Source organism: Pseudonocardia abyssalis (genome assembly GCF_019263705.2).
Lineage (GTDB): Bacteria > Actinomycetota > Actinomycetes > Mycobacteriales > Pseudonocardiaceae > Pseudonocardia > Pseudonocardia abyssalis.
This window is the reverse complement of the sequence record NZ_JADQDK010000001.1, coordinates 2,610,620-2,666,336: the sequence shown is the minus strand read 5'-3', so window position 1 is coordinate 2,666,336 and position 55,717 is coordinate 2,610,620. Positions and strand designations below refer to the sequence as shown.

Annotated in this window: 53 protein-coding genes and 4 pseudogenes (2 of these 57 cut by a window edge); 23 read left to right on the top strand and 34 right to left on the bottom strand. The window is 70.7% G+C overall.

Translation table 11 applies throughout. The features are described from left to right. The 12 genes from I4I81_RS12800 to I4I81_RS12745 all read right to left on the bottom strand — a co-directional run. Window positions 1–2,415, bottom strand: the 5' portion of a protein-coding gene (locus tag I4I81_RS12800) for a LysM peptidoglycan-binding domain-containing protein (protein WP_443690195.1). The gene continues 726 nt to the left of window position 1, outside the view; 2,415 of the gene's 3,141 nt are visible here — the first part of the coding sequence; the start codon lies at window positions 2,413–2,415; its stop codon lies beyond the left edge, outside the window. After that, window positions 2,412–2,846, bottom strand: coding sequence for a TadG family pilus assembly protein (locus tag I4I81_RS12795; protein WP_185716954.1), 435 nt, complete (start codon window positions 2,844–2,846; stop codon window positions 2,412–2,414). The genes I4I81_RS12800 and I4I81_RS12795 overlap by 4 nt, the downstream gene beginning before the upstream one ends. Further along, the gene (locus I4I81_RS12790) at window positions 2,843–3,286 is read right to left on the bottom strand and encodes a TadE/TadG family type IV pilus assembly protein (RefSeq protein WP_218603223.1); all 444 of its coding nucleotides are present in this window, start codon (window positions 3,284–3,286) and stop codon (window positions 2,843–2,845) included. Before I4I81_RS12790 ends, I4I81_RS12795 begins: the two co-directional genes overlap by 4 nt. Then, window positions 3,283–3,678, bottom strand: a complete 396-nt coding sequence (locus tag I4I81_RS12785) for a TadE/TadG family type IV pilus assembly protein (RefSeq protein WP_218603222.1) — start codon at window positions 3,676–3,678, stop codon at window positions 3,283–3,285. The genes I4I81_RS12790 and I4I81_RS12785 overlap by 4 nt, the downstream gene beginning before the upstream one ends. A gap of 12 nt (window positions 3,679–3,690) precedes the next feature. Then, a complete protein-coding gene (locus I4I81_RS12780) occupies window positions 3,691–3,897 on the bottom strand; it encodes a hypothetical protein (protein WP_218603221.1) in 207 nt (68 codons plus the stop codon). Window positions 3,898–3,922: 25 nt separating this feature from the next. Beyond that, window positions 3,923–4,822: a hypothetical protein gene (locus tag I4I81_RS12775; RefSeq protein ID WP_218603220.1), complete on the bottom strand. Its 900-nt coding sequence runs from the start codon at window positions 4,820–4,822 to the stop codon at window positions 3,923–3,925. Further along, window positions 4,819–5,718, bottom strand: coding sequence for a type II secretion system F family protein (locus tag I4I81_RS12770; RefSeq protein ID WP_218603219.1), 900 nt, complete (start codon window positions 5,716–5,718; stop codon window positions 4,819–4,821). The genes I4I81_RS12775 and I4I81_RS12770 overlap by 4 nt, the downstream gene beginning before the upstream one ends. Continuing rightward, complete coding sequence (locus I4I81_RS12765; RefSeq protein ID WP_225925474.1) at window positions 5,709–6,926, bottom strand: TadA family conjugal transfer-associated ATPase; 1,218 nt, start codon at window positions 6,924–6,926, stop codon at window positions 5,709–5,711. The genes I4I81_RS12770 and I4I81_RS12765 overlap by 10 nt, the downstream gene beginning before the upstream one ends. A gap of 170 nt (window positions 6,927–7,096) precedes the next feature. Next, window positions 7,097–7,897, bottom strand: coding sequence for a CpaE/TadZ family protein (locus tag I4I81_RS12760; protein ID WP_218603217.1), 801 nt, complete (start codon window positions 7,895–7,897; stop codon window positions 7,097–7,099). Between the two features lie 3 nt (window positions 7,898–7,900). After that, window positions 7,901–8,428: a hypothetical protein gene (locus I4I81_RS12755; RefSeq protein ID WP_218603216.1), complete on the bottom strand. Its 528-nt coding sequence runs from the start codon at window positions 8,426–8,428 to the stop codon at window positions 7,901–7,903. Window positions 8,429–8,544: 116 nt separating this feature from the next. Next, on the bottom strand, window positions 8,545–9,162 hold the full coding sequence (locus tag I4I81_RS12750) for a hypothetical protein (protein WP_218603215.1): 618 nt from the start codon (window positions 9,160–9,162) through the stop codon (window positions 8,545–8,547). A gap of 287 nt (window positions 9,163–9,449) precedes the next feature. Further along, the gene (locus I4I81_RS12745; RefSeq protein ID WP_218603214.1) at window positions 9,450–10,046 is read right to left on the bottom strand and encodes a hypothetical protein; all 597 of its coding nucleotides are present in this window, start codon (window positions 10,044–10,046) and stop codon (window positions 9,450–9,452) included. Window positions 10,047–10,322: 276 nt separating this feature from the next. Between I4I81_RS12745 and I4I81_RS12740 the strand changes: the two genes are divergently transcribed. Beyond that, the gene (locus tag I4I81_RS12740; RefSeq protein WP_218603213.1) at window positions 10,323–10,877 is read left to right on the top strand and encodes a hypothetical protein; all 555 of its coding nucleotides are present in this window, start codon (window positions 10,323–10,325) and stop codon (window positions 10,875–10,877) included. Window positions 10,878–10,884: 7 nt separating this feature from the next. Here I4I81_RS12740 and I4I81_RS12735 read toward each other — a convergent pair whose 3' ends face one another. Genes I4I81_RS12735 through I4I81_RS12700 form a run of 8 tightly spaced genes read right to left on the bottom strand, consistent with a single transcriptional unit; the run spans window position 10,885 to window position 19,500 of the window. Next, entirely contained in the window at window positions 10,885–12,024 is a 1,140-nt protein-coding gene (locus I4I81_RS12735; protein ID WP_218616051.1) for a VldE C-terminal domain-containing protein, read from the bottom strand. Window positions 12,025–12,028: 4 nt separating this feature from the next. Next, window positions 12,029–12,547: a DUF4913 domain-containing protein gene (locus I4I81_RS12730; RefSeq protein WP_218604114.1), complete on the bottom strand. Its 519-nt coding sequence runs from the start codon at window positions 12,545–12,547 to the stop codon at window positions 12,029–12,031. Next, on the bottom strand, window positions 12,544–14,397 hold the full coding sequence (locus tag I4I81_RS12725; RefSeq protein WP_218604115.1) for a type IV secretory system conjugative DNA transfer family protein: 1,854 nt from the start codon (window positions 14,395–14,397) through the stop codon (window positions 12,544–12,546). Before I4I81_RS12725 ends, I4I81_RS12730 begins: the two co-directional genes overlap by 4 nt. Then, on the bottom strand, window positions 14,394–15,869 hold the full coding sequence (locus I4I81_RS12720; RefSeq protein WP_218604116.1) for a putative type IV secretion/conjugal transfer ATPase: 1,476 nt from the start codon (window positions 15,867–15,869) through the stop codon (window positions 14,394–14,396). Before I4I81_RS12720 ends, I4I81_RS12725 begins: the two co-directional genes overlap by 4 nt. 29 nt (window positions 15,870–15,898) lie before the next feature. Then, window positions 15,899–17,389 (bottom strand): SCO6880 family protein, encoded by a 1,491-nt coding sequence (locus I4I81_RS12715; RefSeq protein WP_218604117.1) that lies wholly within the window; start codon window positions 17,387–17,389, stop codon window positions 15,899–15,901. Further along, window positions 17,386–18,540 (bottom strand): TrbL/VirB6 family protein, encoded by a 1,155-nt coding sequence (locus I4I81_RS12710; protein WP_218604118.1) that lies wholly within the window; start codon window positions 18,538–18,540, stop codon window positions 17,386–17,388. Before I4I81_RS12710 ends, I4I81_RS12715 begins: the two co-directional genes overlap by 4 nt. After that, window positions 18,537–19,190, bottom strand: a complete 654-nt coding sequence (locus tag I4I81_RS12705; protein ID WP_218604119.1) for a DUF8175 domain-containg protein — start codon at window positions 19,188–19,190, stop codon at window positions 18,537–18,539. Before I4I81_RS12705 ends, I4I81_RS12710 begins: the two co-directional genes overlap by 4 nt. Before the next feature lie 13 nt (window positions 19,191–19,203). Beyond that, window positions 19,204–19,500 (bottom strand): hypothetical protein, encoded by a 297-nt coding sequence (locus tag I4I81_RS12700; protein ID WP_218604120.1) that lies wholly within the window; start codon window positions 19,498–19,500, stop codon window positions 19,204–19,206. A gap of 708 nt (window positions 19,501–20,208) precedes the next feature. On the opposite strand from I4I81_RS12700, the gene I4I81_RS12695 reads away from it, so the two are divergent. The 5 genes from I4I81_RS12695 (at window position 20,209) to I4I81_RS12675 (ending at window position 23,802) form a co-directional block, all read left to right on the top strand. Further along, the gene (locus tag I4I81_RS12695; protein ID WP_218604121.1) at window positions 20,209–20,562 is read left to right on the top strand and encodes a hypothetical protein; all 354 of its coding nucleotides are present in this window, start codon (window positions 20,209–20,211) and stop codon (window positions 20,560–20,562) included. 125 nt (window positions 20,563–20,687) lie between these two features. Next, on the top strand, window positions 20,688–20,906 hold the full coding sequence (locus I4I81_RS12690) for a hypothetical protein (RefSeq protein WP_218604122.1): 219 nt from the start codon (window positions 20,688–20,690) through the stop codon (window positions 20,904–20,906). Between the two features lie 47 nt (window positions 20,907–20,953). Further along, window positions 20,954–21,646 carry a response regulator gene (locus I4I81_RS12685; RefSeq protein ID WP_218616050.1) on the top strand — a complete coding sequence of 231 codons (693 nt, stop codon included), beginning with the start codon at window positions 20,954–20,956 and terminating at the stop codon, window positions 21,644–21,646. A 35-nt stretch (window positions 21,647–21,681) separates the two neighbouring features. Beyond that, window positions 21,682–23,007 (top strand): sensor histidine kinase, encoded by a 1,326-nt coding sequence (locus I4I81_RS12680; RefSeq protein WP_226363908.1) that lies wholly within the window; start codon window positions 21,682–21,684, stop codon window positions 23,005–23,007. Between the two features lie 345 nt (window positions 23,008–23,352). Then, window positions 23,353–23,802, top strand: coding sequence for a hypothetical protein (locus I4I81_RS12675; protein WP_218602762.1), 450 nt, complete (start codon window positions 23,353–23,355; stop codon window positions 23,800–23,802). A gap of 153 nt (window positions 23,803–23,955) precedes the next feature. Here the strand turns inward: I4I81_RS12675 and I4I81_RS12670 are convergent, their stop codons facing one another. The 3 genes from I4I81_RS12670 to I4I81_RS12660 are packed head-to-tail and all read right to left on the bottom strand — an operon-like array spanning window position 23,956 to window position 26,266. Next, window positions 23,956–24,687: an Rv2686c family ABC transporter permease subunit gene (locus tag I4I81_RS12670; protein ID WP_218602763.1), complete on the bottom strand. Its 732-nt coding sequence runs from the start codon at window positions 24,685–24,687 to the stop codon at window positions 23,956–23,958. Next, entirely contained in the window at window positions 24,687–25,394 is a 708-nt protein-coding gene (locus I4I81_RS12665; protein WP_218602764.1) for a fluoroquinolone export ABC transporter permease subunit, read from the bottom strand. The genes I4I81_RS12670 and I4I81_RS12665 overlap by 1 nt, the downstream gene beginning before the upstream one ends. Continuing rightward, the gene (locus I4I81_RS12660; RefSeq protein WP_218602765.1) at window positions 25,391–26,266 is read right to left on the bottom strand and encodes an ABC transporter ATP-binding protein; all 876 of its coding nucleotides are present in this window, start codon (window positions 26,264–26,266) and stop codon (window positions 25,391–25,393) included. The genes I4I81_RS12665 and I4I81_RS12660 overlap by 4 nt, the downstream gene beginning before the upstream one ends. A 132-nt stretch (window positions 26,267–26,398) precedes the next feature. On the opposite strand from I4I81_RS12660, the gene I4I81_RS12655 reads away from it, so the two are divergent. The 6 genes and pseudogenes from I4I81_RS12655 to I4I81_RS12630 all read left to right on the top strand — a co-directional run. Next, window positions 26,399–26,857, top strand: coding sequence for a GbsR/MarR family transcriptional regulator (locus tag I4I81_RS12655; protein ID WP_218602766.1), 459 nt, complete (start codon window positions 26,399–26,401; stop codon window positions 26,855–26,857). A gap of 113 nt (window positions 26,858–26,970) precedes the next feature. Next, window positions 26,971–28,287, top strand: coding sequence for a Na+/H+ antiporter NhaA (nhaA, locus tag I4I81_RS12650; protein WP_218602767.1), 1,317 nt, complete (start codon window positions 26,971–26,973; stop codon window positions 28,285–28,287). Between the two features lie 100 nt (window positions 28,288–28,387). Beyond that, a complete protein-coding gene (locus tag I4I81_RS12645) occupies window positions 28,388–28,726 on the top strand; it encodes a DUF3040 domain-containing protein (protein ID WP_218602768.1) in 339 nt (112 codons plus the stop codon). A gap of 401 nt (window positions 28,727–29,127) precedes the next feature. Continuing rightward, window positions 29,128–30,624 carry a SulP family inorganic anion transporter gene (locus I4I81_RS12640; protein WP_218602769.1) on the top strand — a complete coding sequence of 499 codons (1,497 nt, stop codon included), beginning with the start codon at window positions 29,128–29,130 and terminating at the stop codon, window positions 30,622–30,624. Between the two features lie 128 nt (window positions 30,625–30,752). Then, on the top strand, window positions 30,753–31,208 hold the full coding sequence (locus I4I81_RS12635; RefSeq protein ID WP_218602770.1) for a DUF6918 family protein: 456 nt from the start codon (window positions 30,753–30,755) through the stop codon (window positions 31,206–31,208). A gap of 248 nt (window positions 31,209–31,456) precedes the next feature. Next, a pseudogene (locus I4I81_RS12630) lies at window positions 31,457–31,726 on the top strand (MerR family transcriptional regulator); the annotation flags it as partial. 302 nt (window positions 31,727–32,028) lie between these two features. Here the strand turns inward: I4I81_RS12630 and I4I81_RS12625 are convergent. Beyond that, window positions 32,029–33,117, bottom strand: coding sequence for an ADP-ribosylglycohydrolase family protein (locus tag I4I81_RS12625; RefSeq protein ID WP_226363907.1), 1,089 nt, complete (start codon window positions 33,115–33,117; stop codon window positions 32,029–32,031). Between the two features lie 454 nt (window positions 33,118–33,571). Here I4I81_RS12625 and I4I81_RS12620 point away from each other — a divergent pair, with 454 nt between their 5' ends. Further along, window positions 33,572–34,366, top strand: coding sequence for a hypothetical protein (locus tag I4I81_RS12620; protein ID WP_218602773.1), 795 nt, complete (start codon window positions 33,572–33,574; stop codon window positions 34,364–34,366). A gap of 59 nt (window positions 34,367–34,425) precedes the next feature. Then, window positions 34,426–35,124: a polyamine aminopropyltransferase gene (locus I4I81_RS12615; RefSeq protein WP_218602774.1), complete on the top strand. Its 699-nt coding sequence runs from the start codon at window positions 34,426–34,428 to the stop codon at window positions 35,122–35,124. Between the two features lie 20 nt (window positions 35,125–35,144). Here the strand turns inward: I4I81_RS12615 and I4I81_RS12610 are convergent, their stop codons facing one another. Continuing rightward, window positions 35,145–35,381 (bottom strand): DUF2795 domain-containing protein, encoded by a 237-nt coding sequence (locus I4I81_RS12610; RefSeq protein WP_218602775.1) that lies wholly within the window; start codon window positions 35,379–35,381, stop codon window positions 35,145–35,147. A gap of 139 nt (window positions 35,382–35,520) precedes the next feature. Between I4I81_RS12610 and I4I81_RS12605 the strand changes: the two genes are divergently transcribed. Continuing rightward, window positions 35,521–36,435, top strand: a complete 915-nt coding sequence (locus I4I81_RS12605; RefSeq protein ID WP_218602776.1) for an ADP-ribosylglycohydrolase family protein — start codon at window positions 35,521–35,523, stop codon at window positions 36,433–36,435. Between the two features lie 57 nt (window positions 36,436–36,492). On the opposite strand, the gene I4I81_RS12600 is transcribed toward I4I81_RS12605, so the two are convergent. Together I4I81_RS12600 and I4I81_RS12595 are read right to left on the bottom strand one after the other, a co-directional pair. Then, window positions 36,493–37,452, bottom strand: coding sequence for an ADP-ribosylglycohydrolase family protein (locus I4I81_RS12600; protein ID WP_218602777.1), 960 nt, complete (start codon window positions 37,450–37,452; stop codon window positions 36,493–36,495). 20 nt (window positions 37,453–37,472) lie between these two features. After that, a complete protein-coding gene (locus tag I4I81_RS12595) occupies window positions 37,473–38,627 on the bottom strand; it encodes an MFS transporter (RefSeq protein WP_218616048.1) in 1,155 nt (384 codons plus the stop codon). A 237-nt stretch (window positions 38,628–38,864) separates the two neighbouring features. Here I4I81_RS12595 and I4I81_RS12590 point away from each other — a divergent pair, with 237 nt between their 5' ends. Beyond that, window positions 38,865–39,962 carry a cellulase family glycosylhydrolase gene (locus I4I81_RS12590; RefSeq protein WP_218601518.1) on the top strand — a complete coding sequence of 366 codons (1,098 nt, stop codon included), beginning with the start codon at window positions 38,865–38,867 and terminating at the stop codon, window positions 39,960–39,962. Here the strand turns inward: I4I81_RS12590 and I4I81_RS12585 are convergent. Both I4I81_RS12585 and I4I81_RS12580 read right to left on the bottom strand, forming a co-directional pair. Then, window positions 39,952–41,445, bottom strand: a complete 1,494-nt coding sequence (locus tag I4I81_RS12585; protein ID WP_218601519.1) for an MATE family efflux transporter — start codon at window positions 41,443–41,445, stop codon at window positions 39,952–39,954. The genes I4I81_RS12590 and I4I81_RS12585 overlap by 11 nt on opposite strands. 220 nt (window positions 41,446–41,665) lie before the next feature. Next, window positions 41,666–42,769: an acyltransferase family protein gene (locus tag I4I81_RS12580; RefSeq protein ID WP_218601520.1), complete on the bottom strand. Its 1,104-nt coding sequence runs from the start codon at window positions 42,767–42,769 to the stop codon at window positions 41,666–41,668. A 268-nt stretch (window positions 42,770–43,037) separates the two neighbouring features. On the opposite strand from I4I81_RS12580, the gene I4I81_RS12575 reads away from it, so the two are divergent. The 4 genes from I4I81_RS12575 to I4I81_RS12560 all read left to right on the top strand — a co-directional run bounded on the left by I4I81_RS12575 (window position 43,038) and on the right by I4I81_RS12560 (window position 47,299). After that, on the top strand, window positions 43,038–43,439 hold the full coding sequence (locus tag I4I81_RS12575; RefSeq protein ID WP_226363906.1) for a MerR family transcriptional regulator: 402 nt from the start codon (window positions 43,038–43,040) through the stop codon (window positions 43,437–43,439). 254 nt (window positions 43,440–43,693) lie between these two features. After that, window positions 43,694–45,160 (top strand): SulP family inorganic anion transporter, encoded by a 1,467-nt coding sequence (locus I4I81_RS12570; RefSeq protein WP_218601522.1) that lies wholly within the window; start codon window positions 43,694–43,696, stop codon window positions 45,158–45,160. Between the two features lie 119 nt (window positions 45,161–45,279). Further along, entirely contained in the window at window positions 45,280–45,669 is a 390-nt protein-coding gene (locus I4I81_RS12565) for a MerR family transcriptional regulator (protein ID WP_218601523.1), read from the top strand. A gap of 91 nt (window positions 45,670–45,760) precedes the next feature. Further along, a complete protein-coding gene (locus tag I4I81_RS12560) occupies window positions 45,761–47,299 on the top strand; it encodes a peptide chain release factor 3 (RefSeq protein ID WP_218601524.1) in 1,539 nt (512 codons plus the stop codon). Between the two features lie 107 nt (window positions 47,300–47,406). On the opposite strand, the pseudogene I4I81_RS12555 reads toward I4I81_RS12560, so the two are convergent. Then, window positions 47,407–48,330: pseudogene (locus tag I4I81_RS12555) on the bottom strand (ADP-ribosylglycohydrolase family protein); the annotation flags it as partial. Between the two features lie 201 nt (window positions 48,331–48,531). Here I4I81_RS12555 and I4I81_RS31800 point away from each other — a divergent pair. Both I4I81_RS31800 and I4I81_RS31570 read left to right on the top strand, forming a co-directional pair. Further along, window positions 48,532–49,173, top strand: a pseudogene (locus tag I4I81_RS31800) (ADP-ribosylglycohydrolase family protein); the annotation flags it as partial. A gap of 47 nt (window positions 49,174–49,220) precedes the next feature. Beyond that, window positions 49,221–49,511: pseudogene (locus I4I81_RS31570) on the top strand (ADP-ribosylglycohydrolase family protein); the annotation flags it as partial. A gap of 63 nt (window positions 49,512–49,574) precedes the next feature. Here I4I81_RS31570 and I4I81_RS12540 read toward each other — a convergent pair. Further along, window positions 49,575–51,200 carry an ABC-F family ATP-binding cassette domain-containing protein gene (locus I4I81_RS12540; RefSeq protein WP_218601526.1) on the bottom strand — a complete coding sequence of 542 codons (1,626 nt, stop codon included), beginning with the start codon at window positions 51,198–51,200 and terminating at the stop codon, window positions 49,575–49,577. A gap of 252 nt (window positions 51,201–51,452) precedes the next feature. Between I4I81_RS12540 and I4I81_RS12535 the strand changes: the two genes are divergently transcribed. Further along, window positions 51,453–52,274, top strand: coding sequence for an undecaprenyl-diphosphate phosphatase (locus I4I81_RS12535; RefSeq protein WP_218601527.1), 822 nt, complete (start codon window positions 51,453–51,455; stop codon window positions 52,272–52,274). A 31-nt stretch (window positions 52,275–52,305) separates the two neighbouring features. On the opposite strand, the gene I4I81_RS12530 is transcribed toward I4I81_RS12535, so the two are convergent. From I4I81_RS12530 to I4I81_RS12520, 3 genes are all read right to left on the bottom strand, one after another. Further along, on the bottom strand, window positions 52,306–54,426 hold the full coding sequence (locus I4I81_RS12530; RefSeq protein ID WP_218601528.1) for a HelD family protein: 2,121 nt from the start codon (window positions 54,424–54,426) through the stop codon (window positions 52,306–52,308). A gap of 85 nt (window positions 54,427–54,511) precedes the next feature. Further along, window positions 54,512–54,928 carry a VOC family protein gene (locus tag I4I81_RS12525; protein WP_218601529.1) on the bottom strand — a complete coding sequence of 139 codons (417 nt, stop codon included), beginning with the start codon at window positions 54,926–54,928 and terminating at the stop codon, window positions 54,512–54,514. 32 nt (window positions 54,929–54,960) lie between these two features. Continuing rightward, window positions 54,961–55,717 carry the end of a ribonuclease J gene (locus tag I4I81_RS12520; protein WP_218601530.1) on the bottom strand. Its footprint extends 926 nt past the window's final position, so 757 of the gene's 1,683 nt are visible here — the last part of the coding sequence; its start codon lies off the right edge, out of view — the gene reads right to left on this strand; the stop codon is at window positions 54,961–54,963.

Sequence of the window (55,717 nt, the reverse complement as noted above, 5' to 3'; positions counted from 1 at the left end):
GCTGTGCCGTTTCTCGGGCAGGGGACCGGCAGCGGCGAAGGCCGGTTCGCCGAGGATCGAGACGAGCGGGCGCGCTGACGGTCCCTGGGCGCGCCACAGCGCGACGTCGTCGTCCAGCTCCGGGTCCTGCTTCTCCACCAGGAGTAGTCGGCGGTGGGCAGCTGGGTCAGGCTGTTGATCAGCAACATCCGTAAGGAGCGGTTGGCGAGCCGGGGATTCATCCGAATCGTCGATCTCGATCACGAGCGAACCGGCCTCTGGGGAATCCGTGTCAGGCTGCAGGGACCCGTCGCTGCGCATGTCGTCCGCCCAGGGCTGAGGCTGGGGCGCGGACGGTACTGGCACGTCGTGCTCCAGCGCGGTGCCGATGACCGAGAGCAGCCCGAGGGCGATGTCGGCGGGCATCCGCTCGGCGCGCAACGTTCCCGTGTCCAGCCGCGGTATCTGCACCGTGCCGTCGGAGTCGATGTGCACCTGTTCCCCGGGAAGCGTTGTCGATGCTCCGGCGGTGATGACGGCGGCCGAGGTTCGTTCACCGGTTGCGAGCTCCCGGCACAGCTCGGCGAGCGTCTGCAGTTGCGTCTCGTCGGGCTCGGCCACAACCAGGACACTGACGACCCAGGAGTCGCTGAGCTGGTCCTGGACCCGCATGTCCACCACGGAGCCGCCGTCAACCCTCGCCAGGTGCTCCTGCGTCGCCGACATCGCCGCTCGCAGACGACCGGCCGCGGTCCGGACGTCCTGCACCTGCTCGACCCGGTTCGGGGGGAGGTCTGTCAGGCCGGCCTCCAGTCCGACGACCATGACCGAGGTGTCATCGGCCCAACGGCACGTGCCGAGCTCGACCGCCATGTTCCTGACCAGGTCGATCGTCCTGGTCCGATCGCCGACGAGGTGGAGCGCACCTGCTCGCTCGGCGTCGACCAGCAGGGTCGCGCCGTCCTCACCGGTGCCGAGGGAGACGAGAGCGGGGAACGGGTTCGCGACACCGACGGCCTCCTGCTCCGTGATCGGCAAGGCCGCCTCCGCATCGACGTGCCACACCGATCCGCCGTCCTCCGCGACGAACGGCGGGACCGCGTCCCGTGGCTCGGTGAGCACGAGATCGATACCCGTCGGTGCGAGCCAGACGGCCTCCAACGACGGCAACCCGTGCCGCAGGCCGGGCGTGACGGTGAGGGATCTCAGCACGGTGTCCAGGAACCGCGTCCCGGCGGTCTGCGCAGCGGTGACGGTGGCGAACTCGAGCCGGGAGTGGTCCAGATCCGGCAGGGCGATCTGGCGGCCGGCGCGGCGCCAGCGCGTCTGACGGCGCCGGTACGCGACGATTCCGGTGACGATCCCGCTGGCCGCCAGCCCGGAGACGACGAGCGCTGCTGGAACTGCGAACGACGTCTGTGCGGTGTCGGTGCCGCCAGTCGGGTCACTCGGCGGGGTCGGTGCCGATGTCTCGGGCAGCGGGATCGACGTCAGCGGATCCCCGGTCGGGACCGGGCGCTCGGGTGTCGGTGTCGAGGTGGTGAGCGGTGGCGGATCGGGACCGGTGCCGTCGACAGGCGGCGGGATGTCGTCCATCCGTTGCTCGACGGGTCCGTCGATGGTGGGGACGGAGAGGAGCCAGCCGGGTCGGATCACGTCGGGGTCGTCCAGATAACCGCCGTCCGGCTGCCGGACACCGACGTTGACCTCGTAGAGGTCCGGGTATCGCGCCGGGTCGCCGAGGTGCTGGTCCGCGAGACCGGTGAGGCTGTCCCCGACCTCGACGCGCACCCGTAAGTCGGAAGGGTCCGGCTCGGCCGGCAGCCGCAGCTCCCACCCGACATGCAGGACCGATCCGTCGATCAGCCGGCCGCCGTCAGCCTGGAGACGTCCGTCGTTGAGATCGAAGATCTCCCGCCACCGCAGCGGATCGCCCAGGACGCGGGCCGCGATGTCCCACAACGTGTCACGAGCCTGCACGACGTGAACGGGTCCCGCCGGTGACTCCGCTGACGCAGCGGCAGTAGGAAGGAAGGATGCGCTCACCGTGACGGGAGGCGTGGTGGATGCGGTTGCCGGCGTGGCGGCCATGGTGAGGACCCAGCCGATGAGTAGCGCGGCGAGCGTGCGGGTCGTCCGGAACCCGAACCGATCGGGACGCTGCATCGGCAGCGAGCGAACCTGGGCCGCGGTCTCGACCAGTATCGAGTAGGCGAGCTGCAGCCAGACGATCCAGCCGACGAGCACGAGCAGCCCGAGCAGCAGGCTGCCGTCATCGGGTCGGGTGAGTGCCACGACGACGTCGTCCACGGTCGGCAGTCGGTCGGGGAGGAACGGCGACCCGAGCGACCACAGAGCGGCCGGGACTCCCGCGACCAGCCCGGCCAGGGTGACGAGCGCGATCAGCCCGCGCACCAGCCGCAACACGATCATCACCCACCAGCCGGCCCGGGCTGCGACGGCACGACATCGGCCTCGGCCGAGCCCGTGGCCGAGATCTCGTCCACACCCACCAGCCCGAGAAGCACAGTGGGTTGCCGGAGGACGACCTCCACCCGGATCCGGTCCGGGGCCACCAGGAACACCTCGCCGGTCACGCCAGCGGCCTCCAGGTACTCCTGGGCCGCTGCGCGTGCGTTGTTCGGGTCCAGCGCCGCCTCGCCGCGCTGGACCGCGGCCAGGTCGACGACCTGACCGCCCGCGCGTGCGGCTTCCTCGGCCGTGGCGTCAGCAGTGGCGATCTGCTGGGCCTTGCGGGCTCCGTCGATCGCCAGTCCGCTGACCGCGATCAGCGCCAGCATCGCGATGGCCATCGGTGCGCTGACCGATCCGCCGCCGCGGTCCCGTTCGTCCTCGGTCCGGGTCATCGCTGTCGTTCCCGGAATTGGTCTATCGGGCTGGTGAACGATGCTTCAAGATCGTGAAATCCAGGCGCGCCCGGCACGGCGAGGTCTGACCACCGCACCTGGCACGCGACGTCGGCTCGTACGACGCCCGGCTCGCCGAGTGGTCGGCCGAACTGGCTGGTGTCGATCGTGACGGCGAGCTGCGCCAACGTCAGGCCCTGGGATGCCACAGCGGATTCGGCCGCCATCTGGCCCTGCACCTGCGCCTGGGCCGCGTCGCGCTCGATGGAGGCGATCCGCGCGGCCGCGCGGGCAGCCTGGTCACAGGCCGACTCGGCAGCCACCAGACGTCCGACGGCGACGACGAAACCAATGAGCAGACCCATCAAGGTGGCCAGCAACGCGGCCTCGACCGATGGCCCGCCTCCGCGTTCCCCTCGCGCGTCAACGGGCGCGATCATGGCGTGACCTGCTCGATCGCGCCCGTCGCCTGCTTGGCGACGTGCAGCTCCAGGCCGGGAACGACCGCGAGCACGGTCCCGCTGACGGTCACCTGCAGCGTTGCGCCGTCGTCGCTGAGCACGGCCTCCACCGTCGGTGCGCCAAGGGTGGTTCCCGCGGTGCGGGCGATGAAGTCCTGGGCGCTGCGGCGGGCCTGCTCCGCGGATCCCACGCCGTAGTAGCGGCCCGACCGCAGCCCGTCCTCGGCCGCGGTCAGTGCGAGCTGGCCGGCGAGGTACAGCAGCGCGGTCTGGACGACGGCCAGGATGAACGTGATCATGGCGATCCACAGGATCGCCATCTGCACGCTGGTCGCTCCGCCCCGTTCGCCGGTGTCTGTCGGCGTCGTCATGGCGACTCCGCATCATTCGCCGAGGGCGCCGAGCTTCTGAGCGATGAACGCCCCGACGCCGGCGGCGATCGCGCCCGCCACGATGGCGCCGCCGGAGATGTGGAAGCCCTCGTCGGTGTTGCGTCCTCCGCCGCGCTCGTCGACCGGGCCCAGTCGGGCGCCCAGGCGTCCGATCACATCCATCACCAGCAGGGTCAGGGTCAAACGGATCTTCTCCATCGGTTCCTCCTCCAATTCGATGTCGTCACGAGCTCAGCAACGTGGCCGCAGCCGGGAACAGCACCCACGCCGCGATCAGGAAGACCTGGATCGCGCCGGGTGTGCTCATCTGGCCGGTCGCCCGGTTCGCGGCCGTGTGGGCGTCGGCGATGAGCTCGTCGTTGAGGCTCTCGGCCCGGGCGAGCAAGGTGTCGATCACGGCGCCGCCGTCGTGTCCCGCCGTCTCCGCGATCGTGGAAAGGTCTTCGAGCTCGCTGACGTCGATCTGGGTACCGAATCGACGCAGGCCCTCCCACGGCATCAGGCCGGCGCGTTCGGCCAGCTCGAGTTCGCGACCGATACGACGCATCGGCTCGCTGTCGTCGAGCAGTTGGGGTGGGAGGCCGAGCGCGGTGGCGATGCCCGCCCCGCCGCGGCGCAGCAGGCTCACCTGCTGGAGGTAGGCGACGAGGACGTAGCGCAGCTCCTCCCGGATGTCGTCGGCCCGATCTCGGGTGCGGCGCCCGTAGCTCGTCCAACCGACGGCGCCGCCGACCACGCAGAACCCGGTCGGCACGACGACGGGAAGGCTCGCATCCAGCACCAGCAGAACAACGGCGAGCGCCGGTCCGATCCCTGCGTACGCCAGCGCGGTCCCGAGCCGTCCGATCAGGTGGCGGTCCCGGTCGAGCTGGAGGACCTCCAGATCACGTTCGCCGACCGACCCGGGCAGGCGCCGTGCAACGTCGACGAGAACGCGGAACACCGCCGCGCGCGTCCCGGGTGCTCCGCTTGCTTCGGTGGCCTGCCCGGGATGGCGTTCATCGAGCATCGCCAACGCGTCCGAGAGGACCGGATGCCATCTCGTCAGCCCGGCCAGGATGACCGCCAAACCTGCGCCGACGAGGGCGCCAGCACCGATAGTGGCCAGGAGCAGCGCGTTCATCGGCTCGCCCCGAACCACCTGGGAGCCGAAGATCCCACTGCTAGCCTGCGCATCCAGATCAGCAGCGCGAAGGTGCCGGCCAGCAGGGTGGCCATGATGAGCTGCCCGAGCGGGCTCCCGTACGGAGCAGCGAAACCGGGAACCAGGGCCAGCATCGCGAGCACCCCGCCCTGGATGAGGAGCAGCATCCGGATGGACTGGCGCGCTTCGGCGCGCTCCGCCTCGATGTCGCGACGGGCGCGCACGTCCCGGGACACGCCGTCGGCGAGTTGGCGCAGGACGCGGGCCACACCGCTGCTCTGCTGGTGCAGCGCCAGTCCGAGCGCGGCCGCAACCGAATCACCGACCGGGTCGTCGATGCCGTCGGCGAACTCCCGGACCGCGTCCAGCGGAGTGCCGTGCCCGGATCGGAGCCGTTCGGCCAGCTGCTGCACCGGGCCCGCTATCTGCATCGGGGCGTGATCGGAGGTGAGGGTGATCGCTTGCGCGAGGCCGATCGCTCCGCCGCCTGTCAGCGTGTCGGCCATTCGGCGACACCACGTGGACAGCGCATCGATCTTGCTGATCTGGTCCTGCGCCGCGCGCGCCGAACCGAGCAACCACGGCGACCAGGCCCCGATGCCGGCCAATGCGGCCCCGGCGGCCGGCCAGCCAGTGATCATCCACACCAGCAGGCCCGCGACGATCCACCCGGCGATCCGCCAGCGGTGTCGCCTCCGCTCCGTTCCCGGGATGTGTGTTGCCCGCAGCAGTGTCCACAGCGGGTTCGGCCGTCGGCGCACTCGCGACCCGGCTGCGGGACGGTCGGGGCCCGGGCCGGCGACCATGACTATCAAGCCGGCCACGACAAGCGCTCCGGATGCCGCCACCAGCCAGGTCACCGGATTCAGTTCCATGGCGTCCTCCTCACGTGAACAGGCGACGTCCCGCGGTGTTCGCCGGTGAGAAACCCGATGTCGATGCCGGCTTCGTGGAAGGGCCACCGAATCTGCGGGGCCATCCGGAAGACCGCGCGCGGGTCGCCGGACTCCGGGTCTTCGGCGAAGATGCGGTTCATGGCGACCTTGCCGTTCTCGTTCACGTCGGTGACCTCGGCGATCTCGGCGACGAACCGGCGGCGTCCCTCGGATCCGGGATGCGCGGTGTGGCGCATGTGCACGACGTAGTCGATGCCCTGCGCCGCGAGGCGGGTCACGAAGGTGTCCGACCAGCCCTGGCCGGCCGCCTTGAGCGCGGCGGTGACAAGACGTTCGATGGCGTCGGCCGCGGACCCGGCATGCAGCGTGCACATCGACCCGGGCATCCCGGCGTTCATCGCCTCCAGCATCGGCAGCGCCTCGGCGCCACGGACCTCTCCAACGATGACCCGGGTGACGGACATGCGAAGGGTCTGGTGCAGGAGTTCGGACAGCGTGATCTCCCCGGCCCGTTGCCCGGTCGCGGCGTCGATCTCGGTGGATCCGGGACGGGTCTCCAACGCCACCAGCAACGGTGATGCGCCGGGCAGCCGGTGCAGGGCCAGTTCGTACTCGGTCTCCAGCGTGGCGATGCGTTCCCCGGCCGGGATCTCCTTGGCGAGCGCGCGCACCAGGGTGGTCTTGCCGCAGGCGGGTGCTCCGGTCACGAGCAGGCTGCACCGGGCTCCAACGAGCGCGGCCAGGAACCGTGCGGCGTGCTCGGTGAGCGTGCCGAGCCGGACCATGTCGGCAAGACCGACGTCGAGCAGGCGGTGACGGCGGATCGTCACGACCGGGTGCGGCACGACGTCGCGCATCGCTGCGAGTCGCGACCCGTCGGGCAGCTGCAGGTTCAGGCACGGCTGCGCCGGGGAGAACGCTCGTTCCGACGCGCCGTGGTGTGCCGCGATGAACTGCAACTGCTGGATGAGATCGTCGTTGGAATCCGCAATCGGTTCTGCGGCACGTCGCAGCGATCCGTCCGCCATGCGCAGCATCGGCCGGTCGGCGCCGACGATGTGGATGTCCTCGACGTCGTGGAGGTCGAGGAGCTGTTGCAGCCGCCCGAGGCCCCAGACGGTGTTCTCCACCGCGCGCAGGACGGCGACCTCGGTGAATCGGTCGAGCTGCGGCTCCCCGTCGGTCATCCGTCGCCGCGACTCGACCGCCAGCTCGTCCTCGACCCAGGACCGCAGAAGCTCGCGCTGATCAGTGGCCTTGAAGCCGTCCCGGCGTGCATCGGAACCCAGACGGTGCAGTACCGCCGTCCGGATCGTGTTCACGAGTCGCCGGTCGGCGACGGCCGTCGCACCCTCCCTCATCGCAGCACTCTGCCGTTGAGCCCGGCGCCCGGCCGCGACGCTGCCGCGCCGCGGCACACCGTCGCGCGCTCAGCCAGCGCCCGGGCGAGTACACCGGCCGCGCGCTGCAGTCGGGACCGCTGAAAGCCACGGCCGGTGGGTGCTCCGTCGCTCCACACGCTCGCGGCCACCGGGTCATGCGGCAGCGTCCCGGCAACCTCGGTCTGGCAACCGCCGGCGATCTCCTCGGCGGTGTAGGGCATGTCGGGGTCGATGATCACCAACGTGACCGGACCGTGCCCGTGGTTCGCCTCGCCGGCTGTCCCCAGCTCACGACGGATGAGCGGCAGCGTCCGCGCGGCGGCGCGCACGACCCGCAGCGACGAACCGGCAACCAGGACGACGAGGTCACTGCGGCGCAGCACCGCCGACACCGAATGGTCGACAGCGAATCGGCCGCAGTCGGCCAGGATGTCCGCCCCGGGCACATCGACCAAATGGCTCCCGACCAGGTCCCACGGGACGTTCGCCGCCTGGCCCGGGGCCCCGAAGCCGGCGAGCACCGGCGGGCTGTGCTGAGCGGGCCGAACGACGTGCCGGCCCATCGCCGTGTGCAGGCTCTCGCTGCGAGCCTCGACGAGCAGTTCGACGATCCCGTGCCGCGCGGGATGCCTGCCTCCTCCCAGCCCGGCCAAGATGTCGCCACCCTGCGGATCGAGGTCCACGGCGATCGCGGCACGTGGCCATCGCGCGGCGAGCGCGAGCACCGAGGTGGTGACGCCCGGACTGCCCTTGGCGGAGAGGAAGGAGATCAGCATCGGTCACCGCCGCTCGACCAGGACGAGCACGGCTCGTCCCGCCTCGGCCAGTCGGGCAACGCGAGGTGCGTCGACATCGGACACCAGGAGATCGACGGTCCGCCGGCTACCCACGTCGACCGGGCCGGTGCGCAGGACGCTCGCGTCGACCCCCGACCCGCTGCTCTCGCCGGCGTCGACGACCAGTACCTGATCCCGCGGTGCCAGCGGCGTGACCGGAACCTGGCCCGGCTCCACGGCCACCCCCACGATCGCCTGCCCCGGGCCCGGCAGACGATCCGCGGTCACGGCGTCGCGGGTCATGATCTGGCCGGGCAGCAGATCGGTCACCGCATACCGGCCGACGATCTCGTCGGAGCGCTCCCATTCGACGAGGGCCAGCTCCGACCCGGTCGGCAGCAGGATCTGGCGGAGGTCCTGCTCGGTGACCTGTTGGCCGAACGGGACGGTCCGGGCGATGCCGATCGCGGGCACGCGGTCCCCGATCTGCTGGAACACGACCACACTGCCCACCGCCCCCAGCACCGTCATCAACGCACCGATCGACAACCGTCGCGCCCGGCCTCGGCGCCGAATGTCCGTCGGCGTTCCGTTCGTGATCGGCGATCCGCTCGCTGTGGTGCTGCCACGCGTCGCGATCCCTGTCGTCACGATCCACCTCCGGAAACGAGAACCTGAATCTCGCCGACCGACACGCTGGTGTCGGCGGAAACCCGTACCGTCTGCTGCCCGGAGACCGGGGCGCCGCCGGAGATCCCGACCCAGCCGACCTGCCAGACGATCGTTGCCACGATCGGCCAGCGCCCCGATCCACCGGTCCGTTCGGGCAGCGACCGCAGCTCGTAGACATAGCCGCAGTCGGGCGATGGCCCGGCCTGACCCGTCCACGGCGTCCCGGGCCCCTCGCAGACCACCCTCTCGCCGGACGGACCCAACTCCCATTCCACCGCCGCCAGGCGACCGGTGGCCGTGACCTCGGCGTTGCCGACGGCGGCCGTCGCGCTTCGAGGGCCGGTCAGGTCCTCGTCGCGCTCGATCCACAACCAGACCGGCACACCGACGAATCCGTTGTCACCGGTGGACAGCCTGATCACCGGGCCGCTCAGCTCCAGCTCGTTGATCGCGAGCTGGGCAGGGATCGCCGGATCGACTGCGGTGGGTACTGCGGCGTCGGGGTCCACTTCATCGGCCAGCAGTGCCAGGATCTCGTCTGTGCGGTCGGGACCTACCGCCAGACCGCCCGGCCCGCCGTTCTCGCCGATCAACGGCTGAACAGATGGCCGGCGGGGAGCGGGCTCCTCAGGGACGTCTTGTTGCGCGGGACGCCCACCCGGCGAGCCGCCCCGACTCGGGCCGTCACCGCCGTTCTCGTCCTGGTCCGGACCAGTGTCGTCGGCCTCGGCGGGCCCGCCCGGCCGTCCGGGGTCGATCGCCTCGACCAGGCATCGCCCGCTGCTCACCACCACCTCGCACGGCCGGGGTTGGGCGTAGGCGGCGCCGGCGGTGGCCAGCGGGAGCAGCGCTGTGGCCAGAGTCAGACAACCCGCTCGTCTCAACATGGCTGATCCAGTGAGGGCGCGGTCGTCTCGACGAGCCACGTGCCGGAGGCGTCGCGCACGACTTCGGCCCGGTACTGATAGCGCGGGGTCTGGCTGGCCTGATCGTCGAGCACTGTGCCGTCCGCGTCGGCGACCAGCGTCGACCCACTGATGTCGATGCAGTCGAGCACCGCGACGCGATCGGGCTGCGGGGCGAGCGCAGGATCGGGACGCGCGTCGTGGGTGATCGCTCCCTCGACGTGCGCCGGAACGCTCGCGTAGTTCCGTACCTCGATGACGACGTCGGTCAACGCCTGCCCACGGGCCACCATGCTCAACTCCGCCTCCCAGTCCTGCGCCGTCGGTGCTGCGAACGCCAGCTCGCTCACCCGCCAGAACTCCCCGTATGCGGCAATTCCCGCGGCGGACGGTGCGATCTCGTGCGTGGACGTGACGGTCGGCAACTGCGGCTCCGGCGGTGCGGGAGCGGTTCCCGAGCATGCTGACAACAGCGACGCACCTGCCACGGCAGCCAGAGCGTGCTGCCGGACGCGGGCGAGACGCCGACGCCGGGTCGGTGCGGCAGGCCGATCGTGCACGTAGCTGATCATCGCCATGACCGTTCCCCTTCCGTTCCCTGCCGTTCCCCGACGCTGCTGTGCTGGCCCGGCCCGCGTCATGAGCTGACGGGGAACGGAGTACCAGGTGGCGTCGGCGGGCGAGGGCGAATCGCGACAGGTCCCCCGAATGGAGCACAGGAGGGAACGGCTCGTCACCCCGATGCCCTTCGGTAAGCAGTGCCGAGGATTTGTCCACATGTGTGCAGACGGTCAACAACGACGGCGATGGCTGTTGCGTCGGAGCGCTCAGGATCGGAACGTCAGCGCATGGTTCTCCTCCGACTCGCGCTCGCCGCGCTCGCGTTCCTGGTTCTCGCGTCTGGCTGCGCCGGTCCGGCGGCGCAGCGGGATCTGGTGCGGACGCTTGCCGAGACGGGATGTGGTGGCGCGCCGGCGCTCGACTACCAGCAGGTGGGGAGCCGCATCGTCCTGTCGGTCAGCGTTCAGGAGTGCGTCACTGCGCATCCTCGGCGAACCGGTGAACTGATGGGATACGCCGAGGCGGCCCGAGCCATGGGACGGGCGATCTGGTCGTCGCCGACGTACCGGTTCGACTCGGTCATGGTGACCGTGTATCGAACTGCCGACGAGCCGCACCGAACCCGGCCTCAGTCCGTCCTCGTCGAGCGTGAGCAGCTGGCCGCAGACTTCGGTCCGCGGAACGTCGCGCTCGACACTCCGCGCCCGTTCGACGACGGCGGACGCACTGCGTGGAGCTACATCCCGCTCCTCGCCGCTATCGGCGGGGTACTCCTGCTCGCCGGGATGGTGCGTGCGATTCGCGCTGGCCGTGTTCTACCGATACTGATCATTCGTTGGTGATCAAGGGCTAGAGGTCGAACGAGGCGTGGAGGTGGTCGTAGTGCCCGCCCGTCGCGTCGTCGGCGTCGTAAATGCCGCCGCCGGTGTACGGGCGGCCCCAGCCGTCGGTGTCGGCGGTGTCGGGCGACCAGAAGCGGCCCTGCCAGATCAGGTACGTCACGTTGAGGGCGGCGGCGTGGGTGCGGAGCCAGGTGGCCAGACGCCAGCCGTTCTGGAGTTCCTGGCCCTCCGGAAAGTGACCGGCGGTGTCGGGGAAGTAGTCGCAGGCTTGGCCGCGGGGGTGGTCGCTGTCGGGGTTCCAGGCGTGTTCGTCCCAGCAGCCCGCGGAGCGGATCGGGGCACCGGGGCCGGGTTGGCCGAAGACGCGGACGATCTCGTCGTGGGCGTGTCGGGTGGCGGGGGTGAGGCAGCGGCCGCCGGTGGGGTCGTCGGCAGTGCACAGGACGCTGACGCCGTCGAAGGGTGTCGGTACGGGGAGGTCGTCTACGGACACCGGGCCCGGTTCGGCGCTGTACTGAGCGGCGAGGGTGTGGACCCGGTCGAGATAGTTCGCTACGAGGTCGGCGCAGGTGCGGTCGCATCCGGCCTCGCCCGCGGTGGGGACGCCGGTGGCTGAGTCGGTCACCCGGCTGCAGCCGGCGATGTGGCAGACGAGCATCCCGTCCAGCGCGGACGTCGGCTTGCCGGTGGCCTGCAGGTGCGTGGCGGCGGCCCTGAGGTTCGTGCATACGAACGGGATCGCGAGTTCCAGGTGCCGTCGGGCGTCGAGGACGTCGGCGTCGGCGGGTGGTGGTGAGGTCTCCCATGGCCTCCCACCAGCGGTGGTCCACTTGGCTTCGTTGAGTTGGTAGAGCCCGGCAGCGCCGCCGTTGCGGTCGCTGCTGTACGCGGTCGGGTCCCAGCTGCTCTCGGCTGTGATCTCGGCGATGACCCACAGTGGCGGCAGCTCCGGGCAGGTGGCCGTGGTGATGGCCGTGATGTGGGGGAGTAGCTCTTGGGCCAGGGGTGGGATCTTCGTCGCGTCGACGCCGCCGGTCGCAGTCTCGGCGGCGACGGCGGTGAGGCCGCCGAGCAGCGCGACGATGAGCACGACCGGCGCGGTGATCGCGGCGAGTCCAGCGGCCCCGGCACCGGCGGCGCGGTTCACGTCGCTACCTGTCGGGCGACGCGGTCGGGAGCGTGGGCAGCGGAACGTGCTCGGTGAGCGTTCGGAAGCGCTCGTTGTGCGAGCAGTCAGCGAACGGGCCGAGCGGCGAGAGCAGCTCACGCAGGCACGGGTCGAGATGGTCGCGGATCCACACCGACATCCCGACCCCTGCCTCGGGCGCGAGCTGCGTCCATGCGCGCCGCAATGCCTCGAAGCGGAACACCGCTTCCGGGTGCTCCCACCACAGCGGGCACCACTTGATCTCGCCGCGCAGGGGTCGGGCGATGACCGCGGCGACGTGCCGATGAACCCAGCCGATCAGCCGGTCAGCGTCGATTCCCGTGTCCTCATCGGGCAGGTCGTCCTGGGAGACGTCGTCGTCGTGCTCGGTAGTCGGCTCGGCTCGACCGTTGATGACGCCGTCGAGCAGCTCGCTCTGGTGGGCGCGCCAGCCCTCGAGGACGCCGATGCGGGCCTGAAGCTCGATCAGCAGTCGGCTCGCCGTGGTCGGGTCGTCGGTCACGACGGCTCGCCTCCCCGGGGCGATGTCCCGGCGCTGGTCGTGAACGGGTTGTCCAGCCCCAGCGCCTCCTGTGCGGCGGCCCGGAGTTCGGCGAGGGCGACCGTTGAGTACGTGCGGATGTCGACGGCGTCGTCTTCCTGGTACCAGGGCTGCAGCTCGCCCAGCCCGGCTCGCCGTCCGGTCGCGAGCAGCACGGCCTGGGAGCGGGGCAGGGCGCGCAGGACCGACACCGGCAGGACGGGTTCGCGGGTCGTCGAGTACTGCCGGCTGGGGCCGCGTGACCGGTCGTAGCTGGTGGACATCTTCTCGACATCGTGGTCACCGACGAGCCCGGAGAGTCGGCGCAGGAACTCGTGGTCATCGACACCGGCTCCGACGAGCTTGATGGTGGCTGCAGACCAGAGCGCGTCCATGCCCTGGTTGCCCCAGACCCCGACGCCCTGCTGGTAGCTCTGCAGCATCGTGATCACCTGGATCCCCCGGGAGCCGAAGTGGCTGTAGAGCTGGGGGAGGGTCTTGATCGGGCAGATGTTCGCCGCCTCGTCGAGCACGGCGACGACGGGTGGGTCGAGCCTTCCGCCGCTGGCCTGCGCGGACAGTTCGGCGACCTCCAGGATGCGGTCGACGAGCGCGGCGACGACCGGTGCGGCGGTGCCGGCACCCTCCTTCGACAGCAGATGCGTTGTCACCGGCCCAATAGCGGCCTCGGCCAGCAGCTGCCACGGGTCGAGTTCGAGGAAGCGCTGTGGGTCTCTGGGTGGTGTCCGCCAGGTCTCCGGTGGGGTGATCCAACGCAGGATCCGTTCGGAGGTGAGGGCTTTGGTCGCCGTGCGGGCGGTCTGGAAAATGCCCTTCGTGGTGACGTCGGCACCGGCCAGGCTCGCTTCCAGGTCGGCGGCTTCCAGGCCGGCGCCGGCGTTGTCCAGCGCGGTGATGGCGTCGCGGCGTCCGTACTGCAACCAGAGCAGGACGTCGCGCAGGGTCCCGCCGGACAGCGCAGCGGCCAGCAGCGTCCCGACGAGGACCTGCTCGCCTGCGGCGTGGAAGAAGGGGTCGCGCCGGGTGCCGCCGATGGTGCCCATGAAGTGCTCGGCCAGCCGGCTGGCCGCCTCGTAGCGGTGTGCGTCCGGTGCCTCCCGGACGGATCGAAGCGGGTCCCACCACCATCGCTGCTCGGCGTGTGCGATCTGCTGCGGGTCGAAGGTCCACACGGCGCCGACCTCGCCTCGCAGGCCGGAGGTCAGTGCCCAGAGGTCGGCCTTGTTAGACGTCGCGACGACCAGCCCGGGGGCCGAGAGCACCGCGGGCACCGCGACGGCGCTGGTCTTGTTGGCCCGCGGACCCATGATGACCAGCGCGACGTCCTCCCAGGACATCCACACGTCGCGTCCGGCAATGCGCACCATGCGGATGCCCCGCTCGGTCGCGGGTACGTCGGCACGCTGGTCGAGCGACGGGCGGAGGTGCCGTGCGCGCCGAGCCGACCCGCGGCCGCTGAGATCGCCGAGGTCGCGGCGGCGCAGGAGCGAACGGCGCGGGTCGCCGAGGCGCCCGCCGCGGGTGGACATAACGACAACTCCGGCGACGGCAGCGAGCTCGACACCGACGAGAGCGGCCAGGGCCGTGACGAACGCGGTCGTCGACGCAGCGGGTGAGAGGACGACGTCGATGCCGTCACGGGCGACCCGCAGGGGCAGGTCGAACGACAGGGCGGGCACCGGCCCCGGACCCGCGGCGACCACCGCGGCCACCCAGACGTCCACGGCAGCGATCCCAGCGGTCGCGATGGCGCCCAGGAGAAGTAGCGGCGCCGCGGCATCGCGCAGGATCGACGAGATTGGGTTGCTCATGACCGGTGCCGGGCCGGAGGAGCGGAGGTGGCGGGGCGCCGGAAGGCGCCGTCGGTGTCGTAGAGCGACTGTTCGGTGGGGGTGAGAGTGAGCGCGACCGGCAGTCCCATGCGCTCACCGGACTTGATCAGATACTTGCCCCGGCCGGGGTGCAGGCGTCCCGAATGCCAGGTCGGCGGGGCCGCCCAGGACGTGATGAGGGAGGCCTCCCCGTCGGTCAGCGAGGTGATGCGGCGCAGCCCGTCGAGTTCCTTGTCGGCCATGCCGCCCAGCAGCAGGATCCCGTTACGGGAAGCCATGCCGCGGGCTTTGGCGCGGTCGGCCTCGGTGGGCAGGGCTTCCAGGTCGTCGAGGGAGTGGGTGACCTGGAACGACACGACGCCGCGGTGCCGGTTGAGCCGGGTGATCCGGTCGGAGCGCTCGACCAGACCGGGCGCGACTCGCAGGGCGCGCCACAGCTCGTCCTGGACCTGGACGACGTTGCGGCGCAGTCCGAGCGCGTGGGTGGCGTCGATGAGGCTCGCCGACCAGGCCCAGGAACAGAGCATCGCCGCTGCGACGACATCGTCGTCGTCGTCATCGAGGGCGGAGATGTCGAGCGACAGTGCGACCGTGTGTGGGTCGGCGACGACGCTGGACGGGCGGTCGAAGATCCCCCGGATCGCGCCTTCGCAGAGCAGGCCGAGTGTGTTCGTGAGCTCCCGGGTCGCGCGCCGGTAGTCGGCGTCGTCGCTGCTGGCCGCGATCCGTTGCAGCGGGCCGACGCCGGTGGCCAGGACGTCGAGAACGTCGGGGATGACGGGCTCCGACCGGCCCCGGCCGTCGACTGCGGTGTCGAGGGCGGCGCCGAGCAGTCGACGTTCGGTGACGTCGACGTCTCCGCGGCGGACGATGGTGATCAGCGCCTCGAGCAGCGACAGCCGGCGTGCCCTGATCGTTTCGTGGAGCCGTTCGCGTACGGCTCCGCTCGATCGGTCGCGGGCGGCGGACAGTGGGCCGGCGTCGAGGGGGTTGAGCGCGTGCAGGCCTCGCCCGATGCGCCAGACCGAGCCGCCCAGCGCGGTGATCAGTGGGGTGTACTCGCCCTTGATGTCGCCCGGGATGACGGCGGTCATGCCGTAGCCGACCAGCCCGGTGATCATGCGCTTGGTGATGGAGCTCTTGCCGATCCCCGGCTGGCCCTGGACCCAGACGCCGGTGTTGGACACCAGCCCGGTGCGTAGCCACTCGGCGGGATCGAGCCCGACCGGCTCCGCGGTGTGCATGTGGCGCCCGATCGGCACGCCGTGCACCGACGCCCCGGAGGACACGGCGAACGGGAACAGCCCGCAGAGCTGGCTGGTGGTGGCGGCGTAGCGGACGCCCGCCTCGACATGCGCCGCGCGGCCGCCGCCCCGTACCGGCCATCCCCAGCGGCGGGGGACAGGCCGGTCGCGGAAGCTCAGTGCGGGGTCAACGTGGGTGTCCTGCATGGGAGTCTCCTCAGCCTCGGGCATGGGGTTCAGCGCCGTGTGCGGTTGCGAGCTGTTTCGGCGGGGTTGATGCCGACGCCGAGGGCGGCGGCGAAGCCGGCCGCCTGCGCGCCGCGCAGGCGGCGGAGCCGGAGCTTGGACTGCCCGGCGCGCTGCTCGAGATCGGCGACCGCTGCGGGGAGGTCGTCGGGGTCGGTGACCGTCGTGGTGAGGTACACGGTGAACCGGCCGACCCCGGCTCCCTCGGCCTCTTCGCGGGCCGACTGGAGGGCGCGGTCGCGGTCGTCGCGTTCGCGCTGGGTCTCGTCGCGGTGGGTCCGGGCGGCCCAGGCTCGCCGGATCTGTCCGGAGGTGACCTCGGCCTCGACCTTGGCGGCGGCGTGGTCGGCGGGGTAGGGCTCGTAGAGCCAGGTCACGCGCCGCGGGTACGGGCCCGGGGTCAGGAGCGAGGCGAGGACGCGGGGGGCGACGGCTTGGCGGGGCGCCTCGCGCAGCGCCCAGGACACCGAGATCCCCGAGTCGTGGCGGTAGGTGTCCCAGCTCTCCAGCGCGACGACCGGCCCGGCCTCGGACCAGGCAAGCAGCGCGGCGCGGTCGTCGAGGCGGGTGATCTCGGATCGAGCAGCCGGATCGAACGCGACCCGGATGCGCCCGGTCAGCCAACTCGTCGTCGCCCGGCCCAGCACGGCGACCCCGCAGGCGCCGAGCCCGGTCTCGATACCGGGCAGCCACCGGCCGACGTCGACCACGGCCGCGAACAGGTCCGTGGGTCGGGGGTTGGCGCGGTTCGGGTCGAATACGACGGTTAGCCGTGCGTCGACCTCGGCCGCCGTCGCCGGTGTGATCGCGACGAGCTCGTCGAGCACCGTGCGCGACAACGCGGGTGCCCGCGGGTCGAGCGCGGCCGCGACGTGGTCGCGCATCGTGGTACCACCGCTGGGCGCCGTGTCCACGGTGACCGCGACGTGCTGGACGAGCGGCTGGTAGCCGAGGTCGGCGAGGAACACGCCCCAGGACGCGACCCACAGGTCGGTCTGCGCCGCATCGGCGAGGTCGAGACCGATGGGGGAGCAGCGCAGGACCGCGGTCAGCGTTCCCGAGTTCCGGTCCCACAGCAGCGCGTGCCGCCCGCCGCGCCCGTCGTCGACATCGAGGGGGACCAGCGGGGCGAGGACACCAGGCAGGTCGTATGCGCGTGGGTGATCGGTGAGAACCCCCGCCGACAGCTCGGTCCACCCGCCGGCGCGGGCCCGGCTGAAGCGGAACCGTCGCGTCAGGGCCTCTGCTGCTGTGACGCCGCCGACGCGGACCACGACCGCGCCGACGACGACGGCGCCGATCCCGGCCAGTGGCAGCGCGGCACGCGGCACCGTCGAGATCGCCAGAACCGGCGCGAGGACGGCGAGGAACACCGCAACCGTCGCTGAGGTCGACAGCGACCCGATGCCCCAGCCGCGTTCGGGGCGCCAGTTGCCGTAGAGCCGCGGACCCTCCGTGCGCCCGTCCGAGTGGGAGGTCATGTCGGCCCGTCCGCGTCCGGCGCGCCGGAGGTCATGCCCGTTCCGACCGTCTTGGTGACCTGGGCCGCGAGGACTGCGGCGCCGGCCACGGAGCCGGCCGCCGCGCCGGCCGGGGCACCGCCTCCGCCGGACGCGGCCCCCGGGGCGGCGCCCGCCGGCGGTGGCGCGCCGCCCCCGGTGCCGGGCCCGGCCGAGCCGGGACCGGACGCGTCCAGGTCCACGGCCCGCTGCACGGCGGGTGAGCGCCCGGATCCCTGGGCAAGGGCGATCGCGCCCGCTGCGCCGATGAACCCCGAGCCGCCTCCGCCCGAGCCGGCGATCTGCGTCCCGGACCAGGAGAAGAACTTCAGCATGATCGGCATCGCGATGACGGCGAGGAGCAGCACCATGATCCCGGCGATCTGGGTGGAGACGTCGCCCGGCGCGTTGGAGTTCGGCGAGGACAGGTAGGAGAACCCGATGTAGTAGATGAACGCCGCGGCTGGCTTGTACAGGACCATCGCGAGCAGCCAGACGATGAGCTTGTCGAGCCAGCCCCGCGTCGACTTCGTCAGCGACCCGGACGCGGCCAGCGGGAGCATCGCGGCGAGCACGAGCAGCCCGGCCTGGCGCATCGCCATCAACAGCCACTGGACCAGCGACAGGATCGCGGCGAGGACCGCCACGATCAACGTGACGAACACGTTGTCACCGGGTGCGGTCAGGGCGTCGACCATGAACAACGCGAAGTTGTTCGCTGCATCGGCCAGCAGCTGCACGGCCAGCGCGTCGCCAGCTTGCAACGCCAGGTGCAGCGTGGTGAGCCCGAGGGCGGACACCACGGCGAAGCGGAACAGCCCGGTGGCAACCATGATCAGCGGCTCGGCTTTGCGGGACAGGATCAGCCGGATGGCCTGGACCAGGACCGAGCCGACCAGGACGGCGCCGACCACCCAGCTCGTCGCGCCTTGGGCTGCGATGACCGCGGAGTCGCGGGGATCGACGCTGTCGGTGGTCGCCCACCACGTCGACGTGGAGACGACCAGGTCCGCGGCGCCCTGGGCGACGGTGGCGACGAACCCCTGCAGAACACCTCCGACGGCCTGGCCCGCCTTGCAGCCGAGGTCGAACGTCCCGCATTCCTCCTGCGCCTGGGCCAGGACCGTGATCACGGCAGCTCTCCGAGCAGGACGTAGCCGGCGGTATCCGGGTGCAGGGACGGCCGCGGGATGGGAACCCGCAGTCGCCAGTCGCCGTCGTCCCACCGCAGTGTCAGGTCGACGCGGGCCAGACCGCCGGCGCTGCGGGCCTGTTCGGTGCCGGCGAGCAGTGACACCACCACGTAGTCGCTACGCGGATCACCGGCGATGATCCGGTAGTACAACGACCGCGCGGTCGTCGCTTGTCCCGTCGCCGCCGAATCCGATGTCGGCAACTCGACGCGCAGACGCGCCACCATGGCGGCCGGGTCACCCCAGCTCTGCCCCATGAGCGTCGCCTCGTAGACCGCAGGTCCGGCGGCCGAACTGACCCGCGGCGCGAGGTTGCTGGCCGCCACCGCAGCGCCGAGCTCGTCATGGGTAAAGCCTGCGGCGCGACCGTCCGCCGTGAGCATCGGGCCGTGGCGTTGGGAGACGGCGGCAACCCCGCCCGGAACCCGGGCCAGGCTCACCACATCCGGCGGCGCGACGACCTCGGCCTGGTCGGTCGGCAACGACAGAGCAAGGCCGAGCACCAGCAGCGATGTCGTAAGGCCGGCCGCGGCGGATGCATGACGTCGACGGCGAGATCGGCGGTCGGCGATAGCAAGCGCAAGGCTCATCGTCGCGTCCGGCCTATACCTGGAACGCGCCGACGATGACGGCGGCCACGGAGGCCAACGCAAGCCCGCCCAGGATCCACGCCGATCCGACGAGTCCTTCGTAGGCGGTCGCGGAGCGGTTCCGACGCCCAATGATGATCATCACCGCGCAGACCAGGATGCCGAGCACCCCGGAGAACAGAACCCCCCACTTCAACCAGCCGAGGATCTGGTCGGCGAAGTCGCCGAGCCCGGGCGGCACCGTGGCGTCGGGGTTCGGCGGCGCGAGAGCAAGGCGAACGGCGGTCGCGCCCAAGAGGTTGATCTTCATGGGGATGGGTCCCTTCGGCTGGAGGAGGCATGGTGGGGCGTTGTGCGACGTGTTGTCGCCGGCAGGCGACGTCCGCCGAGTGCCGCGGTCAGTTCACTGATGGCGCGGGCGTAGCTGCGCGCAGGACGGGGCATCTCGTCGAGCGATCGGCCGAAGATGTGACGGACGCTGTCGAGCGGTGCCGCGGACGCGCGCCAGAGCCCGACGTACGGGAGCAGCACCACTGCGGCCGCGTGCGGTTCCAGCAGGCGTAGCCGCGCGAGAAGCGCGCGTGTCGGTCGCGCCCCATCGACGAAGGTGACCGCGAGGACCGGCCGAGGCCCGACACCGCCGACCAACTGCGCGGCCCGCCCTGCCCGGATCACGGACTCGGCGGTGCTCCGGCATACGAGGACGTCAACGGCACGGCCGGTGAAGACCCCGCGATCCGTACCACCCAACGCGACGGCGACCGTCGTAGTCCCCACACCACCGCCGACCCCGGCCACAGCGGGGCAGCGGGGCCTGCGCGTATGAGGCGAAGCATGATCGGGCATCGGATTCCCTGTATCTGGGTGAGCTGACGATCAGCAGAATCCGAGTACGTCGCGTCCGAATCGTTCCCCACGACGTCCGCCGGCTCGGGGAACTGCAGGGCACGACTCGAGGCACCGGGGACCACCTCGTGAATGCCGGCTCAGGACGGTAGGTGCACCCCAGGTCATCGTCATGACGTCCTACGACGCCTTGGCGCCCGGGGCGGACGCGGAGTGCCCCGACGCGCGAGGGCCCGGCTGCGTGCCCGGGCTCGACCCGCAGAAGATCGCGCTGCTGGCCCAACGTAGCGCGCGGCTGAACGCGGTCCTGGAGGCCGGTGCGCAGCAGTACGGGTTCACGGTCGCGCGACCGCGGATCACCTCGCTGTGCGGCACGGGAACCGACGGGCTGGGCCGTGACCTGCAGGGTCTGGCCGACCCCGATCCGTTCCACCCGATCGGGATCGGTTCGCTCCGGCTGGCCGCCTCGGTCGCCCGGCTCGTCGACCGGGTGCCCACCGTGCGGCCGGTCGAAGCCGGATCGTGAGAGCAACGGGCAGTCGGGAGCCGCGGAGCTGACGATCTGCTTGCGGAAGCGCCCTCGATCGGTCTGCGACGGCCTCGGCGGACGCGTTGTGCGCCACTATCGGGGGCAGACGAAGGGAGCGATGGATGCCTGTCCATCTCGAGAGGCACGGCGGGGCCGACCGTGTTGCCGGTCTGCTCAGCCGGGAGTTCGCCGGGGTGCTCCCGCGGGCGGTCGTCCGGCACGAGGTCGGGGTGGCCGAGCGGGAGCTGAGCGGTCAGGTGCCGGCGGGTGCGCTCGAGGAGCTGATGCACCGGTTGGCCGCGCAGCGGCTGCGGCAGCGCTGCGTCGGCGGGCAGGCGTGAGCGTCGGGCCCGAGCGGATCGTCGGCCCGCCGGGGAGGATGGGCACAATGGACGCGCGGCTGCTGCTGGTCGAGGACGACGAGCGCATCCGCCAGGCGCTCGGGCTGGCTCTCGCCGACGAGGGCTGCGAGGTCGTGGAGGCGGCCTCGGGGGAGGAGGCGCTCCGGCTGATCGGCGCTACGGACGTCGACGTCGATGTCGTGCTCCTCGACCTCATGCTGCCCGGCGTCGACGGGCTCGAGGTCTGCCGTCTGCTGCGGGCCAGTGGCGACCTGCCGATCATCATCGTGTCGGCGCGGACCGATACCGCCGATGTGATCGCCGGCCTGGAGGCCGGAGCCGACGACTACGTCACCAAGCCGCTGGTGGCCAGTGAGCTGGCCGCCCGCATCCGCTCGCTGCTGCGTCGGCGGCAGCCCGGGCCGGAGGGGCCCCGCACGCTGCGGGTCGGCGACGTCGAGATCTCCCCAGAGGAGGAACTCGCCCGGCGGTGTGGTGAGGAGGTGCACCTGACGCGCACCGAGTTCGGTCTGCTGCTGGAGCTGGCCGAGGCGGGTGGCCGGGTGGTGACCCGAGAGGAACTGTTGCGGCGGGTGTGGGGCTATGACTACTTCGGCGACACCCGGCTGCTCGACGTCCACATCCGGCGGCTGCGTCGCAAGATCGAGCAGGACCCCGATGCCCCGACGTGCGTGCTGACCGTCCGTGGCCGGGGGTACAAGTCGGGGCCGGGCGGGTGACGCGGCTGCCGGTGCGTCTGTCGTTGCGGTGGCGGGTGGCCCTTGCGTTCGGGCTCGGGGCTCTGCTGTTCACCGGGGTGTTCGCGACTGTCACCTGGAACCTCGCGTCGGACTACATGCTGCGCCAGCGCGAGACCAGCGCGACCCTGCAGGCCGAGCTCAACGTCCGGCTGGTGGACGCGTCGCTCCGGTCCGGATCCGAGGGTCTCGACGACCTGCTGACCGGGCTGAGCACCGACTCGGAGTCGACGGTGCTGCTGCGGCGTCCGGAGGGGTGGATCACCAGCGGTCGCCAGGTGGTTCCCGAGCAACTGCCGGCCGCTCTGCGCGCGCTCGCCCGGCAGGGGACACCGGCCCGGCAGCGGCTGATGGTGGACCGGGTTCCGGTGCTCGCGGTCACCCATCCCGTCGCGTCGGCGGGTACGGCGTACGTCGAGCTGTTCCCGCTCTCGCAGCTCGATCGCACCTTCCGGTTCCTCAGCACGGTGCTGGCCGCAGGTGTCGCCTTGAGCGCGCTGCTGGGGGTTGCGCTCGGGGCCTGGGCGAGCCGGCGGGCGTTGCGACCGCTGACCGAGCTGACCGTGGCGGCGTCGCGGGTCGCCGGCGGTGACCTGCGCGCGCGCCTGCCGGAGCAGGGCGATCCCGACCTGGCCCCCCTCGCCGCCACGTTCAACCGGACGGCCGAGGCGTTGGAGAACCGAGTACGCCGCGACGCCCGCTTCGCCGGTGACGTCAGCCACGAGCTGCGCTCTCCGCTGACCACGATGGCCAATGCGGCGGAGGTGCTCGTGCGGCGCCGCGCCGAGATCCCCGGTGTCGCGGGCCGGGCGCTCGACCTGTTGCTCGGCGAGACCGGACGGTTCCAGCGCATGGTCGTGGACCTGCTGGAGATCTCCAGCGAGCGGGACGACGGTCCCAGCGAGTCCGTCGATCTCGTCGATCTCGTCGACCACGTCGTCGGGGTCCGCCCGGCCGCCCGCCCTGTCGTCGAGCGTGCCGACCCTGTCCCGATGGTGCAGGGGGATCGGCGGCGGCTGGACCGGGTGGTGGCCAACCTGCTCGACAACGCGGAACGGTATGGGGGTGGTCCGGTGCGGGTGGCGGTGCTGCGTCACGGCGACCGGGCTCGCGTCGAGGTGGACGATGCCGGGCCGGGGGTGGCCGAGCAGTACCGCGAGGTGGTGTTCGAGCGGTTCGCGCGCGGTGCGGAGGCGGGCCGTCGTGGTGGTGACGGGGGCAGCGGCCTGGGGCTGGCCCTGGTCGCCCAGCACGTCCGGTACCACGGTGGCGCGGTCTGGGTCGAGGAGCGACCCGGCGGGGGCGCCCGCTTCGTCGTCGAGATTCCGGAGGCCCCCAGATGATCCGACCCCGACTCGTGCCGGTCGCGGTTCTCGTCGTGATCGGATCCGGATGTGGGGTCGGCGTCGACGCCACGCCCCGACCGTTGGAACCGATCAGCAGTCTCCCGCTGCAGCCGACTCCGACCGTCGTCGAGCGGCCGGACGACCGGGTCGCAGGGTGCCTGCCGAGCTCCACCCGTCCGGCGCCGCCGTCCGCGCCGCCGTCCACGTTGCCGCCGTCCTCGTCGCCACCGGAGCCGGATCCCTGCTGATGCACCGCACCGGGCTCTGCGTCAAACCTGACGACGAGCTGACGATTCGGTCGTGCGGGGTCGGGGGCGGAGTTCCCTCCCTAGGGTGTTTCGGGTGGACACCGGTGAACGGCTCTCCCGGTTGCTCCGGGCGACTGCCTACTCCGGCGGCGGCCAGACGATCGGGCCGATCACCGCGGTCTACGTCGATGAGGCCGACCGGCCGGCATGGGTTTCCATCCTCGTCGACTCCTTCCCGTCGGGACGACTCGCACCGCTCGCTCGGTCCTGGCTGCATCCCGGTCACCGGCTGGTGATGGCGGTGATGCGGCGGGCCGTGGAAGGGGCGCCGGTCGCCCCCTCCGGCCACCTCGGCACCGAGGAGGAGGACCTGCTCTTCCGGTACTACGCGCATGTCATCACCCCGGCGAGCAGCAAGGCCCTGCCCGCGTCCGTCATCGACGCAACGCTGCCCGGCGTGACGGACCCCGCGGCCGTCCGGCTTCGCCGGGTCGCGGCCGCCCCGATGTCCGCGGACTCAGACCGGCCCGGCTCGATCGGCTGACCGACCGAGACCCGGTGCGCCCGGCGTCGGTCCTGGCAGCTCTGTCGGCGTCATCCGATGTCGCGCCGCGGGTGGCTCCACGTCCCGGCGAGGGCGAGCAGGGTGGCGGCGAAGTCCTCGACCGATCTCAGCTCCGCGATCGCGCTCACATGTTCACCGCAGCCGCCGGGTCACCACCTTGACCAGCAGGGCGGCCAGCGCGCCGTTGTAGAGCAGACCGCCGACCACGTAGGGCCAGTAGGTGCCGCCGTCGTACGCCGACCAGAACGCGCGGACCGGCCAGTAGGGCGGGAGCACGCCGAAGGCGAGCTGCCAGGGCCGGTCGAGGAAGAAGAACGGGACGACGGGCAGGGTGAACACGGCGAGCCCGACCACGCGCATCACCGCCAGGCCCTCGATCTTGGTCCGGCCGAGCGAGGCCATGACGAACCCGAGCACGGGCGCGAGCAGCCCGGCGACGACGGCGACGGGGACGCTCAGGGCCAGCGTCGGCGCGTCGACCTGCCCGGTGAGGGCAAGGGACGCGATGACGGAGATCGTCGTCAGCGCGGCCACCACCGCGGCACGGTAGGTCGGGTAGGTAGCCGGTGGCACGGGCGTGACCCGCAGTGCCGTCAGCGTGTGTTGGTCCTTGTCGTCGAGCAGTTGCAGGGCCAGCATCGCGCCCATCAGCAGGGGTGGGCCGAGCACGCAGAACGCGCTGAGGATCGCGGAGTGGTAGGGCGCGAGGTCGAACGCCCACTGCGCCCGGGCGTGGTCGGTGACCGTGGGCAGGAACCACATCGCGGCGGCGTAGAGGAACGGGCCGATCAGGACGACTCCGAGGAGGGTGTCGCGGCCGACGGTCCGCAGGTCGTTGCGTGCGAATGCGGCGATCGCGCTCATCAGCGGCCTCCCTCGGACGTGACGACGAAGCGGTGGAACACCCGCCGGGCCAGCAGGCACAGCGCTGCGATCCAGACGGCGGGGTAGGCAACGGAGAAGGCCAGCTCCCCGGTGGTCGGCGAGACCTGGCCGAACGCCGTGCCGAGCAGCAGCAGCGGCCCGTGGGTGGGAACGAGGGAGAACAGCGGGTGCGGGTACAGCCCGGCGTAGTCGATGATCGGCACGCTCGCCAGCGCCAGCAGCAGCGTGGCCGGGAGGAGCCACTCGCTGATCGACGGGAACAGCGGGGCGGTGCAGAAGCCCGCGAGCACCATCAGTGCCGTCATGAGCAGGACGCCGGCCAGGAACGCCGGCCAGCCCAGGGCCGGTCCGTGGTCGGCCAGCACCACGACCACGCAGGTGAGCAGACCGAGCGTGGACATCGTCAGCAGCTTGGAAGCCAGGTACCGCTCGAACCGCAGCGGCGTGACGACCAGGGCGAACAGTGTGCGCTCGCCCTTCTCGAAGAACAGTGCCCCGGCGATGAAGAAGAGCAGGAACTCGATGTCGGACATCAGCAGGTAGGGCATGGCCGCGGGGAGCAGGGTGTCGGGGACGAGCTGCAGCACTCCGACCCACAACGCGACGACGAACGCGGTCGCCCACCAGATCCCGTAGCGGCGCTGCAGGCGGAAGTCCATGCGCACCGCGGCGCCCAGCACGTTCACGCGATGCTCCGGCCGGTGACGTCGACGAACACGTCCTCGAGGCTGGCCTCCTGGCTGTGCAGCGACGCGACGTGCTGCTCCCGGGTCAGGGCGCGGAAGGCGTCGTCGTCGGCGAGCCCGTCGAGGGGGAAGTCCTTGTGCTGCAGCGCCGCGCGGGGGTCGAGCGGGTCGCGGTAGGTGACGCGCACGGTCCGGCTGCTGCGGCTGACCTTGTGCTCGGCCGGGGTGTCCAGGGCCGCGATGCGGCCGTCGACGACGAATGCGACGCGGTCGCAGAGCTCCTCGGCGGTCGCCATGTCGTGCGTGGTCAGGAAGACCGTGCGGCCCTCGCCCCGGGCGGACCGGATGATGTCCTTGACCCGCCGCGCGTTGACGGGGTCCATCCCGGAGGTCGGCTCGTCGAGGAACAGCAGTTCCGGGCGGTGCAGCAGGGCGCGGGCGAACACCAGGCGCATCTGCATGCCCTTGGAGAACCGGCCGACCCGGGTGTCGGCGTCCCCGGCCAGGTCGACCGACTCCAGCAGGGTCATCGGGTCCTCGGTGGGCCCGGCGTAGAGGGAGGCGAAGAACCGGAGGTTCTCCAGTGCGGTGAGCTTGTGGTAGAGGTTCGGCAGCTCGAAGGACACGCCGATCCGCTCGTAGTAGTCCGAGCCCCAGTCGGCGGGATCCCGGCCCCACACTGAGGCGCGGCCGTCGTGGCCGGTGAGCAGGCCGGTGAGGATCTTCTGGGTGGTGGACTTCCCGGCGCCGCTGGGGCCGAGGAAGCCGAACACCTCGCCCTTGTCGACGGTGAAGCCGATGCCCCGCACGGCGGGCTCGGCCGACCTCGGGTAGCGGAAGACGAGGTCGTCGACCTCGATGACGGGGGACATGGCAGCCTCCGGTTGGCACGGTGGGAACGGCGTGCCGACCAGGCTTCCCGGCTCTCCACGGCCCGCGTGCGAGCCGACGCCGCGAACGCTAGCATTGTTTCAGTAATTACTGAAGTGCCTAAGGAGGTTTGGGTGGCGGACCTCGACGCGGTGTCGGAGAAGCTCGCTCTCGCCCTGAACGAGGCCGGGATGCAGCGGATGGTCGCCCGGGTGATGGCGGCGTTCCTGTTCAGTGACGCCGACTCGCTCACTGCAGGCGATCTCCAGGCACAGCTCGACGCGAGCGCGGGATCGATCTCCGCGGCGATCGGCATGCTCCGCGCGGTCGCACTGGTCGAACCCGCGATCGTCCCGGGCAGCAGGCGCGCCCATTTCCGGATGCGTGACGATGCCTGGTCCACGCTGATGACCGGCAAGAACGCCACACTGGGGCTCATGCAGGAGATCGCGGTGGAAGGGCTGACCCACGTCGACCCGGGCAGTCCGGCGCACGGCCGCCTCACCGAGATGGCCGACTTCTACCGATACCTGGAGGTCGAGCTCCCGGCGCTGATGGATCGGTGGCACGCCTCGCGCGGAGACCGGAGGTGAAGCCGAGTGACCCGCCACAATCGGCCGGTCGGGGCACCACGGACCGATAGGGTGGACTCCGGTGCGCCGGGAAGTCTGGTCGGCAGTCGTGTCGTCGACCCTCGGGGATCCCCATGAGCACACCGCCCAATCCGGTTCGACCCCGCCTCTTCGGTCGAGGGACGTGGCCGGAGGCCTACCGCATCGGTGACATCCTGCGTACGGAGACCGTCGGCGGGGTGCTGCTCGTCGCCGCCGCCGCGCTCGCCCTGCTCTGGGCGAACTCCCCGTGGGGTGACGTCTACTCGGCGATCTCGGAGTTCCGGATCGGTCCGGCGGCGCTGCACCTGGACCTGACCCTGGCCCAGTGGGCGGCCGACGGCCTGCTGGCGATCTTCTTCTTCGTCGCCGGTCTGGAGCTCAAGCGGGAGTTCGTCGCCGGGGACCTGCGCGATCCGCGCCGGGCTGCGCTCCCGGTGGCTGCGGCGGTGGGCGGCATGGCCGTGCCGGCCCTGTTCTACGTGGTCGTCAACCTCGGGGCGGGGGCTGACGCGCTCTCCGGCTGGGCGATCCCCACCGCCACCGACATCGCGTTCGCGCTCGCCGTGCTCGCCGTCATCGGCACGAGCCTGCCCGCGGCGCTGCGGACGTTCCTGCTGACCCTCGCCGTCGTCGACGACCTGCTGGCGATCACCATCATCGCCGTCTTCTACACGTCCTCGCTGAACCTCCTCCCGCTCCTGCTGGCGTTGCTGCCGTTGGGCCTGTTCACGCTGCTGGTGCAGCGGCGGGTGCGGTCGTGGTGGCTGCTGCTGCCCCTCGCGGCGATCACCTGGGTTCTGGTGCACGAGTCAGGGGTGCACGCCACCGTCGCCGGGGTGCTCCTCGGGTTCGCGGTGCCGGTCCTGCGCCGCACGCCCGGGCCGGGGCCCGGGCTCGCCGAGCATTTCGAGCACCGCGTCCGGCCGATCTCGGCCGGCTTCGCCGTGCCGGTGTTCGCGTTCTTCGCCGCGGGGGTGTCGGTCGTCGACGCCGGCGGGTTCGCCGCGAGCCTGTCCGACACCGTCGCACAGGGGATCATCGCCGGCCTGGTCCTGGGCAAGGTGATCGGCGTGCTCGGCGCGACGTGGCTCGTCCAGCGGTTCACCCGGGCCCAGCTCGCCGACGGCCTGTCCTGGTGGGACGTGCTCGGCCTGTCCATGCTCGCCGGGATCGGGTTCACCGTGTCGCTCCTGGTCGGGGACCTCGCCTTCGGGGCCGGGAGCGAACGCGACGACCACGTCCGGATCGCCGTACTCGTCGGGTCGCTGATCTCCGCCCTGCTGGCCACGGTGGTGCTCCGCATCCGCGACCGGCGCTACCGCCGGATATGCGCGCAGGAGGCGATCGACAGCGACGCGGACGGCGTCCCCGACGTGTACCAGTCCGACCGCGGTACCGGAACTGAGTAGTCACGATCTCCTGCGGAATCCGACATTTCGGAGTATGTTATCCGCTGGTGCGCCGGGAAGTCTGGTCGGCAGTTGACGACCGGCGTCCGAAGGGTTTCCGATGACCATCCCCGCACCACCGCCACCCGAGCCGGCCGATCCGAATCCCCCACGGGTCCTCTCATCGCGAGAACGCGCCCTGCTCGCCCGCATCGAGACCGACCTCACCGAGGCCGATCCGGAACTGGCCCGTGACCTGGCTACCCGCAGGGCCCCAGTGCTCGGCGTCCCCCCACCGATGTCGCCACCCCAGCTGTGGCTGCTCGTCGCGATCATGGTGGTCCTGTCGGGCGCCACCCAGCTTCCGTCGGCAGTGTGGTGGCCGGTTCTGCCGTTGCTGACCGTGCTCCTCGTCGTGCCCTGGATCGTGTACTGCCTACGACATCCAGCCGCTGACTGAAAGGCTTCTGCTCCTGTCGAATGCGGCTGGGCAGTCCCATTCGCTCGGTGGGTTCAGGGTCGCGTTCCGCGGGGTCGAGATCGCTGACCGGAGCAGCGGTGACGTGGGCATCGGGGGCCGATCGGGTGAGGGCCGTCCGACGCCCCGGCTTCCGCGACGGGACGGACACCCGGATCCTCGGTCACGGCGGTTGTGGTAGCGCGCCTCCGGCGGCGGGATCGGTGTCCCCCGGCCCGGACGTAGTTAGCACTGTCTGAAAGTGGGTTCACCGGGCTGAGAGGCTATGACCTGCGGCGATCGACCTCGCTCCGACACCCTGCGACTCTACTCTCACGTCACAGTAGGGTTCTGCGGGTCCGGCCCCGACGGCGTGGCCCACCTCCCGGCATATGGAAGTGACGATGGCGCCCCCCGCCCTGCCCGTACGACTGCTCCCCGCTCGTCCCTCGTGGTTGAAGCCATCGGTGCTGCGGGTCGAGGCCCTGTCGGGTCTCGTGGTGGCGCTGGCGCTGATCCCGGAGGCGATCGCCTTCTCGATCATCGCGGGCGTCGACCCGCAGGTCGGGCTGTTCGCGTCGTTCACGATGGCGGTGACCATCGCGTTCGTCGGAGGGCGGCCCGCGATGATCTCCGCGGCCACCGGGGCGATCGCGCTGGTCGTCGCACCGCTGGCCAGGGAACATGGCGTCGAGTACCTGGTTGCCGCGGTGATCCTCGGCGGGCTGCTCCAGATCGCTCTCGCCGTGGCGGGTGTCGCGCGCCTCATGCGTTTCCTCCCGCGCAGTGTCATGGTCGGTTTCGTCAATGCGCTGGCGATCCTGATCTTTACCTCGCAGCTGCCCTATCTGGTGAACGTGCCGTCGACGGTCTACGTCCTGCTCGCCGTGGGGTTGGCGCTACTGGTCGGGTTGCCGCGATTGACCCGGGCCGTCCCCGGGCCGCTGGCCGCGATCGTGGCCCTCACCGCGTTCACAGTGGCTGCCGGAGTGGTCGTCCCGACGGTCGGCGACCAGGGTGAGCTCCCCGACAGCCTGCCGGTCCTGGGGTTCCCCGCCGTTCCGTTAACGCTGGAGACGCTGCAGCTCGTGGCTCCGTTCGCGCTCGCCATCGCGCTGGTGGGACTGATCGAGTCGTTGATGACCGCGAAACTCGTCGACGACATCACCGACACCCATTCGGACAAGACCCGTGAGTCGTGGGGGCAGGGAGTTGCGAACGTGGTCACGGGGTTCTTCGGCGGTATGGGCGGCTGCGCGATGATCGGCCAGACGATGATCAACGTGAAGGTCGGTGGCGCGCGCACACGGGTGTCGACGTTCCTGGCCGGTGTGTTCCTGCTGGTGCTCGTCGTGGCCGTGGGGCAGGTGGTGGCGCTGATCCCGATGGCTGCGTTGGTCGGCGTCATGATCATGGTTGCCGTGGGGACCTTCGACTGGCACAGCGTCAAGCCCGCGACGCTGCGGATGATGCCGCGCAGCGAGACGACAGTGATGTTGTCCACCGTCGTGGTCACGGTCGGCACCCACAACCTGGCCTACGGGGTCGGGGTCGGGGTGCTGACCGCCATGGTGCTGTTCGCCCGGCGGGTGGCGCATCTCGTGGAGGTCACGAGCGTGCTCGACCCGGACGCCGGCACGAGGGTCTATCGGGTCACGGGCCAACTGTTCTTCGCATCCAGCAACGACCTGGTGTACCAGTTCAGGTACGCCACGGACCCCGAGAACGTGGTCATCGACCTGTCCGAAGCCCACGTCTGGGACGCCTCGACTGTGGCGGCCCTCGACGCCGTCACCACCAAGTACGAAGCGCGCGGCATCACCGTGACGATCGTCGGGATGAACAGCAACAGCCGCGATCGACATGATCGGCTGGCCGGCCGGCTCACGGACGCCCATTGACGCTCCCGCGGGCACCGCGGGAGCGGCGAGGATTCGTCACCCCTCTTGAGGGAACGGATCTCACCGCCGACAAGCTCCCCAAACCTCGACCGACCCTTCGGCCGAGCACGAGAAAGGACGACACACCCGTGACGCAGTCCCTCAACGACATCCTGCTGGAGCCGGCCAGGCGCCCGACGGTCGTCACCGACCTGCAGGCACTCGTCGACCAGGAGGTGTCGGATTCCGGTGGGGTATCCGGCGCTGTGATCAAGACTGGATACGCCACCGTCAAGAAGGTCAAGCCCGGCATCGTGTCGCACGCAGTCGACACGCTGCTGCCGGAGGTCGCTGTGGCGCTCCAGCCGTTCTACGACGACTACCGCGCGTCCGCCGGCACGGACTTCGGCGCTTACCTCTCGGCCCGTCCGGCGCAGGCCGCCACCGCTCTCCTGGGCGTCGCCGACTCGCGGGCGGAGCAGAGCAGCTCCGACACGCTGAAGAAGGTCTATGCAAAGCTGCGTCCGCAGGGCCAGAAGAACGTCGAGGAGGCTCTCCCGCGCCTGGGTCGTCTCATCGACCAGCACGCCGGCGCCGGAGTCTGACCCACGGGCCCTGTGTGCGGAACCGCGGCACGGCCATGGGGTCGTGCACAGGGCGTCGTCGGCTCCGCCCGGGCCAGCCCTCACACCGGGGTAGTGTTTCCTGATGGTGGCGGCTGGAGACGGCAGACGGGCGCACGATGCGGATCGGTGAGGTGTCCAACCGCGTCGGTCTTTCCCACGCACGATCCGTCGAGATCGGCCTGGTCATCCCCTCGGACCGGTGACCGGGCAGCTTCCGGCTCTACACCGACGCCGATGTCGAGCGGTTGGAACTGGTCAAGACGCTGCGACCGCTGGATCTCTCGCTCGACCAGGTTCGAGAACTCATCGAGACCATGGACTCCGCCGCGATCACGACCGATGCGGACGAGGCAGACGTGATCTCGAGCCGGCTCGCCATGTACCGGGTGCTCGCGGAGAGCCGTATCGAGACCCTGCGATCCCAGGTCCAGGGTCTGGAGAGACTGTCCCGCGCGATCCGGACCATCGAAGCCGAAGCGCGGGAACGCACCATCTGAACCTGTTGATGGACCTGTCCACTGAAGCGCCCCGTGAGTGGCGGAGGCTCTGGCCGAATCCGCGGAACTCGAGCATCCCACGACGTCCATCAAGGCCCGGGACGTGACACTCCGTTCGGCAGGCCCGACACGACGCGTGACACGGTCATGCGGGAAGCAGGTGCTGCCGTGGTCGAGATCGGTGACGAGGAGCCCGGGCGGGCGACCGGAGGACTGACGTGATGTGTGCACGCCGGAGCACGAGCTCGTCGCGTGCTGTCAGGACGCGCGGTGAGCGCTCGTCGGACCGCTCGGGAGCAGCCTCACACGCACCGCCGCGCCTTGGCCGACCGCAGGGTGGCGCGCACGAGGCCGGCAGCCAGCCCGCGAAGGTGTCCGGCGCGGTCCAGGCGGTCCACCCAAGCGACCGGGATGGCTGCAGTTCCGAGCCGGGCAGCGGAGATCGCCGCCGAGATCGCGGCGATGCGAGCGGTGTCGCCGCCGAACCCCACCGCCTCCTTCACCGTCGCCACGTAGCTGTCGGGATGTCGCAGGACGGCGACGAGTGCTGCCGGGACGGACTCGGACGCGATCGGCCCGGCGCCGACGACATCGGCGACCGGATCGGGCCAGCGGTCGGTGAGGAGCGTGTGCACCGCCTCGAGGGCGTGACGGAACGCGTCCGATGTGAGACGCGCGGAGATTGCGCCGAGGACGACGGTCGGGTCGAGCTGCAGTGGCCGTTGCGGTGTTCGGAAGGCGATCGCTGCCGCGATCGCCACCGCGGCAGCGCCGTCCTGACCGATCTCGTGCGGGTGCGTGAGCCGGGCTGATGCACGCGCGATGGCTGCGAGTCGATCGAGGTCGTGGTCCGTGGGCGCGACCGCGACGCCCCACACCGCAGCCCCGTTGCCGGTGCCGCCTCGGACGACGTTCGACTCGCCGCGGCGTAGGGGGCGCCGGGCGTCGTGCTCGCGCAGGCCGCGGATCTCGAGCGCCGAGAACTCCATCGGCAGCGCGGTCCCTGCACCGTCGACTGCGCCGAGCCGTGGCTCGACGGAGAGGCGCGCCAGCACCGTGTGCAGCATCCTCGTCATCGAGGACCAGTGCAGCGGCCGCGTGTCGTACGCCCAGCGTTCGATCTCCCACCGATCGACCCGCTCCTCACCCGAGAACGGCGCGCCGATCGCCTCTGCACAGGCCAGTCCCAGGAGCATGCCCAGGACGCGGTCGTGCAGCGACCCGTCGCCCTCCAGATATGTCATCTGATGTCGACATGCGGGGTCACGACGAGCAGCTGTCCCGGCGCCGATCCCGACGATCGTCGACCGTCGCCCGGGCGGTCCGCGCGGGGGAGGGCCGACCTCGCAACGATCATGGGCATGTGTGCTCCTTCGGGTCGATGAGGACATCGGCACGCCAGAGGCGGCCCGCCTACTGGACGGGTTCAAACTATCATCATGTGAGGTTATGGCAGCCTCCATCAGGCGCTCCAAGCAGGTCATCGGGTATCTCATTCCTTACAGAGCAGCAGGATATGGTGGACGCGAGTCGCTCGATCACGAGCCGTGTCCGGCCACCCTTACGGGGCGGAGCCGACCGGGCCGAAGAAGCGGGTATCGAGTGGGTCGTCGCTCGACCTCGCGGCTCACTGATGGTGCCCGGAGAGTCCGGCCCGACGAACGGAGGACGATGTCTTCAGTTGCGACTGCGCAGCCACTTCGGATCCTGTACCGGTCCTATGCGGGCCACGGTGCTAAGCCGCGCCCCCCGTACTTCAGCAAGCTGCTGGCGCTCGTATCCCTGTTGCGGGCCGCGGACCGGTTGCCCGTGCGTCCGGAGGTGGTGTTTCTCAACGACGGTCCGATGCCCCACGACCGACTCCGGGTGATGGAGGCCTACGGCGAGGTGCGTGCGGTTCGACGTGGGGGGAGCGACCGGAGCTCCTACCGGGAGATGCTGGCCGACGAGGCCGCCCGCCCGGGGGAGGGGGCGGACCTGATCTGGCTCGCCGAGGACGACTATATCTACACCGACGACAGCCTCACGCGCCTGGTGACGGCCGCCGAGGACCGCCCGGAGGTCGACTACCTGATGCTGTACGGCTCGTTCGCCGTCGACGTCGACCGCAGCAGGGGTAGGCGGCTGACCTTGCTGCCGCAAGGAGGGTCCGACGGCCCCGGCGCGGCGGTGGTGGACATACGGGGAACGACGTGGTTCAGGATCGCCAGCACGACGAGCACGTACGGGTTACGGCGCCGGGCGTTGCGGGAGGACCTGCGACTTCTCAGGTTCGGCGCGCTGACGGGCGGGGCATGGGATGACGCGACCTGCCGCATGCTGCAGGGCTTCCTCCCGTTCGCGCCGGGGGTCGTCCGTTCCGACCTGCTGCCCTTCGGTCGGGAGCCGGTGTCGGGCTGGCCGCGCTCGATCGCCCGCGGGCTGGTCCGGTCGGCGGCCGTACCGATGTCGCGGCGCCCGTCGTCGCGGCGGCGCACCTTCCTGGGCTCCGATCCCGAGCTGGCGTTCCACATGGAGGACGGCGATGTGTCGCCCCACCCGGCGAGCACCCGCACCTCCAAGATCGACTGGGCGACGGTGGCCGCCGAGTCGATCCAGTGGGGGCGCGACCGCGGCATCCGGTTCGAGGGCGGTTCCTAGTCGTGCCCGGCAGGCGCGCGGCGCGGCGGGGGACGGGTCCGGACACAGGTTCCCGTTTCATGGTGCTCGACCAGGCCGACACGGCGCTCGGTGAGATCAGTCTGCGCCGTCGACACGACCCCGTCGCAGGTATCGAGGTGTTCGAGGCCAAGCTCGACGACGAGTTCCTCATGTCCAGCCTGTTCACCGTGGCCGAGATCGAGCTCGCGCGGCGCGGCCTCGCCGCTGTCGACAGCGGCCCGCTCGACGTCGTCGTCGGCGGTCTCGGCCTGGGCTACACCGCCGCTGCCGTGCTCGACGACCCGCGAGTCCGATCCCTGACGGTGGTGGAGGCCCTGCCCCAGGTGATCGCCTGGCATCAGCAGGGACTGTTGCCGCCGTCGGACCGCCTCATGGGTGACCCGAGGGTCGCCCTGCGGTGTGCGGACTTCTTCGCGCAGGTCGCCGCGGAAGACGGCCTCGACCCGGAACGTCCCGGCCGACTGTACGACGCCGTCCTGATCGATATCGACCACGCGCCGGATCACGTGCTCGTACCCGCCCACGCCGCGTTCTACGAGGCTGCGGGCATGCGTCGGGTCCTGGCGCTGCTGCGTCACGGCGGTGTGTTCGGGATGTGGTCCGACCGCCCTCCACTGGACGAGTTCGGTGCGTTGCTGGGTGAGGTCTTCTCCCGGACGTGGACCGAGGTCGTCTCCTTCCCCAATCCCGTCACCGCCGGGAGGTCGGCGAACACCCTCTACCTCGCGCGTCGCTGACCGCACCCGGTCCGGTCCGATCAGACGTCGACCGGGACGTCGGCCAGGTCGATCCACAGGTCGTGCGGCGAGACGAACCGTCGGTCCCCGTCGAGCCGGGCGAGCGTGTCCAGAACGGGTCCCCGGGCTCCGTGGTCCTGTGCCGCGGCCAAGATATCGATCTTCGTGGTGATGTGGCCGACGAAGACTCCCTCGACGACGTCGAGGATCTCCATGCGGGTGACGGGGTGTTGTCCTGACTGCGAGTCGTGGGTCATGCGGTCACGGTACTCTGACATCACGAGAGTGTTGTAGGTGCTCGGGGCAGCTGTACTACCAGCGTAATCGCTGTACTGATCGTGTCTCGCTCGCCGCCGACCATGACAGGGCAGGCGATTTCAGGAGGAGCGGATGTCGGTGCAGGAGACAGTGCAGGAGTTCTGGAGGAACAAGGCACGCGGGTTGCTGCTGGGCCAGGCCGCAGCCGATGCGGTGGCCTCCGGCGGCGACGGGGTCGTCATGCGCTACGGCGCTTCCACGGCACTGGCCCTCGTCGTGGGCGAGTACGTGGGGCTGCACGGCACCGTCGGCCCCGACGACATCCGACCGCTCGCGACCGCGATGGCGCACACCTGGTGGACCTCCCGTGACCGCGAGGGATGGGGACCGCGGGACGCTCACAGGTTCGGGGCAGTCCTCGGTGGCGACGTGTACCCGGTCCCGACGGAGTTCGAGCCCGCCTCCGACGGTGTGCTCGCAGCCGCGGTCGTCGCTCCACTGGCACTCATGGCGGCCGGCTCCGAGGTCCACGGGCTTGCCCGCCGGTGTGCCGCGGTGCTCTCCATGGATGCGGAGGAACGGTCGGCTGCGGCCGTGTTGGCGTCGGCTGCCGCCCTCGCACTGAGCGGGGAACTGCACCGTCCGCTCGACGCCGATCGGTTCGTCGAACGGCTGCAGGAGGGCGCAGGCTCCGGTCTCGCCGAGGATCTCGCCCTCGTGCAGCAGCTCGCCCGTGGCGCGTCGCCGGCCGACGTAGCGGCGGTCTTCGCCTTCGGTCGGATCGTCGGGGAGTCGAACTCCGCGGCGGCAGTGTGTACCGCGCTGCTCGCGTTCCTGCTGCACCACGACGATCCGGTCGCCTGTGTGCGCTTCGCGGTCGACGTGGGTGGTGACTTCACCGTCACGGCGGCGATGGCGGGAGCGCTGAGTGGTGGCCGCTGCGGCGGGATGGCTCTGCCTCTGATGTGGATCGACCGGCTCGAGCGCGTGGAGCAGGTGCGAGGCCTGGCCGACCGCATCGCGTCCCGGCATCGCGCCCCGCTGGTGTCCTGATCGGGCCGGATCCGCCTGAGCGGCCTCCCGTACCGTGCCGGCCGGAGTCGCGATTGCTCACTCTCGGTCCGGCACGGCGCACGCAGGGCCTCGACCGCACGCGAGCGCCCCGGCCGCCCTGTGCACGTGCAGCGGCCGTCCGATCCGGGCTCGCCAGGAGACGGGAACGCCGCACTGGCCGGTCCAGGCGCCCAGCAGAGCGCCGAGCATGCTCGCGGCGGTGATCCGGGTGGCCCGCACGCTCGGCGCCCAGCCGATGGTCTCGCCGAGCTCGACCAGTGCCGCCGACGCGTCTTCCGGATGGGTGAGAAAGGCGTCGATCGCAGCGTGGAGCCCCACGGCGTCCGCTGCGCCGGCGGGGCCGCTCGTCGAACTCAGGACGGGTGCGATGCCCTGCCGGAGGTGGTCGCGCATCGCGGCCATGGTCGGCAGCGTCCTGGCCGACGGGATCGGGTGGCGGGCCACCGTGCGGGCGACCGCGGTGAACGCTCTGGCGATGACGGCCTCGGCTGCGGTAGCCCCCAGGGTCCGGGCGCACTCCTCCAGTATCGGCTGTGCCTCGGCGGCGGTTCGTGCGGCGAGCGGCAGCGCGGTGACGGCGAGGCTGATCCCGGCGCGCGGCCCGGTCGAGCGATGGGGCTCCTGCGCGTCACTGTTGTTCATCAGGGCCCGCAGGCGCCGACGGTCGATCTCGCTATACCCGTCGTGGTCCTGCGTGATCCACCACGTCCTCGCCATGGTGGCGGCCAGGGAGGATCCGGTCGACGGCGGGTCACGGCGGCCGAGATGTCGGGCGACGGCGAGCGCCTGCGCGATGTCGGCGGACCGGTCCGGGGAGCCGTCCTCGTCGCACGTCGGCGTCTGGAACCAGGCCAGTGTGTCGGTGCCACGGCCGGCCGCGTCACCGGCCACGAGTCCGATGAGCATGCCCCGTACCCGGCAGCACATGTCGGCGTCCGCACTCGGGCGTCCGATCTCCAGCGCCGCGCGCGCCTGTCCTTCGTCGATGAAGCCCATGCGTCAACTCTACCGCTGTGTCAGAGTTGGCGAGGCTCGCGCACCGCGACGATCACGACGGTGAGCACCGCCGGGAGAACGCAGAGGCCGAGCAGCGCAGGCCGGTAGGAATCGCCCGACGCCCGGCCGATCGCGAGCAGGAACGGCCCGAGGGCCGAGGCCGCGACGGCGACCGCGTGCACGACACCGCGGGCGGCCCCGATCTGTGCGGTACCGAACCAGCGAGGCAGCACGGCCGCCTCGACGGTGCGGAACGCGTTCCCCGCCACGCCGACCGCGAGTCCGTAGCCGATCGCACCCCACCCGGGATGGAGGTGGCCCGCGGACACCAGCGCGACCATGACCATGAGCATCGAGCCGACCATCACCGGCTTCGCCGGGATCCGGTCGAGCACGACGCCGACGAGCAGGGTCGCGGCGAGCCCGGCCACTGTCTGCGGCAGGAACGTCGCCGCCGCCTCCGCGCTGGTGAGGCCGCGCTCGCCGAGGACGTCGATCTGATGGAAGGTCAAGGCGGTCACCACAAGCGACAGCACCCCCACCCCTGCGGTCAGGACCCAGAACGCGGGGGCCCGCAGGATCGTCCCCAGTGCCGCGCCATCCGTGACGGCCCGGCCGGGGCGACGCGAGCGTGGCGGCCTGCGCGGCAGTCCCAGCAGCGCCAGCGGGATGAGTACCACCCACACCGCGACACCCTGCACGAACCAGCCGACGCCCGGGCCGTAGGTCGTCACCACCCGTTCCAGCAGTAGCGGTGTGAGCGAGATCCCCGCGGTGCCGGCCGCGCTCACGACACCCATGGCCGCTCCGAGTCGGTGGGTCACGTGGTAGGCGACGACGGTGGTCGCGGTCAGGGTCAGCGCTCCCTGTCCGGCGAACCGGATCCCGATGAACCCCGCCGTGAGCCCCACGACCTCACCGGCCGCGGCCAGGCCCATGAGCACCGCGCCGAAGAACAGGGATGTCGCCAGCAGGACGGCGCGGGCGCCGAAACGGTCCAGCGCGCGGCCGACCAGGGGCATCCCGGCTGCACCAGCCAGGGTGCCGATCAGGTACGCCGCCGCGACCGTCTCGCGGCTGATACCCAGTTCCGCGACCATCGGGTCGACGAAGACCGAGACCACGGCCGTCTGTCCCGGTGCGGTGAGGGCGTAGGCGATCGCCCCGACACTCACGATCCGGGCATCGCGGCGGGCGCCGGTACCGGGGGGCGGGGTGCGGACGCCGGCATCGTGCGGGGGCAGTGGTTCCTCCTCGGGCGATGCCGGTCGGCGGGTAGACGGTTTCGGCGCTGTGCCGCGGCCGACGGTCCGTTTCCGCTCCGCAGTCCACCCGGTCGGGATCCTACTCTGACGTTACGGAAGGTTTGATAGCGTCGGCCCAGTGCTGACCCACCGAGAACGACGTCTGCGATGATGGATCGTCCAGACCTGAACCCCGAGGCACCCACCACGCCCCTGCAGGTCCCCTGGGCCCGCCGCCGTGCGCCGGTGCTCGTCGGAGCGGCGGCGACCTTCACCGCCATCGTGATCGTGTTGCTGGCGACGACGGTCATCAGGGGGTCGTGGGGCGGATGGGATTCCGCGACCCCGCCGTCGGACGGTCGGGGGAGCACGCTCCCGATCACGGTCGACGGGGACCGTATCGTGCGGGGTGGTGAGCCGTGGTGGTTCCTGGGCTACAACTCGTTCGTCTGGTCGGGCAACTGCGGCAACGACGACGAGCGCATGTCCGCCGAGGACATCGACGACTGGTTCTCGACGATGCGCGATGACGGGCACGGTGCGGTGCGGCTCTTCTTCTTCGAGGGCTGGGACATCGAGCGTCTGGATGCCGCGGTCGAGTCCGCGAAGCGGCACGGTCTGTACGTGACGATCACCCTCGACGACGCGATCGCCGGCTGCGGCACGAACGACAAGGACGAAGCATGGTTCGCCGACCAGGCCGAGCGCGACGCGTACGAGCAGCACATGACTACCCTGCTCGAGCGGTACCGCGGAGAGTCGACCATCGCCTGGTTCGAGTACTTCAACGAGCCGGACCCCGACCTGGACGAACTGCGTGACTTCTATGACGAGATGGGCGCCGCAGCCGCATCCGTAGATCCGGACCGGCTGTTCGCCTCGGGCACCATCGCGCCCTACGACAGCCCGGGCTCCTACCGGAACGTGCACGAGTCCGAGGGGGTCGACATCGCCTCGCTCCACGAGTACGACGAGAACGAGGTCGAGTCCAACCACGGACCCGACGCCCTCGCCGGTGCGGCGGGCAAGCCGGTGATCGTCGGTGAGTTCGGGCTCTACGCGAGTCCGGACGGGGGTGACTGCGAGCGGTCCTTCACCGAGCGCGCGGAGCAGATCAGGGCGAAGGCGCAGGCCTACACGTCCGGTGCGGGTTATGCCGGTGCGCTGGCCTGGGCCTGGCAACCGGGCGGTGATGACGACTGCGAGTACGGAAACCTCGACGAGGACACCGCTTCCCAGGACGTGCTGCGCAGCTTCAGCCCGTGACCCCGCCATGGGCCTGCCCACGGCGTCCGTCGACCGGGCGCAGCGGCTCGGTCGGCGGGTCGAGTGTTTTCCTGCGTGGAGGCGCGGTCGTCGTTCGCGGCCGGTGGCTCGGCCGCGGTCCGCGGTCGTGTCGTTCGCGGGACGAGACCGGATGCGGCTCGTCCACGAGTGCATCGTCACGGGACACGCGGATCGGTGTGGTCGTCTCGACGTCGGGCGGCGGCTTGTCCGCCTGCGCAGGTTCGGAGGGCGGTTCTGCCTGCCGGTGCAGCTCGCGCCAGAGCCGGAAGAACCAGAACGGCAGGAGGACTGCGTTGGCGATCGCGAAGCCCCACTGTGCGCCGGGCCCGCCACCGATGATCACGCCTCCGACGCCGCCGGTGAACGTCGCGGCCCCCAGGACGATCTCCATGGTCAGCGTCGCCTGGGCGCGGTCGATCGCGTAGAGCATGACGACCGGGCCGATCATGGCGCAGCTGAGGACCTGCGCGATCACGGCGGGGAGCAGCAGGTCTCGGGTGGCCGGCCAGGTCGCGTTCAGCAGGTACGCGCCGACGGCGTCGGGCATGAGCAGGAAGATCGAGCCCCAGCACAGACCCAGGAAGGAGACGACGCCCGACACGCCGGCTGCCGAGAGCAGCCACTGCCGCCGGGTGAGGCGGCCACGCCGGCGTGAGAACTCCGGGATGGCGAACGTCAACGCTGCCGAGGAGATGATCGAGGTGGGGCCGAGCAGGATCTGCGCCCCGCGCAGCGCCCCGTTGGCCACGACAGTGCCGATTGCGGCGATGACCAGCATCGCCCCCTGGGCGGCTCCGTGCTGGGTGGCCCAGGTCGCGAGGAGGTAACGCGTGAGGTCGCTCTGCTCGCGGAACCAGGCGAGGGCGCTGTGGGGAGACGGCAGTGACGCCGACTGGCGCACGGCGAGCAGCACCGCCGCGGCGCCGGACAGGCCCCATGCGAACACGAGGGGAGCGACGGACGACACGCCCAGGTACAGCATCGCGCCGACGGCGCCGAGCTGGAGGACGGCCCAGAAGGAGTCGTTGGCCGCGGCCTTCGCCGGGGTCTGCCGGGAGAAGAACACGAAGCGGTAGGAGTCCTGCACGACCACTGCAGGCAGGATGATCCCCATCGCGACGAGCGCCTCGCGCGCTGGACCACCGACCACCAGGCCGGCGGCGACGCACCCGATACCGACGGCGAAGCCCAACGTGAGTGACATTCCGGTGGCGGAGGCCGCGACCCGGTGCTGTTCGGCGGGGTCGGAATCGGAGAACCGGATGGTGAGCGGTGATGTCGCCAGCGCCCGGGCCGCTCCGATGACCAGCGCGAAGACGGTGAACGCGACGGCGAAGCCGCCGAAGGACTCCGCGTCCACGGCGTTGGCGACCATGAACGACAGGACGGCGTTGGTCAGGCTCGACACCATCTGGTCGGCCAGGTTCCACCCGGCCCGGCGGGCGACCGCGGGTACCTTCACCACCGCCTGCCCCCGGCGGGGCGACGAGTGGCCGCCACGGCCCGCACCTCGCACCGGCACCGCGGTGTCGGCGGGTCACCCGCGGCCGGCCTGCGCCGCGACAGCGTGCGCGGGGAGGCGTCCAGGCCGATGGCCGGCACGCTGTGAGGATTCACGCGGTTGTCCTTCCCTGCGGACGTGGCGGACGACAGGAACACCACGCTGGTGCCGGCGTCGGCGGTCAGGTCCGCCGTGGTGACCAGGACTTCAGCCGGAGCGCGGGTGACTCGACCCATGTCCAGCTCGCCCAGGCCACGGCCAGGGCGATCACCAATGACGTCACCCCGTAGAGGGCCACCGGCCAGAGGGCCGCGCCGGCGACGATCAGCAGGATCTGCACCGGCCAGGCGTAGACGTAGAGGCCGTAGGACAGGTCGCGGCGGGCCCCGATCCGGCGCAGCTCGGTGCGCGAACCGAGCAGCAGGACGAGGTAGGCCACCGCGGGCGGGGCCACGACGACGTAGACGAGCGTGCTCTGCGGTTCAGCGCCGACCAGGACGGCGAGCACGACCGCGCCGGCCAGGAGGGCCAGGGCGACCGCGCCACCGACCCAGCCGACCGGGATGCGGTGCGCGAGCCGGTGGAGGACCGCGCCGGCCATGAACATCGACCCGAAGCGCACCGCGATGCTCAGCGTGTCGCTGGCTTCGTAGATCGCACCGCCGGTGATCAGCTGCGAGACCACGAAGAGCCAGACCAGGCCGGCCACCACCAGCAGCGGCCAGGTGCGGTGGCGCAGAAGCCCCGCCACACCGAGGGCCGCGACGCCGAGGTAGCACAGGAACTCGTAGAACAAGGTGTAGAGCGAGCCGTTCACCGGTTCTCCACCCAGCAGGCCGTTGACCTCGAACTGGCGGATGAACATGGCGCTGTTGTTCACCAGGTAGGACAACGCGGATGACTCGCCGGTCAGCGGGAATCCCTCCAGGGTGCCGAACTCCAGGAGTTGCGCGATCGGCAGCACGACGAACGCCGTGACGAGCAGGCAGACCCAGAAGCCCGGCAGGATGCGCAGGCAGCGCCGCCACAGGTATCGGCCGGTGGACGGCGAGTTCAGGTAGCTGCCGACGATCAGGAAACCGGAGAGGGCGAAGAAGCCGTCGACGGCCATCGTGCCGATGTCCACGTCGCCGTCGGTGAGGCGACCGAGCGGATCGAATCCCCCATGCAACTTCAACGTGTGGGAGAACAGCACCAGACCCGCCAGCCCGAGCCGCAGGGCGTTAACGCTGTTCGAGCGCGGGTCGAACGCGCGGTCGAGCGTTGGACCGAAGCGGGTCGGCACACGGAGCACCGGCTCAGTCACTGGCTCGCTCGCGACCACAGCATGAAGAGTTGCCGTCGGAGCGGTCGGAGGCTCGCGGTAGGTCATCTGTTCCCCAAGGCCCGAATGCCGGGCGGCTCGTGCCGCACCGTCGCGACGATCATCTCTACTCTTACGTAAGGGTAGACCGACGGCGGCGTCGGGAATCAAGGGGGTTGTCCGCGTCGATACTCGGGGCTTCCCTGACAGCGCGGTAGGGTTACGCGATGCGGCATGTGAGTTCGGTTACGTGAGGATCGGCGAGGCCTCGGCCAGGACCGGCCTGTCGATCCGGACGATCAGGCACTACGACCACATCGGCGTCGTCGTCCCGTCCGGGCGTTCGGCCGGCGGATTCCGGCAGTATTCCGAGGGTGACATGCGTCGACTCGAGCTCATGAAGACGCTGCGCCCGCTCGACCTGTCTCTCGATCAGGTGCGGGAGCTGCTGGAGGCGATCGACCTCGCAACCTCCGGTGAGCAGGGCCCCGGCGAGGACGACTCTGCACTGACGCAGCTGTCCGTCGTCCGTGCGCTCGCCGAGAGCAGGGTCGAGTCGATGCGTGGCCAGATCGTCCGGCTGGAGCAGCTCGCCCGCGATCTACGCATGATCGAACGCGGTGAGGACAGGGCGGCACTGCGTCGGAGTTGATGGCGACCCGTATGCGAGGGGCCCAGTCGACCGGAGTCGCCGCCCCACCCACGTCGTCGATGGCGCGGTGGACCAGCCCCAGCAGCCTGGTCCCGGGATCTCGGCGTGACGAGGCGCACGACAACTCTACTCGCACGTAAGGGTAGGGTTCGGCTCGCGCTGGAGCCCCAACGTGTGTGGCTCGCGCTCCCCCGATGCGGAAAGTGACCACGGTGCCCCCTGTTCTGCCTGCCCGCCCGCTGTCTGCGCGACTGATGCCTGCCAGGCCGCCCTGGCTGCGACCGTCCGTGCTGCGCGTGGAGGCCGTGTCCGGCCTCGTCGTCGCGCTCGCCCTGATCCCCGAGGCGATCGCGTTCTCGATCATCGCGGGTGTCGACCCGCGCGTCGGCTTGTTCGCGTCGTTCACCATGGCCGTGACGATCGCCTTCGTCGGCGGTCGGCCGGCGATGATCTCCGCTGCCACCGGTGCCATCGCGCTCGTCGTTGCGCCGCTCGCCCGCGAGCACGGCGTGGATTACCTGATCGCCGCCGTCCTGCTGGGCGGTCTGATCCAGATCGTCCTGGGTCTGGTCGGGGTCGCGCGGCTGATGCGGTTCCTGCCCCGCAGCGTGATGGTCGGCTTCGTCAACGCGCTGGCCATCCTGATCTTCACCTCCCAGCTGCCCTATCTCATGGACGTGCCGTGGATGGTGTACGCGCTCCTCGCGGTCGGTCTCGTGGTGCTGGTCGGGCTGCCCCGGCTGACCAGGGCTGTCCCCGGCCCGCTCGTGGCGATCGCGCTGCTCACCGGCTTCACCGTGGTGGCCGGCGTGGTGGTGCCGACCGTCGGTGACCAGGGCGCGCTGCCCGACAGCCTCCCCGTCCTCGGGCTGCCGGCCGTGCCGTTCGACCTGGCCACGCTGCAGCTCATCGCGCCCTACGCCCTGACCATCGCACTGGTTGGGCTGATCGAGTCGCTGATGACCGCCAAGCTCGTGGACGACATCACCGACACCCACTCCGACAAGACCCGCGAGTCCTGGGGGCAGGGCGTTGCCAACATCGTCACCGGCTTCTTCGGCGGCATGGGTGGCTGCGCCATGATCGGCCAGACCATGATCAACGTGAAGGACGGTCGTGCCCGCACGCGGCTCTCGACGTTCCTGGCCGGGGTGTTCGTCCTGGTTCTGGTCGTCGCGCTGGGCGAGGTCGTCGCGGTGATCCCGATGGCCGCGCTGGTCGGGGTCATGATCATGGTCGCGGTCGGGACGTTCGATTGGCACAGCATCCGGCCCTCGACCCTGAGAATGATGCCGCTGTCCGAGACCGCGGTGATGGTGGCGACCGTCGTGGTCACCGTCGGCACGCACAACCTCGCCTACGGCGTGGCGGTCGGGGTGCTCGTGGCGATGGTGCTGTTCGCCCGGCGGGTGGCCCACGTCGTGGAGGTGACATCGGTCGTCGATCCCGATGGCAGCACCAAGTTGTACCGGGTCAGCGGGCAGTTGTTCTTCGCCTCCAGCAACGACCTGGTCTACCAGTTCGCTTATGGGACCGACCCGGAGAACGTCGTCATCGATCTGTCGGCCGCCCATGTGTGGGACGCCTCGACGGTGGCCGCGCTCGACGCGATCCGGACGAAGTACGAAGCCCGTGGCACGACCCTGACGGTCGTCGGGATGAACGACGGTAGCCGGGTGCGGCACGACCGGATGGCCGGACGGCTCTCCGGCGCCCACTGAGCGCGCCGGAGAACGTGCCGCCCCCACACACTGAGGCTCGGCCGATCCGTGGCGACTCCCTACCACTCGGGTAGGGTCGCGACGATGGCGACGGGGGACTTGAGTAGGCGAGGTACCTGATGCGGATCGGCGAGGTCTCCGATCGGGTCGGACTGTCCTTGCGCACCATCCGGCACTGGGGTGAGATCGGCTTGGTCGTGCCGTCGGACCGGTCACCGGGCGGGTTCCGGTTCTACTCCGAGGCGGATGTGGCCAAGCTCGAGCTGGTCAAGGCGCTACGGCCGCTCGAACTCTCGCTCGACCAGATCAGGGAGCTGGTGGAGACGATGGATGCGGCCGCCGTTGCGGCAGACCCGGACGAGGTCGGTCCCATCGCCGCGCGGCTGGCCATGTACCGGGCACTCGCGGAGAGCCGGGTGGAGACCCTGCGGGCCCAGATACAGGGTCTCGAACGCCTGAGCCGTGAAATGCGCACCATCGAGGGCGACGCTCGACACCGCGCCCGCTGAGCCGATCGAGTTCCAACCTCACATCGGGGTAGGGTCCTCCCGTGAGTCCCGACTCGTTGTCGTGCTGGAACGACGTCACCGTCGCGCACCGATGAGGTCGCAGATCGCCGCGCAGGCGCTGCGCCGCCGCACCTTCGCCGTGATCTCCCACCCTGACGCGGGCAAGTCGACGCTCACCGAGGCGCTCGCCCTGCACGCCGAGGTGATCGACTCCGCGGGTGCGGTGCACGGCAAGGCCGGGCGCAAGGGCGTCACCTCGGACTGGATGGAGATGGAGCGCGCCCGCGGCATCTCCATCACCTCCGCGGTGCTGCAGTTCAGCTACCGCGACCACGTGATCAACCTGCTCGACACCCCGGGCCACGGCGACTTCTCCGAGGACACCTACCGGGTGCTCGCCGCCGTCGACGCCGCGGTGATGCTGCTCGACGCGTCGAAGGGACTGGAGGCGCAGACGCTCAAGCTGTTCGACGTCTGCCGCAGCCGCAGGATCCCGGTGATCACGTTCGTCAACAAGTGGGACGTGCCGGGCCGCGAGGCTCTGGAGCTGCTCGACGAGGTGGAGCAGACGATCGGGCTGCGGCCGATGCCCGTCACCTGGCCGGTCGGGATCGCGGGCGACCTGCGCGGGGTCGTGGAGTGCGCCACCGGCGAGATGCGCCGCTACACGCGCACCGCGGGCGGGGCCACCAAGGGCGAGGTGGAGCTGCTCGACGCCGAGCGCGCCGCCGCCGAGGAGCCGCTCTACACCGAGACCGTCACCGACGAGCTGGCGCTGCTGCGCGAGATCGGCGCCGACTTCGACTCCGGCGACTACCTCGCCGGCACGGCCACCCCGGTGCTGTTCGGGGCGGCCCGGCACGGCGTGGGCGTCGGGCGGCTGCTCGACGCGCTCGTCGACCTCGCCCCCGCCCCCGCCCCGCGCCCGGACGCCGAGGGCACGCCGCGCGAGCTGGACACCCCGCTGTCCGGGCTGGTGTTCAAGGTGCAGGCGGGCATGGACCGGTCCCACCGCGACCGCACCGCGTTCCTGCGGATCAACTCCGGGCGCTTCGAGCGCGGCATGGTCCTCACGCACGCCGCGTCCGGGCGCCCGTTCGCCACGAAGTACGCGCAGGCGGTGTTCGGCCAGCAGCGCACCACGCTGGAGGAGGCGTTCCCCGGCGACATCGTCGGGCTGGTCAACGCGGGCGCGCTGCGTCCGGGCGACACGCTCTACGCCGACGAGCCGGTGGAGTTCCCGCCGATCCCGAGCTTCGCCCCCGAGCACTTCGCGGTCGTGCGGGCCAAGGACGCGGGCCGCTACAAGCAGTTCCGGCGCGGCATCTCCCAGCTCGACTCCGAGGGCGTCATCCAGGTCCTGCGCTCCGACCGCCGCGGCGACCAGGCCCCGGTGCTCGCCGCCGCCGGGCCGCTGCAGTTCGAGGTGGTCACCGCGCGGCTGACCGACGAGTTCGGCGCGCCGGTCTCGCTGGAGCAGCTGAACTACTCGGTCGCCCGGCTCACCGACGAGGCCGGGGCCGCGGTCCTGGACAAGGAGAGCGAGGTCGAGGTGCTGTACCGCTCCGTCGACGGGGCGCTGCTGGCCGTGTTCGTCAACAAGTGGCGGATTGGCGTGGTCGACCCCTGACGCGTCACCGGCTCGTCAGGCACTGGGCACGATTCGCGTCCGGGGAACCGACCGGCAGAGGGCATCGGCCACCGCGGCGATGCGCGGGGCCGGACGTCGAGGCGCATGAGCAGGTCGGGCGGGAGCCCGGACGCGCCACATCTCGCGCCCGCCAACGTGCCCGCCATCGCAGCGATGGAATCGGTGTCACCCCCCACTCGGGCCGCAAACTCCAAGACCTGCTCCGGGTCGTCGGGGCTGCGCAGGAACGCCAGGACCGCCATCGGCACGGATTCCAGCGCGGCGATCCCGTTGCCGAGCGATCGGGTGGCGCGGGACGGCCGCGAGTCGTCGAGGACGTGTCGCAACCGGGTCAGACGGGCCCGGAACTGCGGCTGCCGATGGCACTCGTCGAGGACGTCGAGGTACCACGACCGGTCCAGCTCGGTGTCACGCGGCAACGTGAAGGCGAGTGCCACCGCCGCGGCCAGCAGGGCTGCGCCCGCCTGGCCGATCGCGTGCTGGTGGGTGATTCGGGCCACGGCGCGCGCCTGCTCGCAGACGTCGGTCAACGGCAGCGTGGTGAGGGCGACCGGGGCGATCCGCGTGGCCCCGCCGTTGCCGTAGGAGCCGGTACCGTCGAACAGGTCTGATGCCACCTGCCGCCAGTCCTCGTCGCGCAGCAGTGCGCGGAAGATCTGCTCGGGGCCCGTGCCGTATCCGCGCCACGGCTCCGCGCGCCACTCCGCTGCGAGGGCGAGGGCGAGGGCGAGGGCGTCGCCGTCGAGGTCTCGATCCTGCCCGGCGGCGTCGCGCGCGATCAGATGCTGGGCCACGACGAGGGTCATGGCCGTGTCGTCGGTGTGGACGAGCGGCGTCGCGGCGAAACGGTGCAGAACGAAGTCCGCTCGGTCCACCGTCGACCGGCCCTCGAACGGTGCGCCGAGGCTGTCACCGCACGCGCCGCCGAGGAGCGCACCGCGCACCCGGTCCTGCAACTCGTCGGGTTCGACCGCGCTGATCCGCGACCGCTCCGCTACTTCCAGATCCATGGCGAACCCCGCGTCGGTTGGGACGTGCAGCGAGCTGTGTGGCTCCAGCTGCGGCGACGTCGAGAGATGCCACAATCTTACATGATGTGAGGTTAATCGAGTCGATTGAAGATGGACCGACGCTGACAAATCTTACACGGCTGGAGAGTAAGTCTTGTCACGTAACCTACGGCCAAGCTCGTAACCTACGGCCAAGCGGGTATGGATCCGGCCGCGGCGGAACGCACGGGTGGGCCTGCATCATCGACCTCCCGTCACGCGACACCCCGGTTGCGGGACCGGGCACGAGGCGTCGTGCTCGGTGCGGCGATCGGTGATGCGCTGGCGGCGCCGGTCGAGGGGGCCGTCGGTGTCACCGAGGCCCAGCTCTCCGCGTGGACGAGGTCGCGTCGTGTGCTGCGTTACACCGGCTTGACGGCGACGATGCTCACGGTGGGCGAGCACCTGGCGGCGGCCGATCCGCACGCTCCACTCGACGAGCAGAGCCTGCTCGAGGCGCTCGTCCAGAACCGGCGGCGGGCGCCGTGGCGTTGGTGCGACACGATGCCGGGCCAAGCCTCTCAGGCGACGGGGCTGCCGACCATGCGCCCATCTGCGTCCGCCGGTTCGGCGGGCGACATCGGCGGCGCCGTCGGCGTCACCATGTGCGCCGTGGCGCGCGCCGAGCTCGGACCGCGCCGTGGCGCGCGCCGAGCTCGGACAGGTCGCCGCGCTCGCCCGGTTCGGCGCCACCCCGACCCGACCCGACCCGGGATCGTCGACGAGGATGCGGCGGTCGCCCATGCAACGGCCGTGGGGCAGGCGATGCGGACCGACCCGGCGGTCGCGGCTGCGGTGCACCCGTTCGTCGAGCGCATCGCGGTGGGGTCGTGTCGGTCGAGACCGAGGGGATGCTGCAGGACGTACAACATCTCGGGCGGAGCTGCATCCCCGCCGAGGTGTCGACTTCCTTCGGCGTGCCCGGATCGGTGCTGGGGACCGTGTCGGTGGCCCTGGTCGCGTTCCTGCGCGGATCCGACGGGTTCGCCGACGCGATGGGCTTCGCCTTGCGAGTGCACGGCAGGATCGGGCCGGTGGCCGCGATGGCCGGTGCGATGGCCGGCGGGCGGTCCGGCGCGAGCGGCATCCCGATCGCCTGGCTGGACGGCTTGGAGAATGCTCCACGCCTCACCACTCTCGCGGATGTACTCCTGTGCACCCGGATCGCCACGGAGCGCACGGCGGACGGACCATCGGTCCCCCTGTCACGCCAGGGTGATGAGGTCCAGGTAGTCGTCGGAGAACAGGTCCTCGGTTCCGTCGGGCAGCACGATGACCCGCTCGGGCCGCAAGGCGGCCACCGCACCCGGGTCGTGGGACACGAGGATCACGGCGCCCTCGAATCGGCCGAGCGCGTCGAGCACCTGCGCGCGGCTCGCCGGGTCGAGGTTGTTGGTCGGTTCGTCGAGGAGCAGCACGTTGGCGGCGCCGGACACCAGGGTGGCCAACGTGAGACGGGTGCGTTCCCCACCCGACAGCGTGCCGGCCGGCTGCTCGAGCTGCTCACCGGTGAGCAGGAACGACCCGAGCAGGTCCTTGAGCTGCTGCTCCGGCGCGTCCGGCGCCTGATGCCGGACGTTGGCCCACACCCCGTCGTCGAGGTCGAGGGTGTCGTGCTCCTGGGCGAAGTACCCGAGACGCAGACCGTGGCCGTGCACGACGCGACCCGCGTCGGGCTGCTCCACCCCGGCGAGGATCCGTAGGAGCGTAGTTTTGCCCGCGCCGTTGCGGCCGAGGATGACCACCTTGGAGCCGCGGTCGACGGCGAGGTCCACGCCGTCGAAGACCTCCAGCGGCCCGAAGCTCTTGGTCAGTCCCGTCGCGGTCAGCGGTGTCCGTCCACAGGCTGCGGGGGCGGGGAACCGGATGCGGGCGGTCCGCTCACCGCGGCGGGCGGTGGCAGTGTCGGCCAGCAGCGTGTCGGCCCGGCGGGCCATCTGCTTGGCCGCCGCCGCCCGGGTCGCGTTGGCTCCCATGCGGGCGGCCTGCGTGCGCAGCGAGGTGGCCTTGCTCTCGGCCGCGCCGCGCTCACGGCGGAGTCGCTGATCGTCCGCCGCCCGGGTGGTCTGGTAGGTCGCCCAGTCGGTGTTGTAGATGTCGATCTCGCCCCGCCCGGCGTCGATGGACCAGACGCCGTTCGCGATCTCGGCGAGCAGTCCGGTGTCGTGGCTGATCACCACCAGACCGCCGGCGTAGGCCGTGAGGAAGCTCCGCAGCCAGGTCACGGAGTCGATGTCGAGGTGGTTGGTCGGCTCGTCGAGCAGCAGCGTCGTCCCGGTGCCGGCGCCGTGGTCGGTACTGGCGCCGAACAGGATGCGTGCCAGCTCCACCCGCCGCCGCTGCCCACCCGACAACGTCGACACCGTCTGGGTGAGCACCCGCTCGGGCAGCCCCAGGTGGGCGCACACCTGAGCGGCCTCGTTGTCGGCGGCGTAACCGCCCAGCTCGGTGAATCGTTCCTCCAGCTCCCCGTACCGCTGGACGGCGCGCGCGAGGGCGGCTTCGTCGGCCGGCTCGGCCATCTCCACCTGTGCCTTCTCCAGGTCGCGCAGCAGGGTGTCGAGGCCCCGCGCCGACAGGACCCGGTCGCGCACCAGGGTGTGGGGATCGTCGAGGCCGGGTTGCTGTGGGAGGTAGTCGACCTGCCCGGTGCGCTGGACCGTGCCGCGGAAGGGCCGTTCCCGCCCGGCGAGCACCCGCATGACGGTCGTCTTGCCCGATCCGTTGCGTCCGACCAGGCCGATCCGGTCTCCGGGCTGGACCCGCAGCGTGGTGTCGGTGACGAGGATGCGGGAACCGGCACGCAGCTCGAGGTCCGCAACAGTGATCATCGCCGGGTGCCCGTCCTTCACGGTGGGAGGTGGACCGGGCGTGCCGAGACCGGTCGTCGAGTGCTGAACACTCGACAGGATAACCTCACATAGTGTGAGACTGTCTCGGGGCATCGACCGCTCGTCACCTCGACGTCGGACCGATCAGCTGGAACGCAGTGCGACGACTGGGCCGTCGGGCCGGCCACGGCTGCACCACCCGCCGACACGCGAGTGCGCGGCCACCGGTGACGGCCGAACCGGGTGCGCTCCGTGACGTGGATCGAGGTGGTCGTCCTCGGCCTGGTGCAGGGCCTGACGGAGTTCCTGCCGATCTCTTCCTCGGCGCACCTCCGCATCACCTCCGAGGTGTTCTTCGGCCGCGACGCGGGCGCCGCGTTCACGGCGGTGACCCAGCTGGGCACGGAGGCCGCCGTGGTGACGTACTTCGCGAAGGACATCGGCCACCTGGCCGGTGTCTGGTTCCGCGGCTTCCGGATGCCGATGGTGCGGATCACCGACGACTACCGGATCGCCTGGTTGGTGATCATCGGTACGGTCCCCATCGCCGTACTGGGCCTGCTGTTCGAGGACCAGATCCAGACCGTGGGACGCAACCTGTGGTTGGTGGCCACCACGCTCATCGTCTTCGGCCTGTTGCTCGGTTTGGCGGAGCGGATGGGGCGTCAGCAGGTCGAGCTGCGCAAGATCACCCGGAAGGACGGGATCCTGCTCGGCTTCGCGCAAGCAATGGCCCTGATCCCCGGGGTGTCCCGTGCCGGGGGGACGATCACAGCTGGATTGTTGCTGGGGATGACCCGCCCCGCGATCGTCCGCTACTCGTTCCTGCTGGCGATCCCGTCGGTGTTCGCGGCGGGGCTGTTCCAGTTGCCGGATGTCTTCGCGCGCGACGGACCGAGCGTGCCACAGATGATCGTCGCCACGGCCATCGCATTCCTCGTCGGCTACGCAACGATCGCGTGGTTGCTGCGCTACGTCGAGCGCCACAGCGTATACGTCTTCGTCTGGTACCGCGTCGTACTGGGTGCGCTGATCCTGGTCGGCCTTTCGGGAGGTTGGCTCCGAGCGGCCTGACGCCGGAGCCGGCCGCGCCCACCGTCGCGGTTCAGCCGGTCAGGCGGGCCACCGGCTCGTCCACCGTGGCGTGGGCCCGCCCCAGGAACGGCGTGAGCGGGCCGTGATGGGTGAGATGGAGCTCGTGCATCGCTCGCGTGCAGGCGATGTAGAGCATGCAGCGGTCCATGTCGGTCACGTACGTGATCTCGTCGACATGCGTGACTATCACGGAGTCGAACTCGAGGCCCTTGGAGATGTGCGCGGAGGTGACCACGACCCCCGCGGCGAAGGCCGTGCTGTCGTAGTCGAGCAGTGTCGCCGCCACGCCGGCCTCGTCCAGAGCTCGATGGACGTCCCGTGCGTGCGCGACGGTCTTGCAGATGACGCCGAGGGACCGGTACTCGCCCTTCCGATGCCGCTCGACCAGGGCCAGGACCCGTCGTTCCTCGTCGCGCCGGTCCGTGCAGGCGACGACCTGCGGTGGCGCGCCGTGCCGCGAGACCGGGACGAGCTTGTCGTTGCGGGAGATCCGCTGGGCGAACTCGGTGATCTCCGAGGTCGACCGGTAGCTCTTGTTCAGCTCCAGGCAGTCGGCCTCGGGGAAGATGCTGTGGATCGTCTGCAGCGACGACGAGCTGAACGGGTTCACCGACTGGTTGGAGTCCCCGAGGATCGTCATCGTGCAGGAGAAGAGCTCGCGCAGCACGGAGTACTGGATCGGTGTGTAGTCCTGCATCTCGTCCACCACCAGGTGGCGGATGTGCCCGTAGCTCCGCTGCCGCGTCGTCCTGATCATTGTGTAGACCAGGGGGAACACGTCGGCGTACTCGAGTTTGCGGCGGCCGAGAGGCATGAACAGACGTCGGCGGTCCGGGGAGCGGAAGAAGGCCCGGTACAACGAGAGCGGGTCCTTGTACGGGAACATCGCCCGGACCTGCCGGCGAACGCCGTTGGTGTCGGCGGCGGCCCAGGTGCCGCCGCGGTCGCGGACCTGGTTCTTGAGCAGGTCGACGGCGCAGTTGGCGACGTGGTCGATCCGGGTGAAGATCGGGAAGGACCGGGACTCGTCGAACATGCCCTGAACCCACTCGGCGGAGAGTCGACGGTGCTTCTGCGCGATCTCGGCGGGGGTGAACTCCTCCCGCACGGCCGAGTCGATCCAGGCGCCCAGCTCGGCGACGAACTCGGAGGTCGCCTTGTAGCGCATCCGTTCCGCCGCGCGGTCGTCGCTGCTGCCGTCGAGCAACGAGACGACCTGCTCGCTGAAGGTCTGGTGGTCGATGACCGACCCGAGGAGCTCCGCGGCGATCCGGTCGAAGCCGATCTCGGCGATCCGCTCCTCGCCGAGCTCCGGGAGCACGTCGGCGATGTAGTCACCGAAGACCCGGTTCGGCGACAGGATCATGAGGTTGTCGGAGGAGAGGGAGTCGCGGAACCGGTAGAGCAGGAACGCCACGCGGTGCAGCGCGATCGACGTCTTCCCCGAGCCCGCCACGCCCTGCAGGATCAGCACCTGCGCCGTCTCGTTGCGGATGACGGCGTTCTGCTCGCGCTGGATGGTCGCAACGATGTTCTTCATACGGTCGTCGGCGGTCTGGCTCAGCTCGCGCTGAAGGACATCGTCGTTGATGTTGAGCGAGCTCTCCAGCATGTACTCGAGGCACCCGCCGCGGATCTTGTACTGCCGCTTGCCGGTGATCTCGCCGTGGGTCGTGCCCCCGGGTGAGCGGAAGTGCGCTGGTCCGGACTCGAAGTCGTAGAACAGGCTGGAGACCGGTGCGCGCCATTCGTGGACCACGATCTCGTTCGTGTCGGGGTCGGTGAAGTTGTGCATGCCGATGTAGAGCGGTGCGGAGTCCGCGGTGCCGTCCTCGCGGAAGTCGACGCGGCCGAAGTACGGGGAGTCCAGCAGTCGCTCGATGCGCTTGCGACGCATCACCGCGTGCTCGGCCGACTTCACCGACAGGTCGATCGACGTGCGCAGGCTCGCCTTCTCCGCGAAGTCCATATCACGCCGGTTCTCCCACATCTGCCCCTTCTGCTCGTCGATCGTTCGCACCGAGGCATCGATCGAGTCGGACGTACGCTCCCGCTCCGTGGCCAGGAGCGCCAGGGTCTCGATCAGGTACCGGCGTTCCTGTTCCTCGTCCCTCCTCTGGGTATCCGTCACCGTCACCTCCGCGTGTCCCATCGGGCACCAACCCTACCCGTATGTGAGGTTCGGGCCGGAGTGCGGCGGCGTCACACCTGTGAGGTCAGGAGGCGCCCCGGTAGGTGCCGAATGTCCAGACATTGCCCTCGGCATCGCGCAGCGAGCACGCCCTGGTGGCCACTCCGGATCCGAACCGGGTCTCGTTGGGCGGCTCCACCACCTCCACGCCGGCCCGCTCCGCTCGCTCGTGCACGGCGTCGACGTCGTCGGTGACGACGTAGGAGGCGCCGGCTCCCGGCTGCACGCCGCCGTGCACTGCGCTCTCGGTATGCGCGGCCGAACCGAACACCACCGCCCCACCCTCCGGCCAGCGCAGCTCGGCATGCACGATGTCGCCCCGGTCGTCCCGCACCACCAGCGCCGCACGGAAGCCGAGGACGTCGACGAGCAGGTGCAGGGCACCGGTCGTGTCGCGGTAGTGCAGGATCGGCCAGACCGAGGCAGGTGGGTTCTCCGGCATGCTGCGACGGTAGCCAGCGGATGGGGCACGAGTCAGGCGTCGACCAGGACCACCACGACGACCGGCGCGCGGTTCTTGACCCGGCGGATCCACGTGGTCACGGCAGCGGCGACGGCCTGCTCCTGCCGGGCCGACGTTCGAGCCGCCGGCCCGGAGAGCTCGGACAGGGCCTTCTCGATCACGGGGGTCGCGCCGTCGAACCCCTGCTCGTCGTGGGCGAAGCCGCGGGTCAGGTAGTCCGGGGGCTCCGTGAGCTGCCCGGTGTCGGGATCCACCAGAACGACGACGGTGACCACGCCCTGCTGGCCAAGGACCCGCCGTACCTCCAGGGACTCCTCGGTGACCGTGCCGACCGTCTGGCCGTCGACGTAGACGTTGTGGGCCGGGACGGAGCCGGTCAGAGTGGCGCGGCCGCCGATGAGGTCGATCACGGCGCCGTCGTGGGCGATGAGGACCCGGTCCGGAGCGATGCCGGTGCTGATCGCGAGGTCGGCGTTGGCGCGTAGGTGCCGCGCCTCGCCGTGGACGGGCAGCACGTTGGCGGGACGGACGATGTTGTAGCAGTAGACGAGCTCGCCCGCGCTGGCGTGCCCGGACACGTGGACCTTGGCGTTGCCCTTGTGCACGACGGAGGCGCCGAGGCTGGTCAAGCCGTTGATGACGCCGTAGACGGCGTTCTCGTTGCCGGGGATCAACGAACTGGCGAGCAACACGGTGTCACCGGGGCCGACGTCGATCATGTGGGTGCCGGCGGCCATCTTCGACAGCGCCGCCATCGGCTCGCCCTGC

Excerpts from the sequence above, each read along its gene's own strand:
- I4I81_RS12795 (WP_185716954.1), bottom strand. The coding sequence starts at position 2,846 with ATGACCCGGACCGAGGACGAACGGGACCGCGGCGGCGGATCGGTCAGC.
- I4I81_RS12790 (WP_218603223.1), bottom strand. The coding sequence starts at position 3,286 with ATGATCGCGCCCGTTGACGCGCGAGGGGAACGCGGAGGCGGGCCATCG.
- I4I81_RS12785 (WP_218603222.1), bottom strand. The coding sequence starts at position 3,678 with ATGACGACGCCGACAGACACCGGCGAACGGGGCGGAGCGACCAGCGTG.
- I4I81_RS12780 (WP_218603221.1), bottom strand. The coding sequence starts at position 3,897 with ATGGAGAAGATCCGTTTGACCCTGACCCTGCTGGTGATGGATGTGATC.
- I4I81_RS12775 (WP_218603220.1), bottom strand. The coding sequence starts at position 4,822 with ATGAACGCGCTGCTCCTGGCCACTATCGGTGCTGGCGCCCTCGTCGGC.
- I4I81_RS12770 (WP_218603219.1), bottom strand. The coding sequence starts at position 5,718 with ATGGAACTGAATCCGGTGACCTGGCTGGTGGCGGCATCCGGAGCGCTT.
- I4I81_RS12765 (WP_225925474.1), bottom strand. The coding sequence starts at position 6,926 with ATGACCGACGGGGAGCCGCAGCTCGACCGATTCACCGAGGTCGCCGTC.
- I4I81_RS12760 (WP_218603217.1), bottom strand. The coding sequence starts at position 7,897 with ATGCTGATCTCCTTCCTCTCCGCCAAGGGCAGTCCGGGCGTCACCACC.
- I4I81_RS12755 (WP_218603216.1), bottom strand. The coding sequence starts at position 8,428 with ATGACGGTGCTGGGGGCGGTGGGCAGTGTGGTCGTGTTCCAGCAGATC.
- I4I81_RS12745 (WP_218603214.1), bottom strand. The coding sequence starts at position 10,046 with ATGATCAGCTACGTGCACGATCGGCCTGCCGCACCGACCCGGCGTCGG.
- I4I81_RS12740 (WP_218603213.1), top strand. The coding sequence starts at position 10,323 with ATGGTTCTCCTCCGACTCGCGCTCGCCGCGCTCGCGTTCCTGGTTCTC.
- I4I81_RS12725 (WP_218604115.1), bottom strand. The coding sequence starts at position 14,397 with ATGAGCAACCCAATCTCGTCGATCCTGCGCGATGCCGCGGCGCCGCTA.
- I4I81_RS12720 (WP_218604116.1), bottom strand. The coding sequence starts at position 15,869 with ATGCAGGACACCCACGTTGACCCCGCACTGAGCTTCCGCGACCGGCCT.
- I4I81_RS12715 (WP_218604117.1), bottom strand. The coding sequence starts at position 17,389 with ATGACCTCCCACTCGGACGGGCGCACGGAGGGTCCGCGGCTCTACGGC.
- I4I81_RS12705 (WP_218604119.1), bottom strand. The coding sequence starts at position 19,190 with ATGAGCCTTGCGCTTGCTATCGCCGACCGCCGATCTCGCCGTCGACGT.
- I4I81_RS12700 (WP_218604120.1), bottom strand. The coding sequence starts at position 19,500 with ATGAAGATCAACCTCTTGGGCGCGACCGCCGTTCGCCTTGCTCTCGCG.
- I4I81_RS12695 (WP_218604121.1), top strand. The coding sequence starts at position 20,209 with ATGACGTCCTACGACGCCTTGGCGCCCGGGGCGGACGCGGAGTGCCCC.
- I4I81_RS12690 (WP_218604122.1), top strand. The coding sequence starts at position 20,688 with ATGCCTGTCCATCTCGAGAGGCACGGCGGGGCCGACCGTGTTGCCGGT.
- I4I81_RS12685 (WP_218616050.1), top strand. The coding sequence starts at position 20,954 with ATGGACGCGCGGCTGCTGCTGGTCGAGGACGACGAGCGCATCCGCCAG.
- I4I81_RS12670 (WP_218602763.1), bottom strand. The coding sequence starts at position 24,687 with ATGAGCGCGATCGCCGCATTCGCACGCAACGACCTGCGGACCGTCGGC.
- I4I81_RS12660 (WP_218602765.1), bottom strand. The coding sequence starts at position 26,266 with ATGTCCCCCGTCATCGAGGTCGACGACCTCGTCTTCCGCTACCCGAGG.
- nhaA (WP_218602767.1), top strand. The coding sequence starts at position 26,971 with ATGAGCACACCGCCCAATCCGGTTCGACCCCGCCTCTTCGGTCGAGGG.
- I4I81_RS12645 (WP_218602768.1), top strand. The coding sequence starts at position 28,388 with ATGACCATCCCCGCACCACCGCCACCCGAGCCGGCCGATCCGAATCCC.
- I4I81_RS12640 (WP_218602769.1), top strand. The coding sequence starts at position 29,128 with ATGGCGCCCCCCGCCCTGCCCGTACGACTGCTCCCCGCTCGTCCCTCG.
- I4I81_RS12625 (WP_226363907.1), bottom strand. The coding sequence starts at position 33,117 with ATGTCCTCATCGACCCGAAGGAGCACACATGCCCATGATCGTTGCGAG.
- I4I81_RS12620 (WP_218602773.1), top strand. The coding sequence starts at position 33,572 with ATGCCCCACGACCGACTCCGGGTGATGGAGGCCTACGGCGAGGTGCGT.
- I4I81_RS12615 (WP_218602774.1), top strand. The coding sequence starts at position 34,426 with ATGGTGCTCGACCAGGCCGACACGGCGCTCGGTGAGATCAGTCTGCGC.
- I4I81_RS12610 (WP_218602775.1), bottom strand. The coding sequence starts at position 35,381 with ATGACCCACGACTCGCAGTCAGGACAACACCCCGTCACCCGCATGGAG.
- I4I81_RS12600 (WP_218602777.1), bottom strand. The coding sequence starts at position 37,452 with ATGGGCTTCATCGACGAAGGACAGGCGCGCGCGGCGCTGGAGATCGGA.
- I4I81_RS12590 (WP_218601518.1), top strand. The coding sequence starts at position 38,865 with ATGATGGATCGTCCAGACCTGAACCCCGAGGCACCCACCACGCCCCTG.
- I4I81_RS12570 (WP_218601522.1), top strand. The coding sequence starts at position 43,694 with ATGCCTGCCAGGCCGCCCTGGCTGCGACCGTCCGTGCTGCGCGTGGAG.
- I4I81_RS12565 (WP_218601523.1), top strand. The coding sequence starts at position 45,280 with ATGCGGATCGGCGAGGTCTCCGATCGGGTCGGACTGTCCTTGCGCACC.
- I4I81_RS12560 (WP_218601524.1), top strand. The coding sequence starts at position 45,761 with ATGAGGTCGCAGATCGCCGCGCAGGCGCTGCGCCGCCGCACCTTCGCC.
- I4I81_RS12540 (WP_218601526.1), bottom strand. The coding sequence starts at position 51,200 with ATGATCACTGTTGCGGACCTCGAGCTGCGTGCCGGTTCCCGCATCCTC.
- I4I81_RS12525 (WP_218601529.1), bottom strand. The coding sequence starts at position 54,928 with ATGCCGGAGAACCCACCTGCCTCGGTCTGGCCGATCCTGCACTACCGC.